The sequence below is a fragment of the Phyllobacterium sp. GQ127 genome, from assembly GCF_059758635.1.
In genome coordinates, this window is the sequence record NZ_JCAXDZ010000002.1 from 562,176 (window position 1) to 619,177 (window position 57,002).

A 57,002-nucleotide genomic window follows, 5' to 3' on the forward strand; every position below is an offset into this window, starting at 1 on the left:
CCAGGGAATCGGTAGTGGAACGCATGCAGCTTGAAGCAAAGCACTTCAGCGAGCGATTGCAGGCCGACGAGGCCCGCAATGCCATGGTCAATTTCTTCTCGCGCAAGAAGACCTGAGGCTTATGGGTAAAGCCGCTCTTTACCCCAATCATCTTCCGGTGTTTCACGGCTGAACACCACGCGGTCGTGCAACCGGAAGGGCCTGTCGTGCCAGAACTCAATTGAAGTTGGACGAATACGAAAGCCTGACCAGTATTTTGGACGGGGAATTTCGCCAATCGCATGGCGAGCCGTATATTCGGCGACAGCTTTTTCCAAAGCAAACCGGCTTTCAAGCGGGCGGGACTGTTTTGAAGCCCATGCACCGATGCGGCTGCCGCGCGGGCGTGTTGCATAATATGCGTCGGCTTCTTCGTCGTTCACGATCTCAACCGGTCCCCGAATGCGAACCTGCCGCCGCAAGGTTTTCCAATGAAAACACATGGCTGCCTTCATGGAGCCAAGGATTTCAACGCCCTTCTGGCTTTCGAAATTGGTATAAAAAACAAAGCCTTGGGTGTCGAAGCCCTTGAGAAGAACCATGCGGACATTAGGCAACCCATCCTTATCGACTGTTGCAAGCGCCACGGCATTGGGATCGTTTGGCTCGGTTTTTACCGCATCCCCAAGCCATTCATTGAAGAGTGCGAATGGTTCGGATTTTTCGGTGAAGTCATCGGTTGTTAACTTCATTTAATCCATAGTCCCATAGTCATTTCGGATTGACCTTGTTAAAGAGAGGTATGTGTTTGGCGTTTCTATCATCTGATAGCAAGAAGTTGGTTGCAAAAAAACAGCAAGGTTTCGGTGCCCTGAGTGGGTTCGCTGCCGGTGTTTTTGTTTGCATGCTCTCCGGTTGCGCCATGAAGGATTTCAGTATCGAGAAAGCTGTTCCCGACAAGGCGACCATAACCGGTTCTGTCGCCTCTGCACAGCAGGTGGACCCGAAGAGCTCTTCCGATCAGACGACGATACGCAATATTGTTTCGGCGCTCAATTTTACCCAATGGGGCAGCAAACCCTTGCCATGGTCTAACCCGGAAACGGGTAGCCAAGGCACCATTACGGCAATTGCCGAGAAAAAGGATGATACCGGCCTTTGCCGTGAATTCCAGACATCGCGCGAATCATTTGATGGTGTAATGCTCTACAAGGGTGAGACCTGCATGCAAAATGGCGGCCAGTGGGCGTTGAAGTCCTTTGCCCCTATGTAATGCGGGCAATTTGAACTTTGATGTTCTTTTTTGAGTTTAAAAATCTGGAATTTCTTCCTATTTAAGCCCATATAGGCAAAAAGCAATCTGACAACCTGTTCGCATGTCGCGAGGAAGGGCACTCACATGCGCGATCCATATACCGTGCTGGGCGTCGCCAAAACGGCAAAACCAGACGAAATAAAATCGGCGTTCCGCAAGCTCGCCAAGAAATACCATCCTGACCAAAATCAGGATGATCCCAAAGCGCAAGCAAAATTTTCGGAGATCAATCAGGCCTATGAAATTGTCGGCGACAAGGAGCGCCGCGGCCAGTTTGATCGGGGTGAAATTGATAGCGAAGGCAAACAACGTGCTCCGCAAGGCTTCGAGGGCTTTTCAAGCGGTGGCGGAGATCCGTTTGCAGGCTTTGGTGGCAGGCAACGCCCCGGCAATTTCGAGTTTCGCAGTGGAACATCCGGCTTCGGAGCCGAGGATATTTTAAGCAGCCTGTTCGGCGAGACAGCTGGCATGGGCGGCCCACGCCGTGCCGGTCCCCGTAAAGGGGCTGATTTGCAGGCGACAATCGACATTACCTTGGAGCAGGCTGCCGGTGCTGAGAAAGTCGAGGCTGTGTTTCCGAATGGTAAGCGACTGGCGATCAAACTGCCTGCACAGGTGGAAAACGGACAAACGATTCGCCTCAAAGGGCAGGGCGAAGCCGTTCCGGGTGGTACATCTGGTGACGCTTTGGTCACAGTCCGCTTTAAACCGCACGCAAAATTTCGAGTTGAGGGTCGCGACTTGCATGTGGAATTACCTGTAAGCTTGCGCGATGCTGCCCTTGGGTCGCGTCAGGAAGTTGAGACTTTAAGTGGCCGTGTAGCAATGAAAATCGCTCCCTGGACCAGTTCTGACCGTGTTTTAAGGCTGAAAGGCAAGGGGTTGCCTAAAAAACCTGACGGTCATGGCGATCTTTTCGCGCATGTTCGGATCATGCTCCCCGAGGGTGGAGATCCGGCGTTAGAGGCATTTTTACGTCAATCGGAGGTTTGAAAAACCAAATCCACGGTGACAGTGTGCTTGAAGCCCGGCGCGGGCTGTGCGATACCGCACACAATCATAAGTCTCATGAAGGGTTGGTATATGACCGCCAAAACTGGTTTGATGCAGGGTAAACGCGGCCTGATAATGGGTGTCGCCAATAATCGGTCAATCGCCTGGGGCATCGCCAAGGCAGCGCATGATGCCGGCGCCGAACTTGCGTTCACCTATCAGGGCGATGCGCTGAAAAAGCGTGTTGAGCCGCTCGCGCAGGAGCTGGATGCGTTTTTGTGCGGCCACTGCGATGTCTCGGATGCTTCAACAATTGATGCATGTTTCGAAGCTCTCGAAAAGCACTGGGGCAAGATAGATTTTCTTGTTCACGCAATTGGTTTTTCTGACAAGGACGAGTTGACCGGCCGTTACGTTGACACGTCTGAAGCAAACTTCACCAAGACCATGCTGATCTCTGTCTATTCGCTGACAGCAGTCGCCAAGCGGGCAGAAAAGTTGATGACGGATGGCGGTTCCATTCTCACGCTGACCTATTACGGCGCTGAAAAAGTTATGCCGAATTACAACGTCATGGGCGTTGCGAAAGCTGCTCTTGAGGCAAGCGTAAAATATCTGGCTGTTGATCTTGGCCCGGATAATATTCGCGTTAATGCGATTTCTGCAGGCCCGATCAAGACGCTTGCCGCTTCCGGTATCGGCGACTTCCGCTACATTCTCAAATGGAACGAGTATAATGCGCCATTGCGCCGTACCGTTACGATTGAGGAAGTCGGTGACGCTGGACTTTACTTCCTTTCGGATTTGTCACGCTCTGTCACAGGCGAGATACATCATGCTGATAGCGGATATCATGTCGTAGGCATGAAGGCCGTCGATGCCCCGGACATATCAGTCGTCAAGGATTAATCTCAAAGTGAACTTGCCTGACACGATTATCTATTTCTCGCGTCACGGCGAGACGGACTGGAATGTGTCTGAACGCATTCAGGGACAGGAAAACATCGATATCAATGCGCGCGGCCGGGCTCAGGCAGACCGCAATGGTGATTTGATGAAGTCCCTCATCGGCGATGGTGAGGGATTTGATTTTGTTGCCAGCCCATTGCGGCGCACGCGCGAGACGATGGAGCGGATACGAACGCGGATGGGCATTGATCCGCATGATTACCGCACTGATCCACGGCTTATGGAAGTGAGTTTCGGCGATTGGCAAGGCTTTATGATCGAAGACATTGCTGCCAAGACGCCGGAACTCGTAACGGCAAGGGCCCGCGACAAATGGAACTTCGTTCCACCTGGAAAAACCGCGGAAAGTTATGCGATTCTTGGCAAGCGGGTTGCCAGCTGGCTATCTGAAGTAAAGGGACCGACGGTATGCGTCACCCATGGCGGCTGCCTGCGGACAATATTTCAGATGATTGAGGGTCTCGACGGCCATGACGCTGCAAATCTTGCTATCACGCAAGATCACATTCTCCGGCTCGAAAACGGCAAGCTTACCTGGATGTAGAACTGCCGTCCTTATTCGGTGGTTTCTTCGATATCGGTGATGAAACGTTCCTTGTTAACAACGTCGAACATCACAGTCACCTTCATGCCTTGTTCAATGACGCTCAGATCGAATTCACCAGGCAGTTTGTAAACCTTGCCATCATCAAGCGTTATCGTGGAATTGTCCTCATCGATTTTTGTTATTGTGCCTTGCGCATCGTCAGCCAATGCACCAACGGGAAAGAGGGACGCGACAAACATGAATGCTGCAACGAAGAACCGCATCTGGGATTTCCTTTAAAACAATATCGACCGAATAATCAGTCAAGTTAGAACGTCCATTTGTGGCAAAACAATTGCTTTTTTCGTGATGAATGAAGGAATTTGAGGGACGGGTTTGACCACAGGTGTAAACGTCCATAAAACCCCCTGATAAAATGACGGGTAGGCTCATGTCGCATAATACGTTTGGTCATCTTTTCCGTGTTACCACCTGGGGCGAAAGCCATGGCATTGCGCTTGGTTGCGTTGTGGATGGATGCCCTCCCGGCATCTCTTTTACCGAAGCCGAGATCCAGTCCTATCTGGATAAACGCAAGCCTGGGCAATCAAAATACACTACGCAGCGCCGAGAGCCCGATCAAGTGCGCGTGCTTTCCGGTGTTATGCTGCAAGAGGACGGCGTGACTCTGGTTTCGACTGGAACCCCGATCTCGATGATGATCGAAAATACCGATCAGCGTTCGAAGGATTATGGCGATATCGCCCGCCAATACCGCCCCGGCCATGCCGATTATACATATGACGTGAAATATGGCATCCGCGATTATCGCGGTGGCGGGCGCTCATCTGCGCGCGAAACGGCTGCTCGTGTTGCTGCCGGCGCAATTGCCCGCAAGGTTGTGCCCGGACTTGTCGTTCGCGGTGCCCTGGTCAAGATGGGCGTGCATTCGATAGACCACAGCCGCTGGGATTGGGCGGAAATCGACAACAATCCGTTTTTCACACCCGATGCGGGATCTGTGGATACATTCGCCAATTATCTCGACGGCATTCGCAAAGCCGGATCATCGATCGGGGCTGTTATCGAAGTGATTGCCGAGAATGTACCGGCAGGGCTTGGCGCTCCGATCTATGCCAAGCTGGATCAGGACATTGCCAGCTATCTCATGTCCATCAATGCGGTTAAGGGCGTTGAAATTGGCGACGGCTTTCACGCGGCGACACTGACCGGCGAAGAAAATGCCGATGAAATGCGCATGGGCAATGATGGGAACCCGATTTTTCTGTCAAATCATGCGGGCGGCATTCTAGGCGGAATTTCCAGTGGTGCGCCTATTGTGGCGCGTTTTGCGGTCAAACCCACTTCATCGATTTTGACACCTCGTCAAAGCATTGATGCTGATGGAAAACAGGTGGATATCATGACCAAGGGCAGACATGATCCTTGTGTTGGCATCCGGGCAGTTCCCATTGGCGAGGCAATGGTTGCCTGTGCTATCGCTGATCACTATCTCAGACATCGCGGCCAGACCGGACGCATCTAATCAAAGGACTACTCCATGGCCTATAATCAGAAACGGGTCGTCGATGCACTTCGTGCCTTCGAACGTGGCGAAATCGTTGTCGTCATGGATGATGATGGGCGTGAAAACGAAGGCGATCTGATCGTAGCGGCGGTACACTGCACGCCAGAGAAAATGGCATTCATCGTGCGCCACACCTCAGGCATTGTATGCACGCCGATGACACGCGAGCATGCAAAACGGCTTAACCTCGCGCCGATGGTTGCCGATAACGACGCGCCGCATTCAACTGCGTTTACAGTTACGGTTGACTATAAGCACGGTACGACCACCGGTATTTCGGCCGAAGATCGCACGCTTACAGCGCGCAACCTGGCAAATCCCAATGCCGGTGCAGTGGATTTTGTGCGCCCCGGACATATCTTCCCGCTGGTTGCGCGTGAAGGTGGTGTTCTCATGCGGTCCGGTCATACGGAAGCAGCAGTGGATTTGTGTAAGCTGGCGGGCTTGCCGCCTGTTGGAGTCATTTGCGAACTGGTGAATGATGATGGAACGGTCATGCGCGGCCCGCAGGTTTCAGGTTTTGCCGAAGCGCATAATCTGCAGCAGGTAACCGTGGCGGATCTCATTGCATACCGCCAGCGCAAGGAAACGCTGATCGAGCGTATCGGCGAATATGAGATCGATACCTGCGCGGGAACCGCAAAAGCTATTACTTATGCGTTGCCGTGGGAGCCGATGCACCACGCTGCTATTGTTTATGGCGACATTCGTGACGGCGAAGATGTTCCAGTGCGCCTGCAGCGTGAAGATGTGCTGAGTGACGTTTTCGGCGCTCGCAACACACTTGATAGCATTATGAATCGTATCGCCGAAGAAAAGCGTGGCGTCATCGTTTATCTGCGCGAGGGCTCTGTGGGTGTCGGCCGAGATGATGACCGCAACCGTGCTTTGCTACAAGAACGTGAAGCGCATGCCGAAGCCCGTGTGCGCGACGAAGAGTGGCGGCAAATCGGACTTGGTGCGCAGATATTGAAAGATCTGGGCATTACATCGATCCGGCTTTTGGCGTCACGTGAGCGTCATTACGTGGGTCTTGAGGGTTTTGGCATCCAGATTACCAAAACCGATATTATTTGATTGCTTTTCTACAATTGCGAAGCCGGCGGCATATTTGCAAGGAATAGTCGCCGGCTTTGCTGTAACCTCGCTGCGAAACGCCACGCTTAGCGAGGAAAGCATTATGACTGCACCCCATCCTTCAAAGACGCATATTGGTAACCACGAACTGCATCCGGAAACCTTGATGCTGAATTACGGTTACGATCCTGAACTGTCGGAAGGGGCGGTTAAGCCGCCCGTATTTCTCACCTCCACATTTGTCTTTAAATCGGCAGAAGAGGGGCGCGATTTTTTCGATTTCGTCTCCGGTCGCCGCGAGCCGCCAGCGGGCACCGGCGCTGGTTTGGTCTATTCCCGCTTCAATCACCCAAACAGCGAAATCGTCGAGGATCGGCTTGCCGTCTATGAGCGGACCGAAAGCTGCGCCTTGTTTTCGTCGGGTATGTCAGCAATTGCCACGACATTGCTTGCTTTCGTTCGACCGGGCGATGCAATCTTGCATTCGCAGCCACTCTATGGCGGAACCGAAACGCTGCTGGCCAAGACATTTCTCAATATGGGCGTCGCTGCCATAGGGTTCGCCGATGGTGTTAATGAGGCATCTGTTCAAAGTGCTGCCGATGAGGCTATGAAAAAGGGCCGCGTTTCGGTCATTCTTATTGAGACGCCTGCAAATCCAACCAACAGCCTGGTTGATGTCGCGATGATCCGCCGTATTGCGGAGGTGATCGGCGAAAAGCAGGGCCACCGTCCTGTCATCGCCTGTGACAACACTTTGCTTGGTCCCGTATTTCAACGGCCAATCGAACACGGAGCAGACATCTCGCTCTACTCATTGACCAAATATGTCGGCGGTCACTCCGATCTGATTGCGGGCGCTGCCCTCGGCTCCAAAGCGGTGATGAAGCAGGTAAAGGCGCTGCGTGGCGCCATTGGAACGCAACTTGATCCCCATTCCTGCTGGATGCTGGGTCGTTCGCTCGAAACTCTCAGCATCCGCATGGAAAAAGCGAACACCAACGCGTTGGCGATAGCTGACTTTTTGCGCGACCACCCAAAGGTCGAGAAGATCCACTATTTGCCTTATCATGCTCCGTCATCGCCGCTGGGCAAAACATTCGCCGCGCAATGTACAGGTGCAGGCTCGACTTTCTCGTTTGATATTCTTGGCGGGCAACCTGCAGCCTTCAAATTCCTCAATGCATTGCAGATACTGAAGCTTGCCGTCAGCCTTGGCGGTACGGAATCGCTCGCCAGTCACCCTGCGACGATGACCCATTCCGGCGTGCCAATTGATGTGCGCCAGCGCATCGGTGTTCTGGATTCGACAATCCGATTGTCCATAGGTATCGAACATCCTGATGATTTGATTGCCGATCTGGCTCATGCCTTGAGTGAGGCATAAAACATAAACTCCCAGGTAGGGGCTTGTGTAACTGCAAGGGGCTGTGCAGATTTGCATGGTCCCCTTTTCTTTACCCGGAAGCCCTATGGTCACACGTCTTTACACTCATCCGATTTATCTTGAGCACTTGACGCCTGCAGGTCATCCGGAACGACCGGATCGTTTGCGCGCGCTTGGCAAAGTATTGGACGATAACGCATTTGATGGGTTGGACCGCGTTCAGGCGCCCATGGGCGACGAAGCGACCATTCTTTATGCCCATCCAGAAACTTATCTGGAACGCGTTCGCATGACGATACCGCAAGAGGGGCTCACTCGTGTCGATTCTGATACGACTGTTAGTCCAAAGAGCTGGGAAGCAGCGCTGACAGCGATTGGTGCGGCCAATGCTGCGGTTGATGATGTGTTTTCCGGCAGGGCGGATAATGTATTCGTGGCGTCACGGCCCCCGGGCCATCATGCCGAACGTGACAGGGCGATGGGGTTCTGCCTCTTCAACAATGCCGCTATCGCTGCCCGGCATGCGCAAAACGCCCATGGTATTGCGCGCGTTGCGATCGTTGACTGGGACGTGCATCATGGCAATGGTACACAGGATATATTCTGGGAAGACTCATCCGTACTTTATTGCTCAACGCATCAGATGCCGCTTTATCCGGGCTCCGGAGCCAAAAGCGAAACAGGCGTCGGCAATATTGTCAATGCGCCGCTTGATCCGGACACTGGCAGCGAACATTTCCGCGAGGCGTTCAACACACGTATTTTGCCGTCGCTCGACGCGTTCCAGCCGGAGCTGATTATTGTCTCCGCCGGGTTTGATGCGCATCATCGCGATCCTCTTGCGGAAATAAACCTGAATGAGGATGATTTTGACTGGGCAACCGGCAAGCTTATGGAAAGAGCTGGGAGCTACGCATCAAACCGTCTTGTCAGTCTTCTGGAAGGCGGGTACGACCTCAAGGGTATGTCGCTCTCCGCAGGCGCACATATCAAACGCTTGATGGAAGGATGATAAATGGCCGATACACCGAACAACTCCGATATCGCTGCCATGAGTTTCGAGCAGGCGCTCGATCAGCTGGAAAAGATTGTTGATGATCTGGAACGCGGCGATGTGCCGTTGGAGCAGTCAATTCGAATCTACGAACGCGGTGAAGCGCTCAAGAAGCATTGCGACGCCCTGTTGAAATCCGCTGAAGACAAGGTGGAAAAGATCAAGCTTGGCCGTGACGGTCAGCCGGTGGGTACAGAGCCGCTCGATCCGGAGTGACACCAGCGCAGGCTGTTCACCTTGTAAATGAGCAGCTATGATTAGGACTGTAACAGTCTGGAGCTGCCTCCCATGAGCTTTTTCCCCGGTAACGATCCTGAACCTGGTGATGCCATCGCCGTGGATTCAATCGAAACCTTGATCATACCGCGCACAAGCGACATTGGCGGCCTGGAAGTTCGGCGTGCATTGCCGACCGCCAAGCGACGGCTGGTTGGCCCATTCATCTTCTTTGATCGCATGGGCCCGGCAATCCTTCGTCCGACGGATCCGCTGGATGTACGCCCACACCCCCATATCGGCCTGTCGACAGTTACCTATCTGTTTGATGGAAATATCCGCCACCGCGATAGTCTTGGCACGGAAATGGTCATCAAGCCCGGCGACGTCAATTTGATGACCGCGGGCCGGGGCATTGTCCATTCCGAGCGTTCTCCTGAAGAGTTACGCACGCAGCCGCTACCCATTTCAGGCTTGCAGACATGGCTCGCCCTCCCGGATCATCTGGAAGAAATTGACCCCACCTTTGCCAATACCGAGGCGAGCCGACTACCCGTGCTTCAAGAATCGGGGCTCGACGCACGCGTCGTCATGGGCCAGTTTCATGGCGCAAGTTCCGGCGTTAAGCAGCATGCCGAAACGCTTTATGTCGATATTCGCCTAGAGCCGGGCGCGCATATCCAGATTCCCGCCAATGCGGCCGAGGAGCGTGCCATATACACGCTGGATGGACCCGTCGAAATTGCGGGGCAAATCTTTCCGGCAGACCGGCTTTTGGCTTTCCGTCCGGGCGACGAGATTATCATTTCTGCTCCGCAAGGCGCACATTTCATGCTGTTTGGCGGCGCTACCCTATCGTCCAAGCGCTATATCTGGTGGAATTTTGTCTCTTCGTCGAAGGAGCGTATTGAGCAGGCGAAAGAAGAATGGCGAACTGGCCGCTTCGATATCGTGCCGGGCGACGAAGAAGAGTTCATTCCTTTGCCTGAAAATTGACGTGAGCCTTCGTTAAATCCGGCTGCTTGCCGGTTCTGGGGATTTGCTCTAGGACAACAGCTCGCATCCGGTCGATTTCTGACGCTAAAACTGGAATTTATAGAGTGAACAACAAGCCTGAAACGCCATTATTGGATCGCGTGACCATTCCTTCACAGCTGCGTGCTTTGCCGGAATCCGACCTTCCGCAATTGGCACAGGAGCTTCGCACAGAACTGATCGACGCTGTGTCGACGACAGGCGGGCATCTTGGTGCAGGTCTTGGCGTTGTTGAACTGACTGTCGCCTTGCATCATGTTTTCGATACCCCGCATGACCGCATCATCTGGGATGTCGGTCATCAGGCCTATCCGCACAAGATTTTGACCGGGCGGCGCGATCGCATCCGCACATTGCGGCAGGAGGGCGGGCTTTCCGGCTTCACCAAGCGCAGCGAAAGCGAATATGACCCGTTTGGCGCGGCGCATTCCTCCACGTCGATTTCGGCCGGCCTTGGCATGGCTGTGGCCAGTGACCTTGCGGGCATAAAGCGCAATGTTATTTCTGTCATTGGTGATGGCGCCATGTCCGCCGGTATGGCTTATGAAGCGATGAACAATGCCGGTGCGCTGGATGCACGGCTTATCGTTATCCTTAATGATAATGATATGTCGATTGCGCCACCTACAGGTGCGATGAGTGCCTATCTTGCCCGTCTTGTCTCCGGTCGTGCCTATCGTTCTTTCCGCGAAACGGCCAAGCAGCTTGCAAAGAAACTGCCAAAATTCCTGCAGGAGAAAGCCCGGCGCTCGGAAGAATATGCCCGTGCCTTCTGGACGGGCGGAACAATGTTTGAAGAGCTGGGCTTTTATTATGTCGGCCCCATTGATGGTCACAATCTGGATCATCTGCTGCCGGTACTGAAAAATGTGCGCGACACGATGGACGGACCTGTCCTTATTCACGTGGTGACGCAGAAGGGTAAGGGCTATGCCCCGGCGGAAGCTTCTGCTGACAAATATCACGGCGTGAACAAGTTCGACGTTATTACTGGCGCACAGGCAAAGCCCCCGGCAAATGCGCCAAGCTACACCAAGATTTTTGCCACCAGCCTGATTGAGGAAGCCCGCCACGATGACAGGATCGTCGCTGTCACGGCAGCCATGCCCGGTGGGACAGGTCTTGATCTGTTTGGCGAAGTGTTTCCCGATCGTACATTTGATGTGGGCATTGCCGAACAGCATGCGGTTACTTTTGCGGCAGGTTTGGCGAGTGAGGGTTTGAAGCCTTTCGCGGCGATTTACTCAACCTTCCTGCAGCGCGGCTATGATCAGGTTGTGCATGATGTGTCATTGCAAAATCTGCCGGTACGCTTTCCCATCGACAGGGCAGGTCTGGTTGGGGCCGACGGCGCTACTCATGCCGGTTCTTTCGATACTGGCTTTCTCGCTGCGCTTCCCGGCTTTGTCGTTATGGCCGCCTCGGATGAGGCGGAACTGCGTCATATGGTGCGTACCGCTGCTGAGTATAATGAAGGCCCGATTTCGTTCCGCTATCCACGCGGCGATGGTATCGGTATCGACCTGCCAGAGCGAGGGAGCATTCTCGAGATCGGCAAGGGACGCATTGTCCGTGAAGGAAGCAAAGTTGCGCTTCTATCCTTTGGTACGCGGTTGGCCGAGTGCCTGATGGCTGCTGATGAACTCAACGCGGCAGGACTTTCAACGACTGTCGCCGATGCACGCTTTGCCAAGCCGCTGGATGAGGATATGATCCGCCGTCTTGCCCGCGAGCATGAAGTGCTTGTGACTGTGGAGGAGGGCGCAATCGGTGGCTTTGCCTCGCATGTCCTCCACTTCCTCAGCCGTGATGGTCTTCTCGATCAGGGATTGCGCGTTCGCACATTGACGCTTCCGGATATTTACCTCGATCATGCCAAGCCCGAAGTGCTTTACGCCCGTGCCGGTCTTGATAGTGCTGGAATTGTGGAAGCGGTGTTTGGTGCACTTGGACGTAACCATATGGTTGCGCCTGCCCGTGCCTGAATTCAATTGATGCGTCTCGATCAACTTCTGGTGGAACGCGGGCTCTTTGCCACGCGGTCGCGGGCACGAGACGCTATTATGCGCGGTACTGTCACGGTTGATGGCTCTGTCGTTTCCAAACCGGGCACTGCGGTGGCTGAAACCGTAGTGATTGCAGTCGATGATCCCGCAAGTGCTTATGTTTCCCGTGCAGCATTGAAACTTATTGCAGCACTGGATCATTTCACCATTGCTGTAACAGGAACTGCTCTGGACATAGGTGCCTCAACCGGTGGTTTCACACAGGTCCTGTTGGAGCGCGGCGCGCAGCATGTGATTGCGATTGATGTTGGAACAGCCCAGCTTCATTCTCGCATCGCCTCTGATCCGCGTGTTACTAACCTTGAAAATCTCAATGCGCGTGCTCTTGCGCGTGATCATCTTGAGGGCCGGAATATTGATCTGGTTGTCTCGGATGTAAGCTTTATTTCCCTAAAGCTGGCTTTGCCCCCTGCGCTCGATCTGGCCGAAAATGGCGCTCATTGTGTGCTGCTGGTGAAGCCGCAATTTGAGGCTGGCCGCGATGCAATTGGCAAGGGCGGCATTTTGCGCAATCCAGAGGATGGGATTCGCGTCGCAAATGATCTAAGAGACTGGTTGGATCAATTGCCGGGCTGGAAAGCATTGGGGCTTTGCCCTTCACCCATAGAGGGTGGCGATGGCAACCGTGAATTTCTTCTGGCCGGTATTAAAAGCAAAAACTGAAAAGACAAGATCAATGAGCACGCGCGTAACAATCGAACGGATGGGCGCCGGGGGCGACGGCATTGCTGCCACGGCCGCTGGCAGCGCCTATGTGCCATTTTCCCTGCCGGGAGAGGTTGCCAACGTAGCCTTGGAAAACGGTCGCGCCACGATGATGGCCTTGATCGAACCATCACCGGAGCGGGTTGCACCCGCATGCCGGCATTTTGAAGAGTGCGGTGGCTGCACATTGCAGCACTGGCAGGATAGCGCTTACCAGGAATGGAAAAGATCGCTGGTCCAAGATGCACTTGGCGGCAGGGGACTGCTGTTCAAACTTGAACCGCTCGTCACTTGCGCACCACAGACGCGCCGCAGAACGGTATTTGCCGTGCGTACCAGTGAGCGGGGAGCCGTGCTGGGCTTCAATAAACATCAAAGCCACGAATTGATCGACATTGCTGAATGCCCGATCACGGTGCCAGAGATTGTATCCCGCCTTGATGATCTGCGCGATCTCGTTGCGGTTTTGGGCGGGGGCATGAAGCCGTTCAAGCTCACTGTGACGTCAACAGCATCCGGCCTTGATATCACCGCTTCCGGATGCGGCGCGCCCGATGCTGCAAAGCGGCAGGCACTAACGGCACTGGTCATCAAAAAGGATTTTGCGCGCCTCTCTTTTGAAGGTGAGATCATTGTCGAGCCGCGAAAGCCGCTTGTCCATTTTGGTAAAGTACCAGTGTTCTTGCCGCCGGGCGGGTTTTTGCAAGCTACCGCTGAGGCAGAAGAAGCCATGTGCAATCTGGTAGCCGGGCATCTTGCCAAGTCGAAAAAGACATTGGATCTATTTTGTGGTTCCGGCACTTTCGCTTTTAGAATGGCGGAAAAATCTTCCGTCCATGCGGTAGAGAGCGATCAGGGCGCTGTTGCAGCAATTGATCGCAGTGTCCGTTTCGTACAGGGATTGAAGCCGGTTAGTGTCGAGCGACGTGATTTGTTCCGTCGCCCGTTTCTGGCGCGAGAACTTGCACCATTTAATGGTCTCGTTTTTGATCCGCCCCGCGCCGGTGCCGAAGCACAGGCAATCGAAATCGCCAAATCATCGGTTTCAAAGGTGGCTGCGGTTTCCTGTAACCCGGTTACTTTGGCGCGGGATCTGAGCATTCTCGTCAAGGGGGGATATAAGATTGATCGCGTTGTGCCGGTTGATCAATTCCTCTGGTCGTCACATGTGGAAGCCGTGGCTTTGCTTAGCAAGAAATAGGTTGCGAGTTACTCGCTCTAACCTCGATTAACGGCCCGGCCATAAGAGTCTTTATTGACTGCATTTGAGTTGATTGTGGTTCGCCCCTCAGGCAAGCTCAAGAGCGCGCAAGGGGGGCATTGATGTAATGCGTGGTTCGACAAGCTCACCATGAGGGAAGTTTTGTGGGTTGCAGCGACAACTTGCTGGCGTTGCAAGAGTTACAATAGTTGCAAGAGTTGGCACCCTGCAATCAACCCACCTCCCTCATCCTGAGCTTGTCGAAGGACGCATTTGGTTTGTGCAAATCAGGCTTTCTTAAAATAATCTCGACAAACTTATCCAACAGCACCCGCTCTGAATTATTCTGCTCCTGTCCTTCCTGCGGGGAACAGCTTCCGGAGCCGTTCGAAGTTTGGGGAAGGATGGGCGCCTCCGATGGCGGGTTACGGACCCGTTATCCGGGGACGTTCTGTCCAAGGGTTCCCCTGCCGTTACTAGGAACGGCGTGTGCTGGACGAGCACTTTAAGGGGCGCAAGGCTAACGCATGGCGCGCCGCAAATGGCATGCCTTGGGTAGCCGAGGCCTCCCAAGCGGAACGGACAGAATGCAAAATCGCCGGACGGGCGGTCTTCGGATCGCTTAACCTACTACAAAGACGCGCTTCGATGACCGCCCGTCTTTCCCACCATCTCAATAGCCAGACGCAAAAGCGGGCGTGGCAAGGGATCGCCACACCCGCGTTCTTTGAAAATCGATTGGGAAGATTAAACCGAGGTTCCGCCAACGGTCATCTGGTCCATGCGTAAATGGGGCTGGCCTACGCCAACAGGCACCCATTGACCGCCTTTGCCACAATTGCCGATACCGGTATCGAGTTGCAAATCATTGCCGACCATCGATATTCTCTGCATCGCGTCAGGGCCATTACCGATAAGCATTGCACCTTTGACAGGCGCGCCGATTTTTCCGTTTTCGATCATATAGGCTTCGGTACAGCCGAAAACGAACTTGCCTGAGGTAATATCCACCTGGCCACCGCCAAATGACACGGCGTAGATGCCCTTTTTCACGGATGCGATAATTTCGTCCGGGGTCTTATCCCCGCCAAGCATATAAGTATTGGTCATGCGGGGCATTGGCGCATGGGCATATGATTCGCGCCGTCCATTGCCGGTGGGTTGCATGCCCATCAGCCGCGCATTCTGGCGATCCTGCATATAGCCGACAAGAATACCGTCATCGATCAGCACGGTCTTGTTTGTCGGCATTCCTTCATCGTCAACGGTAAGCGAGCCGCGGCGTTCCGAAATCGTACCGTCATCGACCACTGTTACGCCTTTGGAAGCCACTTGCTGGCCAAGCAGACCGGCAAACGCCGATGTCTTTTTCCGGTTGAAATCACCTTCGAGGCCGTGACCCACGGCCTCGTGCAGCATGACACCGGGCCATCCGCTTGAAAGAACGATATCGAACGTACCGGCTGGAGCTGGAATGGCTTCAAGGTTGACCAGCGCCTGACGCAGTGCTTCATCTGCAGCATATTGCCATTTATCGGTGGCAATGAATTCGCCAAACCCCTTGCGTCCGCCAGCGCCATAAGTGCCGCTTTCCTGCCGGTCACCACTTCCCACGACAACCGAAACATTCAGGCGCACCATCGGGCGAACATCGCGAACGAAATGGCCATCGGCCCGCAAAATCTCGACTTGCTGCCATGATCCGGCCAGCGACACGGAGACTTGTCGAACTTTGGGGTCTTTGGCACGCAGATAGGCGTCGATTTCCTGCAGCAATTTCACCTTGGCTTCAAAGCCGGGTGACCCAAGCGGGTTTTCGTCGCTGTACAGGCTGCTATTGGTTCCGGGGGGCGCCGCCGTATATGCGCCGGCATAGCCGGTCGTGACCGCAGAGGCAGCATCGGCAGCGCGTTTTAACGCGCCCAGCGATAGTTCACCGGCATGAGCATAGCCCACGGCATCACCTGCCACAGCGCGAAGCCCAAAACCTTGATCTTGATTAAACGAGCCGTTCTTCAACCGGCCATTGTCAAAGACGAGACCTTCCGATTCGCGATACTCGATGAACAATTCGCCATCATCAGCGCCGTTCAGCGACTGCTTGACAGTATCCAGAATTTTTTCGCGAGGTGCATCGAAACTATCGATCAGGCTTTTCATTATATCCGGTCCGGTTTCATTTGGGTGTACCGGATGTAAGCCTTCGGGCTGCGCGCGACAACCGCTATCTTAAGGAAAGATCAGGGGAGGGCGTCGAAGCCTTCGCCGAAACCGTTGAGCTCCACCGGAATGCCGATACCCTCTTCAGGCGTCTGGAACACGATGAAGGTTGCAGCCTTGCCGGTTTTGAGGGTCTGAACCAGCTGTTCTTCCAAAATGACTTCCGCGTAACAGCCATCTTCAAAGCAGCGCACGAAATAAGCGCGGCCAATATCCTTGCCGTCAACATTAAGACCAAGACCATTCGGAAGGAGAACGCCCAGCGGAGCAAGGACGCGCAATATCTTTGCTTTGTTGTCGGCGGTTTTCAGCACCACCACGGAAAGACCCATTTCGGGACGATCTGCAGCGACAACGTTCTGGATGAGCGCGCATTGTTCTGATTTTGCGCCTGCCGGCGTATCGCAAAGAATAGACCAGGCACCGTGGGTTGATTTGACAGTCCCGCTTTGCGGCGCTGCCAGTGCGCTGCCGGAAAGGGCAGTCAGGGACAGGGCAAAAATACCAGCAGCTATATTGCGAAGGGCTAAAATGGACATGGTGGCTCCAAAACGAATCATCCAGACGTTAGACCGCCGGGAACCGGATGAAAAGAATGCTGCACGAACACTCCCCAAGGTATGACAGCCAATCTTGTGTTGTAATGCAAAAATGGCTGCATTGTGGGCCTCCTTCATACTTATCCCGGAAAATGGTGAGCTAGCGTTAAAAAATCGCAACTTTCATAGGTTGGCGCATTTCGATGACAAGCTGCGCGCAAAAATGCCGCATGAGATCACGTTCGCCTTCCTTGCGATGTAGGCTAATGTGTGGTTTGAACGCGACATGCGACCGGGCCTCGAACGTCCGGCATTAACGTATGGAACTGATGCTTCATTCGGGAGATCTCTAGGTGAAGAAGAATATTGTCAAGCTGGCCGGTGTCCTGGGTAGCTTCCTGAGCGCCGGTACGGCCATCGCGGCGCAACCAGAGCCATGGCAAATGACATTCCAGCCAGCTGCATCCGGCATTATGGAGCAGATCGTCTGGTTTGAGCACTATACGCTGTGGTTTATCATTCCAATCACGATTTTTGTGATGATATTGCTGGCCTGGGTGATGTTCCGCTATCGCGCCAGTGCCAATCCCGTTCCGTCAAAGACGAGCCACAATACTGCTGTTGAGATCGTCTGGACTGTCGGTCCTGTCGTTATTCTTCTTTTCCTTGCCATTCCATCATTCCAGTTGCTGACGGCGCAATATTCGCCTGAAGATCCCAAGCTGACGATCAAGGCAACGGGATACCAGTGGTACTGGGGCTACGAATACCAAGCCAATGAAGCGCCGCTTTCATTTGATTCGCTGATTCTCAAGGATGCCGACCGCGCAACTGCAGGTAAGGCAGACATCAAGGCCTATCCGCGGCTCTTGGCTGTGGATAATGAAATGGTCGTTCCGGTGAATACGACTGTTCGCATCCTTGCGACCGGCGCTGACGTCATTCATGCTTTCGCAATGCCTGCATTCGGCGTCAAGATTGACGCTGTGCCGGGTCGCATGAATGAGACATGGTTCAAGGCTGACAAAGAAGGCCTCTATTACGGCCAGTGCTCGGAAATCTGCGGCAAAGATCATGCTTTCATGCCTATCGCGATCCGTGTCGTATCGGAGCAGCAGTACAACGCATGGTACGCGGCCGCTGGCAGTGATTTGCCGGGAGCCTATAAGACACTCGCTGCATCAATCGATGATGGCAAGAATATCAATGTGGCTGGCAACTAAGTCAGCTGCGCTTTGCATTTGAGGAACGGGAGCTATCTCATGGCAGGTTCAGCTGCTCACGAAGCCCACGACGATCATCACGACCACAAACCCAGTGGTTGGACTCGTTGGGTCAATTCGACCAACCATAAGGATATCGGAACGCTTTATCTGATTTTCGCGATCATCGCGGGTATAATCGGTGGCGCGCTTTCGATTGCCATGCGTGCCGAGCTCCAGGAGCCCGGTATTCAGATTTTTCATGGTCTTGCTGCCATGGTCTATGGCTACGAGGGTGATGCGGCAATCGATGCCGGTAAGCACATGTACCTTGTGTTCACCACAGCTCACGGCCTTATCATGATTTTCTTCATGGTGATGCCCGCGTTGATCGGTGGTTTTGCCAACTGGATGGTGCCGATCATGATCGGTGCGCCAGACATGGCATTTCCACGTATGAACAACATTTCGTTCTGGCTGCTCCCGCCAGCTCTGATTCTTCTGCTTCTGTCATTGTTCGTTCCCGGTCCAGCCGGTGGTTACGGTACAGGCGGTGGCTGGACGATCTATCCGCCGCTTTCGACAACGGGTCAGCCCGGTCCGGCGATGGATTTGGCAATCCTGTCACTCCACATTGCTGGCGCCTCGTCCATTCTCGGTGCGATCAACTTTATCACCACGATCTTCAATATGCGCGCTCCGGGCATGACCCTGCACAAGATGCCGCTGTTCGCATGGTCGGTGTTGATTACTGCCTTCCTGCTGCTGCTCGCTTTGCCGGTTCTTGCTGGTGGTATCACCATGCTGCTGACGGACCGCAATTTTGGCACGACATTCTTCGCGCCTGAAGGCGGCGGTGACCCGATCCTGTTCCAGCATCTTTTCTGGTTCTTCGGTCATCCGGAAGTGTACATCATGATTTTGCCAGCCTTCGGCATCGTCAGCCACATCATATCGACCTTCTCGAGAAAGCCTATTTTTGGCTATCTCGGCATGGCCTATGCCATGGTCGCCATCGGCGTTGTAGGTTTCATCGTATGGGCGCACCATATGTACACGGTTGGTCTTTCGCTCGACACACAACGCTATTTCGTTTTCGCAACGATGGTTATCGCTGTTCCAACTGGCGTTAAGATTTTCTCATGGATTGCGACCATGTGGGGTGGATCGATTGAATTTAAACCTCCAATGGTTTGGGCAATCGGCTTTATCTTCCTGTTCACCGTCGGCGGTGTGACAGGCGTGCAGCTGGCCAATGCGGGCTTGGACCGTGCGATGCACGACACCTACTACGTTGTTGCCCACTTCCATTATGTTCTGTCGCTCGGTGCTGTGTTTGGTATCTTCGCTGGCTGGTACTACTGGTTCCCGAAGATGACGGGCTACATGTATAACCACACGATTGCCCACACGCATTTCTGGGTCACCTTCATTGGTGTGAATCTGGTGTTCTTCCCGCAGCATTTCCTTGGGCTTGCCGGTATGCCACGTCGCTATATCGACTATCCAGATGCTTTCCAGGGTTGGAATGAAGTATCGTCCATCGGCTCATACATTTCCGGTGTCGCCGTTCTCATCTTCCTCTTTGGCGTGTTTGAAGCATTTGCCAAGAAGCGCGAAGCCGGTGCGAACCCATGGGGCGTAGGTGCAACCACTCTGGAATGGCAGCTTTCATCGCCTCCGCCTTTCCATCAGTGGGAACAGCTTCCACGTATTAAGTAAATGATCATGATAACCGGGCTGATTCATACAGTCCGGTTATCTCCTGAACGAAACTGAACTTTTGTAAGATCGAGCGCATGTCATTGATTGAGAAACACGCAACACTGGATGCAAACATTGGCCTCTCTGAAGCCAGTGCATCAGACTATATTGCGCTTCTCAAACCACGCGTCATGTCGCTGGTCGTGTTTACGGGTTTTGTTGGTTTGATGGCAGCGCCGGGCCACATTAATCCGGTAATTGCCGCCATTGCGATCCTTTGCATCGCTGTTGGCGCTGGCGCCTCCGGCGCTCTCAATATGTGGTATGATGCCGATATTGACGCGGTGATGAAGCGCACAGCCAAACGTCCAATACCAGCTGGCCGGCTCTCCCGCGATGAAGCGCTGACTTTTGGCCTGCTGCTTTCAATTTTCTCCGTTTTGACTCTCGGTCTGTTTGTCAATTTGCTGTCGGCGTTCTTGCTGGCCTTCACGATCTTCTTCTACGCCGTCGTTTATACAATGTGGCTGAAGCGCTCTACACCGCAAAACATCGTTATTGGCGGCGCGGCAGGGGCTTTCCCGCCAATGATTGGCTGGGCTGCTGTGACTGGTTCGGTCAGCATGGAAAGCATTGTTCTTTTTCTGATTATCTTTCTATGGACGCCACCCCATTTCTGGGCGCTGTCGCTGTTCATGTCCGATGATTACGAGAAGGCTAAAATCCCGATGATGCCCAATGTCATGGGCGAAGCTTCAACGAAGTTTCAGATCTGGCTATATACAATTCTGGTTGCGCCGGTGGCGGTTCTGCCTTGGATTATGGGTTTCGCTGGACCCGTTTATGGTGTGTTTTCGATTGCGATGGGCTTTGCGTTTTTGTTTTACGCATGGACCGTGTGGCGCGCGGAAATCGGCGAGCCAATGATCAAGCCTGCAAAGAAAATGTTCGCATTTTCCATCTTCTATCTCTTCAGTCTCTACGCCGTCCTGCTCGGCGAGATACTTGTGCGTAAAGCACTTCTGGTTCTGGGTGTTTAAATGAGTGATGACCGCATAACATTAAGTGACAAGCAGAAGCGCGCTCGACGCAGCCGCTCGCTCGCACTTGCGCTTGCGCTCGCAGCTTTCGTCCTTATCGTTTATGTTGGTACGTGGGCCAAGCTTGGTGCTAATATCCTGAACAGGCCTATGTGATGAACATGGAAACGGGCTCTGATAAAGAAGTTCTAGTGGCAAAACGTAAGGTTTCAGACCGGACGATCGCGATTTCTTGTCTGGCGTTTTTCTTCGGGATGGTCGGCATGGCTTTTGCTGCCGTGCCATTATATGCAATGTTCTGCCAGGTTACTGGTTATGGCGGTACGACACAACGTGTTGAGCAAATGTCGGACACCATCCTCGACAAGACAATCACGGTGCGTTTTGATGCCAATACATCAGGCGGGTTGCCATGGGATTTCAAGCCTATGCAGCGGGACGTGTCGCTGAAAATCGGTGAAACCAAGCTGATTAAATATGAAGCCAGGAATGTCGCATCGCAGCCGACCTCGGGACGTGCGCTGTTCAATGTGACGCCCATGGCTGCCGGCGCATATTTCAACAAGGTTGAATGTTTCTGCTTTACGGACACCGTCTTGAAGCAGGGCGAAGATCTTGAAATGCCGGTCGTATTTTTTATCGATCCTGAAATTGTAAATGCGCCGGAGCTCAAAGGCGTCAACACAATTACGCTATCCTACACTTTCTTTCCGATACCAATGCCTGCGCCCGTTGCGGCCAGTGCAGAGGTGAACAAGACAACGACATCGGGACAGCTCTGAGGAGATGTTGATGTCTAGTGCAATAAACAGACCTTGCGGGGGTTAACATGGCCGAAGCGCACCAAAAGAACCACGATTATCATATTATCGATCCAAGTCCTTGGCCGTTCCTTGCCTCGGTAGGCGCATTCATCCTTGCCCTCGGCGGTATTGGCTTCATGCAATACAATAAGGGCGGCGAGTTTGTCCTGTTCAAAGCCAATCTGACCACACCTTGGCTTTTCGCCATTGGCTTGGTCATTGTGCTCTACACAATGTATGGCTGGTGGTCGGATACGATCAAGGAAGGCAAGCAGGGACACCATACCCGCGTTGTGTCGTTGCATTTGCGCTATGGCATGATCATGTTCATCGCTTCAGAAGTGATGTTTTTTGCCGCTTGGTTCTGGGCATTTTTTGATGTCAGCCTTTACCCGGGTGAAGTTGAGCAGGTGGCTCGCACGACATTTACGGGCGGTGTGTGGCCGCCAAAGGGACTTGAAGTTCTCGATCCACTGCATCTGCCACTTTACAACACGGTCATTCTGTTGCTGTCCGGCACGACTGTGACCTGGGCACACCATGCTTTGATCCACAATGATCGCAAAGGTCTTATAACGGGTCTCGCTCTTACCGTTGTCCTTGGCGTTCTGTTCTCGTTTGTTCAGGCATATGAATACATTCATGCGCCATTTGCATTCAAAGATTCGATCTATGGTGCCACCTTCTTCATGGCGACTGGTTTCCATGGTTTCCACGTCATCATCGGGACGATCTTCCTGGCGATTTGTCTACTTCGGTCTATCCGAGGCGATTTCACACCTGACAAGCATTTCGGGTTTGAAGCTGCCGCTTGGTACTGGCATTTCGTTGACGTGGTTTGGTTGTTCCTGTTTTTCACGATCTATGTCTGGGCATCGTGGGGTGCGCCGATCGCTGCTGGACATTAAAAACTGGCAGTATTGATGCTAAAAGAGCGGTCGCAGAAATGCGGCCGCTCTCATTATTTGAGCACATTGCTGCGGCATGGATTTTCGATGATCGCTAAACACGTGTCGCTGCTGATTGTGCTGGTGGGCCTCATTTTGGTGAGCGGAACATTGGCCGATGCGGCTGAGAAAGTTGATCTCGTGCGGGTCGAAAAATCCCAGCGAAAGATGCAACTCTTGTCAGGAAGCTCGGTCATTAAAGAGTACAAGATTGCACTTGGCGCTCGGCCGGTAGGCCATAAGCAATGGGAGGGCGATGAACGTACGCCTGAAGGCCGATACGTTCTCGATTGGCGAAATCCGAAAAGTATGGCGCACAAGTCAATCCATATTTCTTACCCGAATGCGCGAGATAAAGCGGCAGCCAAGTCGATGGGTGTGTCGCCGGGTGGTGCGATCATGATCCACGGTGCAGTCAATGGTTATGGATGGTGGGGATGGGTGCTTCAACTTATCGACTGGACAGACGGGTGCATAGCCGTCACTAATCCGGAGATGGATGAAATCTGGGCACTTGTCCAAGATGGAACGCCAATCGAAATTTACCCTTGAGTGATACTTGATGAATGAAGATTCTGCGCTTTATCCGCCTGTCGATCCATTCGCCGCAGGAGTGAAGGCCAAATGCCCTCGTTGCGGGCAGGGGAAGCTATTCGACGGCTTCATTACTCCAGCCAAGCGCTGCACAAGTTGCGGCTTGGATTACTCGTTTATTGATTCCGGAGACGGTCCTGCAGTTCTTGTTATGCTGATCATCGGCTTTATCGTTGTCGGGCTGGCGCTGTGGATGGAAGTCAATGTCGATCCGCCGCTATGGGTACACTTTCTGCTGTGGATACCGCTGGCACTTTTATTGTGCTTGACGGCGCTCCGCTGGATGAAGGGTGTATTGATCGCCCTTCAGTACAAGCACAAGGCTGCAGAAGGCCAGCTGGATATTCCATCGTCAAATGAACACTAGTCCAAATATTATGGAGCGGCGGCGCTTTCCCTGGGTTATGCTGATTCTCGGTTCCATTGTCTTTTTCATTCTCATTGCGCTGGGGACATGGCAGGTTGAGCGTCTGCAGTGGAAAGAAAATCTACTGGCGGAAATAGAACAGCGTACCCATACACCGCCGGCTTCGCTCACTGAGATTGAAAGCTTGTGGGCGGAAAAACACGATATTGACTATCGACCGGTGACTGTGACCGGTCAATTTTTGCATGGGCAAGAACGGCATTATTTCGCAACATTTGCAGGAATGTCAGGCTTTTATGTTTATGCACCGCTTCAGATGATCGACGGCAGAATTATCTTCGTCAATCGCGGGTTTGTTCCCTTTGACAAAAAAGAACCCAGCAGTCGTGGCTCAAGCATAGAAGGACCGGTTGCGGTTAAAGGTCTGGCGCGCAATCCGCTTGACGCCAAACCTTCGTCAATTGTGCCTGATAATGATTTGAAGGCCAATATTTACTACTGGAAAGATTTGCCGGTAATGGCGGCTCAGTCTGGAGTGCCGACGGACAAACTAGTTCCGTTCTTCATTGACGCAGATAAAACGCCCAATCCGGGCGGTCTGCCGATCGGTGGCGTAACGATTATCGATTTGCCGAACAGTCATTTGCAATATGCAGTTACCTGGTATGGACTTGCCGCAACTCTGCTCGCTATCGCAGGCATATCGGTCTGGCGGCGCACTCATCCAAAAGAGGAACCGGTTCAATCCAATAGTTCGGGGTTGACTTCGCGTTGAATGCCGCCCAATTCCAAGAAGAACAAATTTGGCTGAGATATGATGATGACTGAGAAAGCTCCACTTACAATCCGTCTTTGCGGACCGCGCGGATTTTGCGCCGGAGTGGATCGGGCTATTCAGATCGTTATTCTGGCGCTGAAGAAGTATGGTGCCCCAGTTTATGTCCGCCATGAAATCGTTCACAACCGTTATGTTGTCGAAGGATTGCAGGCGCGAGGCGCAGTTTTTGTCGAAGAACTGGATGAGATTCCTGCCGAGCATCGCGGTCAGCCAGTCGTATTTTCAGCCCATGGTGTGCCGAAATCGGTGCCGGCGGACGCTGAAAACAAGAACCTGTTTTATCTTGACGCCACATGTCCCCTCGTTTCCAAAGTACATAAACAGGCGATGCGCCATCAGCGTCTTGGGCGTCATGTGGTCCTCGTGGGCCACTCCGGTCATCCAGAGGTGATCGGCACCATGGGACAGCTACCGGACGGAGCTGTAACACTTATCGAAACTATTGAAGATGCGGCAAACTATACGCCCGCGGACCCAGAAAATCTTGGCTTCGTAACGCAGACCACCTTATCTGTGGATGACACAGCCGGGATAATTGCCACTTTGCAGGAACGTTTTCCGGCACTCACCGCACCGGCGGCCGAGTCCATTTGTTATGCCACCACCAATCGTCAGGATGCGGTAAAAGCTGCTGCCCCAGGCTGTGACTTGTTCCTGATCGTCGGGGCGCCGAATTCTTCCAACTCCAAGCGGTTGGTCGAGGTGGCTGAGCGCTCCGGTGCCAAACAGTCGCTTCTGGTTCAGCGGGCAGCCGATATTGACTGGAACAGCGTGGGCAAAATTGCCACCGTCGGGCTTTCTGCTGGCGCATCAGCGCCCGAGATCATCGTCGACGAAATTATCCAGTCATTTTCAGAACGGTATTCGGTGTCGATTGAACTGGCGGAAACCACAGTTGAAACAGAGAATTTCCACGTTATGCGCGATCTGCGGGATGTAGAATTAACAAGTCACGACATGGCTTTTGTCAATGGGACCCACTGACTATGGCCGTCTATACCGATATTAACGAAATCGAACTCGCACAATTTTTAAAGAACTACGATATCGGGGAGCTGCTCTCCTACAAAGGTATTGCGGAAGGCGTGGAAAACTCAAACTATCTTTTACACACGAGCAAGGCTGCGTTCATTCTGACCCTATACGAAAAACGCGTCGACAGTAGTGATCTGCCTTTTTTTCTGGGCCTCATGGAGCATCTTGCCGGTAAAGGTATCAGCTGTCCCTTGCCTGTGGTTCAGAAGTCAGGCTCAAACATCGGCGAACTTGCAGGTCGTCCGGCCGCTATCGTAACTTTTCTGGAAGGCATGTGGATGCGCAGGCCAACAGTGCAGCATTGTGCGGCACTTGGAGAGGCACTGGCGCGAATGCATCTTGCTGGTGAAGATTTCCCCATGCGCCGCAAGAATGCGCTCTCGGTGGAAAGCTGGCGCCCGTTATGGAATAATTCCAGAACCGATGCAGACCAAGTCGAGGCAGGTCTCGCGAAGGAAGCCGAAGAAGATTTGTTGTTTCTAGAAGAAAATTGGCCCTCCCATCTTCCTTCTGGTGTCATTCACGCAGACTTGTTTCCCGATAACGTCTTTTTTCTCGGCAGCAAGTTATCGGGAATTATCGACTTTTATTTCGCCTGCACAGACCTTCTCGCCTACGACGTTGCTGTTTGTCTGAATGCCTGGTGTTTCGAAAAAGACAATTCGTTCAACTTGACAAAGGGCACGGCATTGCTGCGCGGCTACAACGCTGTCCGTCCATTGTCGAAAGAAGAGGCGGCAAGTCTGCCGGTTTTGGCCCGTGGTTCCGCACTGCGTTTTATGCTCACAAGGCTCTATGATTGGCTGAATACCCCTGAGGGAAGCTTCGTAGTCAAAAAAGACCCACGGGAATATTTGCGTCGCATGCGCTTTCATCGCCAGATAAGCTCCCCTGAAGAATACGGATTGGCCTTTGAGGGGCAAAAAGCGTGAAGGAGATACAAGCTTTCACTGATGGCGCTTGTTCAGGCAATCCCGGTCCCGGGGGCTGGGGCGCTGTACTGCGCTGGAACGGCAATGAAAAAGAACTTTCTGGCGGTGAGGCGGATACCACCAATAATCGCATGGAATTGATGGCCGCAATTTCGGCTCTTAATGCACTGAAAGAACCGTGCCAAGTCGATGTCTATACGGACTCAGTCTATGTGCGCGATGGTATTTCCGGATGGATCGAGGGCTGGAAACGGAATGGCTGGAAAACGGCTGCAAAAAAACCGGTGAAGAACGCCGAACTTTGGCAAGCCCTTGATGAAGCGCGCAAGCGCCATAAAGTTGTCTGGCATTGGGTAAAAGGCCATGCGGGGCATCCGGAAAACGAACGGGCCGACGAATTGGCCCGCGCCGGCATGGCGCCTTACAAACGGAAGTAAATGGCAAGGATCGGATAACCGATCCTTGCCATTCTGAACTTTATCAGAGCTGTTCGAGAATTGTAGCGGCGCTCGAAGTGACCGCCTGACCGGGCGATTCCTCAATATTGAGTTGTTTCACAACGCCATCTTCGACCAGCATGGAATAACGTTTCGATCGCACGCCCATATTGCCCGCGCCGAGGTCTATTTCCAGTCCAACGTCCTTGGTGAAGGTTGCGTTTCCGTCAGAAAGATACTGAATTTTGCCTTCACCATTGGTGGCTTTTGCCCAAGCGCCCATGACGTGAGGATCATTGACTGCGACGACCACGATTGAGTCCACGCCTTTTGCCAAAATGGCGTCGCGGTTCTCAAGATAGCCCGGCAGATGATTCATGCTGCAGGTCGGAGTGAATGCGCCGGGTACGGCAAAAAGCACCACTTTTTTACCTTTGAACAGCGCGTCGGAGCTGATTTCGCTTACACCTTCGTCAGATTTTGTTTTGAACTTTGCATCGGGTAAACGTTCGCCCACCTTGATCGTCATGAACTGGCTCCTTGGATAAATAGTATGACGTAACTGACATAGTGCTGCCGACATGTTTTTACGAGTTATTATTGAACGTCAATCGTTCCAGCTACGGCCTGCTTTCCTTGGACCAATGTATAGTTCAGGATTATCGATTTCTCTTGCTTGCCGGAGGTGAGTGGCACGGAAAATACGGCGCGATTTCCGTCACGTTTTTCAAGCTTGGCCATGCCAAAGGCTACCGGTCCGTTTCCCGCAGCAAAAATGTCGATATCCGGGTCATCGGCAGGTAAGTTGACGACGAGTTCAATAGCATCACCCTTCCTGGATGCGGAGGTCGCTCCGAAGTTGGTTGTGGCTTTGGCGGGTAATTGTTCAAAAGCCGTGCTTATCAACGTCCTCGAAAGAGCGTCAGATGGCGAATTGTCGATGTCTATATCGAATTCTGCCATAACGGGGATGCAGATTGTCTCACAAATACCAAGGAACGCATGGCCTTTCAGTTGTGCAAGCTGGTTGGGTTCCGTCAAAGTCAGTGTGACGGGAAGCGAGACCGGTTGTTTATAACCCGCCCAATGCGTGCCTCCATCGTCAAAGCGGTGTGGCGCTGGGAAGGCAAGCGTAGCACTTTTAACATTTGTGCTGCCAGTGATACTTAGCTCCGGTGGCACGCCCGCATCGCCCGGTTCACGCCAATAGGTTTTCCAGCCTGGATCAAGGTCGATCTGGACGACGCCTCGTACCACATTTGCATTGGGCGGAGGGTTGTCTATCACCAGGCGGACGCTACCTCCGGGTGTTTTTGTCCATTCCGAACTTCCAGCATGAGCTTGAAAAGCAGTGGCTAACGCCGCTAGAAAAATAAATATTCTGATCTTCATGCCTAACCATTACAGGCCTTTAAGACGCGAGCAAGAAGGGTTTGAGCTTCAATTCATCATTTCTGCGTGAGCTTTCCGTTAGCCAGGAATTATGCCTATGGTTACGATTCGTTATCCATGCCCGTTGTCATTTGCAAATTCCTTGATACCTTTACTGCTATGGAGATTTTCAGAGACGCCAGTAAAAATACAGGATTTCTGAATGGGCAGTTCCTTCTCGCAATGCCGGGGATGGATGACAGCCGCTTTGCACGGTCGGTGATTTATGTCTGTGCGCACTCCGAAAAGGGTGCGATGGGCCTGATTATCAACCGCGCCCAGGAAATGGAGTTTGCAGATATTCTGGTTCAACTGGGTGTGCTTGATGAAGAGCAGGCTATTGTTATGCCAGAAAGAACACGTGATTTCCTGGTCCGCAGCGGTGGTCCTGTTGAGATGAGGCGTGGGTTTGTCCTGCATTCAGATGACTATCTTACAGATTCAACAATGCCGGTTGCCGAAGAGATTTGCCTGACAGGGACAATCGATATTCTGCGCGCTATTTCCGGCGGTCGTGGTCCCCGCAAAGCCCTGATGACACTCGGATATTCTGGCTGGGCATCCGGTCAGCTGGAAACTGAGATAGCAAATAATGGCTGGCTAACGTGCCAAGCGCCACAGGAATTGCTGTTCGATACCGATATGGACCGCAAGTACGATCGTATTCTCAGTCATATGGGCGTTGATCCATCCAGGCTGGCAACTGTTGCGGGCCACGCATAGTTGCCTTGGAAACTAGGATGCCTTGGATTGCTGGAACTGATCGCGTAGAAGTTTAGTTGCTACATCCAAAGTCAGCGGAGGGCTGAACATGAAACTCTGGGCAAACTCACACCCCATTTGACGCAGTTGTAGCGCATCGCTTTCGTTCTCGATTCCTTCCGTGACTACCGATAGTCCCAAATCATGCGCCATGCTGATCATCGATCGCAGCAGCGTAACCTTTTGAGGTTGTTCCGCCTTCAGGAAAGACCGGTCAATCTTGATCATGTCGAACGGGAAAGATGTCAGATAGGACAGGGAGGAGTATCCCGTACCGAAATCATCGAGCGAAACGCCGACACCCATCGCTTTGATGCTCGAAAGCACATAAGCGGACCGCTCCGGGTTCTCCATCATAAGAGACTCGGTCAATTCCAGCTTGAGGCTGGCTGGACTGATTTGTGTTTGCAGCAATACGGATCGCACATCATCAATCAAATCCTGGCGGATCAGTTGGCTGCTGGATATATTCACCGATACGAATAACGGGTTAGCACCAAGATTGCGTTGCCAGTTCACAAGATCTTCAGCAGCACGGTGCATTGCAAACAGGCCAAGCTGGACAATCAGGCCGGAACTCTCGGCAATGGGTATGAACTCCGATGGCGGTATAGAGCCGCGGCGGGGATGATCCCAGCGCATAAGGGCTTCAAAACCGGCAATGCTATTGTCTTCCAGGCGTATGATCGGCTGATAAGCCATATGAATTTCGCGGCGCTCAAGCGCGCGGCGCAAATCAGATTCAAGTTGAAGACGGTCACTTCCGACTGCACGGAAAGCAGGGCGGAATGGCTCGATGCGGTCCCCTCCAAACCTTTTCGCCTGATACATGGCAAGCTCGGCGTCTTTGACCAGGTCTTCTGGCGAGGCCGACGTGCCGCTAGTCCATGTGATCAACCCAAGCGATGCGGTGAGTACGATTTCGCGTTTCGAGAAGGCGATGGGCGCACGAATTGCCTGTTTGATCGCCTCAGCAAAGGCGGCGATTTTCGCAGGCTCGCTTTCCGATACCAGAATAAGGCCGAACTGATCTGCCGACAGGCGACTCAGCGTATCCTGCGGTCGCAACAGCCGGTGCAGACGACGCGATATTGTGAGCAGGAAAGTATCACCTGCGGACATGCCAAGGCCGTCATTGACCTGCTTGAAACGATCAATGTCGATGATAAAAATCGTTGGACGCAGTTTGCTTTCCGTCTGCGCCATGGTGATAACTGAACCCAGGCGATCAAGAAACAGTTCGCGATTGGGCAGTCCCGTCAGATTATCGTGAACAGCATCATGAAGCAGGCGTTCTTCCGCCTTCTTCTGCTCAGTCACATCAATTAGCGTACCGACACAACGTACAATCTCTCCGTCAGAGCCAATCACGGGCCGTGCTTTCAATGAATACCAATAATAATGGCCATCATTGGCGCGCAGGCGGAAGGTCTGCGATATCCGACCCCGCCGGTTTTCAAGAATGACATCAAGCGTAGTGCGAAAACGATCGCGGTCATCCGCATGCAAAGTTGGTAGCCAGTTGCGGACGGCACCGTGAAGTGAACTGGCCGACGCCCCAAGAAAGTTTGTAAGGTCAGGGGTGGTCACTACGCGGTCACGCGGCACATCCCAATCCCAGACGATATCGCCAGAGCCGATAATGGCCAAGGCCTGCCGCTCTACGTCCGAGAAGAGGCCTTGTTGCAATGCACCCCCAGAAAATGCGTGCTGCATGACGGTAAAACCGATCAACAGGACGATAAGCACCAATCCTCCAGCCAAGGCCGGCTGGATGATGTCATTGGACAGAATGCCGGATACGGTCAGCCAGCTTCCAAGCAACCAGACCAATAACAGCATCCATGTCGGTATCAGCATGATCGCCCGATCATAGCTCCTGAACGAGAAAAACCCGATCAACAAGGTGCCCGACAGAATCGTTAATGCGAACGAGAAGCGGGCGATGCCAGCAGCAATCGGAGGATCGAAGATGGCAACACCGGAGACAATGCCCAACCCCAGAATCCACGTTAAAGCGCCATAGCTGAAATTGTCGTGCCACCGATTGAGATTCAGGTAGGTGAATAGAAAAATCACCAATGTTGCAGCAAGCGCAACTTCCGTTCCAGCGCGCCAGACTTGTTCGTTGCCAGGAGTTATCTCGATCAGCTTGTTCCAGAAACCAAAATCGACGCAGATATAGGCCAGCACGGCCCATGCCAAAGCAGCCGTTGCAGGAAAAAGAGAAGTTCCCTTCACCACAAACAGAATGGTGAGAAACAGGGCAAGTAGCCCAGCAATACCCAACAGGATCCCGCGATACAACGTATAAGAATTGACCGTATCCTTGTAAGCGTTGGGCTCCCACACATAAACCTGCGGCAGATTGGGAGACGCCAATTCGGCAACCAAGGTGATGACAGAGCCCGGGTTAAGCGTAATCAGAAAGATATCGGCGTCTTCACTTGCCTGCCGGTCGAGCGCAAAACCTTCGCTGGGCGTGATGGAAGTAATGCGGGTGGAGCCTAAATCTGGCCAGATAAAACCAGAGCCGACAAGCCGGAAATGCGGTACAACGATCAGGCGATCGATCTGTTCGTCGGTCGGATTTGCCAGGGCGAATGCAGCCCAGTCACCGGTCGCTCGTTTGTCATTTGCAGGCACTTCGATGCGGCGAACAATACCATCGGTGCCGGGCGCGGTGGAAACCTGAAAGGTCTCGCCCTGATTTCTGTAAACTTCAACCGCCTTTGACAGGTCAAGCGCAGTGCTTTCCTTGGTGATCTTGATGGTTTCAAATGCTTGAGCGGTCGCATGAAGAGCCAACAACGAAACGATAAGGACACACATGCGCAATAAGCTTCTCAGCATATGTCCAGTCAATAAAGCCACCGATAATACCTTTGCTTGGTTACCGCCACCGATCGTCTTCAATAAGCGAGAAGAGCAGGTGGTTTTGCCACATACCATTGATTTTGAGGTAGGAGCGTAACAGTCCTTCCTTCTGAAATCCGGCTTTTTCGAGAAGCCGGATAGATCTTTCATTGCTTGGAATACAGGCCGCTTCCAGCCGGTGCAACCTTAGCTTGGTAAAAGCATAGGGTATAATTAGCCGAAGAGCTTCATACATATAGCCTTGACCGGCAAACGGCTCGCCAACCCAATAGCCAATCATGCCATTCTGCCCGACACCGCGGCGAATATTGCCAAGGGTAATGCCACCAATAAGGCGCGAGTCGGTGTTGCGAAACAGGAAAAAGGGATAGGCCGTTCCGGCAGCCGCTTCCTCGTCATAATGCCTGATCCTGTGGCGAAATGCATTTCGCTCCAAATCGTCTACAGCCCAGAGCGGCTCCCAAGGCACCAGAAAATCACGGCTTTGCGCGCGGAGCGTTGCCCAGGCCTTATAGTCCGAAAGTTGAGGTGGACGTAAATACAGCCGCTCGCCCTGAAGGGGCGGGGGTGCACTTTTCAGGAACGGCAGCGCGATCATCGCACTTTAGACAGCGATTTTTCGCGGGCTTGCCGATATTGACGTCAAACCGTTGCGAACGTCATCAAATTTCATTAATGAACCAATTGGACCAACAGCGGCAATCGTTGGTGTCGTATCCAGAAACAATCGGCCTGCAAGATCTGTCAGCCGCTCAACCGTAATCTTGGACAGCCGGTCGACCAGCGCTTCCGTTGATACAGGTTCACCGTAAAGCATGATCTGCCTTGCGATTTGTCCTGCCCTGCTGGCAGCACTTTCATGCGACATCAGCAGGCTCGCACGATACTGTGCGCGGGCGCGATTCAATTCCTCCTGGGAGATATTGCGTGCAGCTTCGTGTAGCTCGTTGATAATGATGGGAACAAGCTTTTTAAGATTGCTTCGTCCAGTTGCGGCATGAATGCCAAAAATGCCGGTATCGGAAAAGCCCCAGTGAAAAGCATAAACGGAATAACATAATCCGCGTTTTTCCCGCACCTCCTGGAAAAGCCGCGAAGACATTCCCCCGCCAAGCACCATGGAGAGCAATTGCGAAGCGTAGAAGTCACGCACGTGATAAGCGCGACCTTCAAAGCCAATGACCAATTGAGCATCCATTAATTCCCGCTCTTCTCGGAAATCACCGCCGACATAATGTGCTGGATCAGCCTCAGGCGCAGTGGATTTTGCCCGGAATGAGCCGAGACGTTTTTCAACTTCGCGCACAAATTCGTCGTGCTTTACGCCGCCTGCGGCAACGACGACCATGCGTTCGGCGCTGTATTGCTCATCCATATACTGGCGCAGATCGGCTGAGGAAAAAGATTGAACGGTCTCAGGTGTCCCGAGAATGGTCCTGCCTATAGTCTGATTTTTGAAGGATGCCTCGGTAAAACGATCAAAAACAACGTCATCGGGCGTGTCATGTGCAGCGCCGATTTCCTGCATAATGACGTTCTTTTCACGTTCAAGTTCGTCTGCATCAAACTTGGAACTTGTCATGATGTCGGTGAGGATATCGATAGCCAGCGGCATGTCATCGCGCAGAACGCGAGCATAATATGATGTCGTCTCGACACTGGTTGCTGCGTTGATCTCGCCGCCAACATCTTCAATATCGGCCGCAATTTTCCACGCGGAGCGATTTTCGGTCCCTTTAAATGCCATGTGTTCGAGGAGGTGAGCCATGCCATGCTGGTTCTTCGCCTCACTTCTCGACCCTGCTTTTACCCAGATGCCAAGTGCTACACTCTCCACATGCGGCATTGTCTCTGTCGCAATCGTCAAACCGTTGGAGAGGCGACTGATTTCAACGCCCATGCAATGCTCCTCACTTGCCGCCCTGCTGCGCCGTACATCCGGACTGGAAGCACACTATACGCAGCAGCACCTTGTATTTGTTCATCACCGCTCAATCCGTTTAAAGCTTGTGAGGTGACGCACGCGAATGTTGGCTAATATACTCTTTCACATTTTTCAGGTCGTTGGGAAGTACCGTATATTGTTCTTTTCGTTCCATCAGATCGCCGAGCCACGCCGGAAGATCGGCATTTACTCCGCTGGCATCTTTTACAGCATCTGGAAATTTTGCGGGATGGGCTGTCGCAAGAACGACGCTCTGCTGATCTGCTGGAATTTTCTCACGGGAAACCTTCAGTCCGATGGCAGAATGCGGATCCATGAGATAACCGGTGGACCTTAGCATTTGACCGATTGTTTCGGCTGTTTCTGCTGCCGTTGACCGGCCAGCGCCAAATTCTTCGCGTATCTTGCTCAGCGCGGGCTCCCCAATCACGAAGCTGCCGGATTGTTTCAGATTATTCATCAGGCGCAGGACAGCCTCGGCGTCCCGACCGTGTGCTTCAAATAGCAGCCGTTCGAAATTCGATGACACTTGAATGTCCATGGACGGCGATGTCGTATGAAGAACGCCGCGCGTTTCATAATTCCCCGTTTCGATCGTGCGGGTCAGAATGTCATTGTCATTCGTTGCGATGACCAGCTGATCGATTGGCAGGCCCATGCGTTTTGCCACATAACCAGCGAAAATATCACCAAAATTCCCGGTGGGGACAGTAAAGGATATTTTGCGATCAGGACTGCCGAGGGAAAGTGCCGAGGTAAAATAATAGACGATCTGGGGCATAATACGTGCCCAGTTGATCGAATTGACCCCTGATAATGACAGGGTGTCGCGAAAGTTCAAATCATTGAACATGCCTTTGACGAGCGACTGACAATCATCGAAATTTCCTTCGATTGCCAATGCATGCACGTTGGGGGCGCCGGATGTCGTCATCTGTCGCTGCTGCACCTGGGAAACCCGGTTGTGCGGAAACATGATGAAAATATCTGTCCTGTCGCGATTGGCAAAAGCCTCAATGGCTGCGCCGCCTGTATCTCCGGACGTTGCTCCTACTATGGTGGCCCGCTCATTGCGCTGTGTCAGTATGTAATCCATCAGACGGGCCAGCAACTGCATCGCCACGTCTTTGAAGGCGAGGGTGGGCCCGTGAAAGAGCTCTAGAACAAATTCATTATGCGCGGTTTGAACGATGGGACAAACCGCATCATGACGAAATGTTTCATAGGCTTCGTGTACCATACGCTCGAAATCAGACTGATCAATATCGCCGTCGATAAAGGGCGTCAGGACATGAATCGCGATCTCAGCATAGGTTTTCCCACGAAGCGAACGAAGCTCTGCAGCGGAAAACTGTGGAAAATGCTCCGGAAGATAGAGACCGCCATCGCGTGCCAGACCCGCCAGAAGCGCGTCGGAAAAGGCAAGTTTAGGGGCTTCGCCGCGGGTACTGATGTATTTCATATTTTTGCCTTGTGTACCTTGTCTAAGAGTGCCGATATCGTGCTGGTAAAAAAGCTGATGAAGCCCGTCGCATTATTTGCTTACCGTTGGTATAGAACATGTCGGTTCGTCAAGCTTCGTTCTTTGGGGAAAGTTCTGTTCATGAAGTCAAAAACACATAATTCCAAGCCTTTCTATCAACTTTACGCCCCAGTTTGTGCTTTGGTCTTTGCTGTGGGACTGAGCGCCTGTTCTACGAGTGGCTCAAAAACGGAAGATCCCAATAGTCCGAAAGCCCAGGCATTGGGCCAGGCCCAGGAGCGTATCAAAGCTTCAGAACTATTGGCTTTCTGCCCGCAAGTTACTATTCGTGAGGGCACATCCGTTTTGACGAACTACGGAAAAGCCGAAAAAACTCCAGATAATCTGATTTACCAAGCTTCAATCTCCAATGAGACACGATCCTGCAGCACGGTTGACGGCAATATGACGATGAATGTTGCCATTGCTGGTAAAATCGTGCCCGGGCCGAAATTTTCGCCCAGTACTGTGAACGTGCCGATCCGTGTCGCCGTCGTGCAGGGTACTGAAGTTCTCTATTCGAAACTGCACCATCAGGCAGTTCCAGCGAATGACGGTAGTGCCGCAACACAATTTGTTTTCAACGATGCGAACGTTTCTTTCCCAAAACCTTCGGCTCAAAATATTCAAGTCTTTATCGGTTTTGATGAATCAGGCGATGCGCCCAAAAAATCGAGAAAAAAGTAAGAAAAAGCCGGCAGTAGCCGGCTTTTTCTTCATTTAAACAGTTTCTGACCAGATTGACATGGCCTCGATGGTGGCCGGCAAATCCCTGTGACGGCTGATAACCGTTTCGGCACCGGCGTCAGTAAGCTTGTCGGCGTGGCCGGGATAGGTGTGCGAGCCACCGGTAAAGCCGATAACGCGCATGCCAGCCGTATGTGCAGCGTGCACGCCATGCGTGGAATCTTCTATCACGATGGCATTTGCCGGATTCACATTGAATTGCTTGGCGGCAAACAGATAGACATCCGGCGCTGGCTTTGGCTTTTGTGTCCCCACTTCGCGTGCGGAAAAAATGTGAGGGGAAAACAACTCGTAAAGCGTACTTTGCTCAAGCATCATTTTCAGTGAAGAACTGATCGAGTTGGAAGCAATGCACTTTGGGTATTTCAGCGAGGCTATAATCTGTTCTGCGCCCTCAATGACGTTCAACTCATTGCGCAATTTATGGTCCATCTGGCGGGCCGATTCTTCGATCAGTGATGCTGAAATCGGAATGCCGGATTCTTTCTCGACCTGTAGCAGTATATCGGTCCATGTCAGACCCGCAAAACGTTCAGCGATTGTCTCTGGGTCAATCGGATAACCCGATTGCGTCAGTAATTGAGATTCAACTTCGGCAGCGAGGAATTCTGAATCAACGAGCACGCCATCGCAGTCGAAGATTATGAGTTGGGGTTCCATTGAATAATACCTGTCCGGAATAGTGTGCGGCAAATAATGCACGCCTCGGGTCAATTGGGGGGATTACGGGCATCGACTACACCCTTATCGGCCATGCGTCAAAGAAAAGCTCTTCGGTCAACTCATGATCTACCTGCTCTTAACGCGATATTTACCCTACGCGGTAACCATAAGGATCAGTAAAGCGTCTCCAGTAATCGAGTATCCCATGTCTGTTGTCCGTCGCGTGAATGAACTTCCCCAGTCCGCACCGCAAGCGTCCTGGCTTGATACGATTCTCAAGGGGGATTGCGTTGCAGCCCTCAACCGGTTGCCCGATCATTCGATTGATGTGATCTTCGCCGATCCGCCTTACAATCTGCAGCTTGAAGGTGATCTCCATCGACCGGATCAATCCAAAGTGGATGCTGTCAACGATCATTGGGATCAATTTGAGAGTTTTCAGGCCTATGATGCGTTCACCAGAGCCTGGTTACTGGCCTGCCGCCGCGTCTTGAAGCCTAATGGCACGATTTGGGTGATCGGCTCTTACCACAATATTTTCCGCGTTGGCGCAAGCATGCAGGATCTCGGATTCTGGATGCTCAACGATATAGTCTGGCGCAAGAACAACCCGATGCCCAATTTTCGTGGACGCCGATTCCAGAACGCCCATGAAACCATGATTTGGGCATCGCGTGATCAGAAGGCGAAAGGCTACACATTCAATTATGAGGCCATGAAGGCAGCCAATGACGATCTGCAAATGCGATCGGACTGGCTTTTCCCGATTTGCACAGGGGGAGAGCGTCTTAAAGATGAGAATGGCGACAAAATTCACCCGACGCAGAAACCTGAAGCCCTCCTTGCCAGGATACTTATGGCGTCATCGAAGCCCGGTGATATCATTCTCGATCCGTTCTTCGGTTCTGGAACAACCGGCGCGGTTGCAAAACGTCTCGGACGGCACTTCGTCGGGATCGAGCGTGAGCAAAAGTATATCGATGCTGCGACAGCTCGGATCGATTCTGTGGAGCCGCTGGCAGGCGCCGAGCTGACAGTGATGACAAGCAAGCGTGCCGAGCCCCGGGTCGCGTTCGGGAGCATTGTCGAGTCCGGCATGTTAAGGCCTGGCGCGATCTTGAGCGATGCACGCGGACGTCATGCTGCCATTGTTCGGGCTGATGGCACTATCACAACAGGCGGCGATGCAGGGTCTATCCACCGCATGGGTGCGAAAGTGCAGGGATTCGACGCCTGCAATGGTTGGACCTTCTGGCACTACGAGGATGAAGGCTCGCTGAAGCCTATCGATGAACTGCGCAAGCAGGTTCGTAGCGGGATGCTTTCCGCCGGAGCTTGAGGAATCTGATCGGCGGTGATCTCCAGCGCCGTTCCGATACACCAACGCCCGAGGCTTGGCCTCGGGCGTTTTGTTTTGTTCCAAGGTGAGATAAAATCAGACCTGAATGCCGAGTTTGTTAAGATCAGTTCTCAACGTATCAGGGTCGATAAACTGTATCGACTGCCAGCCCGCCGCTTGCGCGCCAACAACGTTCTTCGGGCTGTCGTCAATGAATAATGTTGCAGCTGGATCGACACCAAATGTTTTGACGTGGTGATCGTAAATGGCCCTATCAGGCTTGATGAGGCCAATATCACCTGAAATCGTAACGCCGCGGCTTTCGGTGAGAAACGGAAAGCGTTCCCACGCCTCACGCAATGTGTCCGAAGCAAAATTCGTAAGCATTGTAACGTCATGGCCATCGGCAATAAGTTTGCGCATTATTTCAACGCTGCCATCAATGGAATGAGTGATCATCATGTGCCAGTTTTGCCTGAACGCTCGAATATTATGTTCATGGTCAGGATATTCTGCGATCAACAGGGCCTCGGCTTCGGGCCATTTTCTGCCGCGGTCTTGTTCAATATTCCACGCACTTGTACAGACGTTTTCGAGAAACCATTTCCGCTCAGCTGCATCCGGAATTAGCTCGCGAAATGCGACATCCGGCTCGTAGCCGATGAGAACCATACCAATGTCGAATACGATATGCTTGACGGGCGTCATTCCGGTTTCCTTCTTTTCGTAAAAGCGTCTGGGATGGCAGCAGCAATTGCCTTTTTCATGACCGTCGGCAACGCCTCTTGATGAAGATTTTCGACTTTCACCCACCAGCCGCCAACACCTGGACGGGCCGCGATACCATCAGCCTTGTAGATGCTTAAACGCAGTTCGAAATGCGTGAAAACATGCGTAATTTTACCTGTTGGTGTCCAGTCCGCGGGAAAAGGCGCTGCGTCGATTCGGGTATCTCCATCAATCCGTGCCGTCCACGCCGTTGTTGGCACTTGGGCCATGCCACCCAGCAGTCCTGTTTCCGCTCGGCTTTGAAGATAGATTTCATTGTCGGAAGAAATGGCGACGAACGCGGCTCCAAGGCGAACAGGCTTATCCTTCTTAGGAGCTTTCACCGGAAAGAGCTCAGGCTCTCCTGTTTTCAGTGCCTGGCAATTATCATTGACAGGACAAATAATGCATGCCGGTCGTTTTGGGGTGCATATGCCTGCTCCGAGATCCATCATGGCCTGCGCAAAATCGCCCGGTCGTTCGCTCGGGGTAAGCGCCTGCATCTTTGCTCGTATTGCTGGTTTGGCCGAAGGGAGAGGGGTGGTTATGGCGTAAAGCCGTGTGATGACACGTTCCACGTTTCCGTCGACAACGGCCACAGGCCTATCGAATGCAATGGATGCGATAGCCGCAGCAGTATAATCACCTATTCCCGGCAGAGCTTTCAGATCGGGAGTTTCACTTGGAAATCGGCCATCATAAAGATTGGAAACGATGTCGGCACATTTTTTCAGATTGCGTGCTCTGGAATAATAGCCGAGGCCAGCCCAAGCCCTTAGCACATCGTCCTGACTGGCGGCGGCGAGACGGGCAACCGTCGGCCATTTTTTTGTAAAGGCGTTGAAATATGGCTTTACCGCTTCAACAGTTGTCTGTTGCAGCATGATTTCTGACAGCCAGATGCGATAAGGATCTGCTATTTTCCCTTGTGATCGTTCACTTGGGGAAATCCGCCACGGCAAAATCCTGTGGTGGGCATCATACCATTTTACCAGTTTTGTCGTTATGGGTTGCATCAATCACAAACTGCGTTACAGGGTAGAAATACGTTATTCATAAATTGGCTGATTGTGCCAGTTTCAGTCATATTCGGAACCGTCATGTTTCCAGAGCAGTTGACCAAGGCGCTACTGATCCCTTCAAAGGGGCATTATGTGGGGATTGATCGCAATAATCGTATTTTCACTTTTATTTTTGCGCTTTTTCCAGGACTTCTCGCAAGTGGAACTTCAGTAATATTGGTCTGCGCGTTCGCTTGGGCATTAATCTCACTTGCCGTGAAGCGCTTTCCATTTGAACTCACACGCACCGACAAAATAGTCGCGTCATGCGTGACATTGTTTGTTTTGACGACCGTATTGTCAGTCGTCATGCACCCCAATGCATCAGATGACAAGACGTTCCTGTTGAAGATGATACCTTTCCTGGCAATCTGGTTCGTCATTCCGAGGCTTCGCGTTAGCATCTCGGGGCGCTTGATCCCGTTTTTGATCACCGGTGCCGGGCTCGGAATGATCGGGTCTTTGGTTTTCAGCATCATACAGGCCGTTTTTCTCGACATTCGAGCGGAAGGTGGTGCAGGTAATGCCGCTGTCTTCGGACTGTTTACCGTATTGTTTGGCAGTATTTCGCTTTTAAACGCGCATTCAGAGAGCAAAACGGAGCGTATAATAGCGGTTGCGGGGTTTGCATGTGGACTTCTGTGCGCATTCCTTTCGGGTACCCGATCCGCGTGGCTCGTCATGCCGTTCAATTTTGTGATCCTGTTCTGGTATTTGCGTGGTCAGGAACTCCCAGTAGTCAGTAGATCGATCAAGGTGGTCTTGGCCATTCTTATTGTCGCTGTGCTTGCCATTGCCGGACTGAAGGTAAAAGAGCGTTATCACGCGCTGGAATCGGATATTTCCTTGCTCGATGAAAAGCCAAACGAGATAAGCTCTTTAAAGGCCCGTATGCTTTTATGGGAAGGTGGAATGAAAGCCTTTCTCCAAGCGCCCTTGATGGGTTATGGCCCCCAAAATCGCATGGAGAAGGTGAATAGCGCTCTGGATGTGCCCGGAGGGAAAAAACTGTTGTTTACGCATGTTCACAATGGCTTTTTAAACGCTGCTGTCGATGGAGGAATTGTAGGCCTGTTAGGGGTATTGGCGCTGTTAGCTGCGCCACTTATCGCCGCTTTTCGAAAAAAACGTGGACCTGGTCGTGATATTGCAATTGCCATTTCACTTCTGCTTGTAACCAGTTATGTGGTTACCGGTACATTCGGGATCATGTTTGGTCATGATGCAACTGATGCGGTGTTCGTTTATCTCACGATAGTGCTTTGCTGGATCGCGGGAGAAGCGGTCTATCTCTCGGTTTCGCAAACAGCTGAACTGGCGGAAACCGATAAAATTGCCCTGGGCGAACGAACAAGTTGAGTGAGAAAATCTATTAAATGAAGGCAATTGTAACGGGTGCGGCGGGGTTTATCGGATTTCACGTGGCGAGCCGTCTCGTAAGCGAGGGATTTGACGTTCTCGCGATCGACAATCTCAATGATTATTACCCTGTTGCGCTCAAAGAGACCCGTCTTTCTGTTCTACAGGGCAAGCGGGGTAATCGGTTTGTACAGGCTAATATTGCCGACCCGCAAGAGCTGGCTTCAGCGATAGCCCATGATCTTGACGCGGATATCATAGTACATCTGGCAGCGCAGGCCGGGGTGCGCTATTCGGTTGAAAATCCGGCAGTTTACGTCGATGCGAATGTTCAGGGCCAGGTGACTATCTTTGAACAAGCCCGCAAAATGACCAAATGCCCGCCCATTGTCTATGCCAGTTCGTCGTCGGTGTACGGCGCGAACAAAAAGGTACCGTTTGCTGAAAATGATCCCGTTGACCAACCGGTTTCTGTCTACGCGGCCACCAAGCGCTCGGCGGAGCTTCTCGCTCACTCCTATAAACGTGTCCACAATGTAAATTCGACCGGACTGCGCTTCTTTACGGTCTATGGGCCCTATGGCCGACCTGACATGGCCCCATGGCTCTTTACCGACGCAATTTTGCGGGGAGAGCCGATCAAAGTTTATAATCACGGCAATATGGAGCGCGACTTCACGTTCATTGATGATATCGTCAATGGTGTATGTGGCGCTGTCCGCCGGATATTATCTCACCCGAATGAAACCGCGCCCATCTATAATTTGGGTAATAACAAGCCTGTTGCGCTTATGCGCTTCATAGAAATCATCGAGCAGGCTTGTGGCCGGGAAGCTATCAAGAAATTCGAATCAATGCCAGCTGCCGACGTGGTCCGCACCTATGCCGACATTGAATTGGCCTCGCGTGATCTTGGATTTGCGCCCACCATGGCGCTTGAGGATGGCCTTCCATTGTTCGTTGAGTGGTTTCGCGGCTATAATGGTCGATGAATTATTCGTATATGACTTGTTTTCATGACTAATGATCGCAGCAAAAAGGGTTTTCGGCCCCTTGCCGATCCTGCAGCGGGCATTCTTGATCCTGTCCTTCGCAAGCGCGCCGGGATCACCATAGAACTCGTGCAGTCATGGGAAGAAGTCGTTGGACCAGATCTCGGCCAACAATCACGCCCGCTAAAGCTGCTCTGGCCCCGTAGGGCGCATGAGGATGATCCGTTCCAGCCTGCAACGTTGATTATTGCTTGCCAGGGTTTTACGGCGATGCGGATGAGCCATGAAACCGGTGAGATTATCAGCCGCGTCAACGCCTTTCTAGGCTTTGCAGCAGTCGGACGTATCAAAATTGAGCAAAAGCCTGTGGCACTGCCCGTTGTAAAGCGCCGTGAGCTTCCTCCTGTTGATGCTACTACGCGCGCCAAGATCAGTCATTCGGTGGAGAATATTGAGGATGAAAATCTCCGCGAAGCGCTGCAAAAACTTGGTCAAAGCATTCATGCTGAAAAGAACAGACGTTGAGACGGGATTGCATTCTCATCACGAAAAATTCAAAGACAGAATGGTAAAGCTGCCTTAAAGAGACTGCCATCGAGCTTTAACGCTGCAATACTTTGTAATGCATGATCAACGCCGGAGACTGGTGACCCTGATGACTGAATTGTTGAATCGCAGAAAAATCCTGGGCCTTGCGGCTATTTCTACAGCAGCCATTGCTTTAACGGCGGGTACGGGCGCATGGGCGCAGGAAGCTGCGGCACCCAAGGACGTAAAAGTACCAGCCTCGACGGGTAAGGTAGACGAGGCCAAGCTTGTTGCAGCAAGCGGTTTGAAGGACATGGTTCTTGGCAAGGCCGATGCGCCCGTAACAATCATCGAATATGCTTCGATGACTTGCCCGCATTGCGCGCATTTCTCCACCACCACTCTGCCGACTATCAAGGAAAAGTACATTGATACCGGCAAGGCCAAGTTGATCCTGCGCGAATTTCCGTTTGATCCGCGCGCTGCTGCAGCCTTTATGCTGGCACGTTGCGCACCGGAAGATCGCTACTATCCAATGGTAGAAGTATTGTTCAAACAGCAGGAACAGTGGGCTGCGGCAGCAAATGCCGAGGAACCACTGCTTCAAATCTCCAAATTGGCCGGTTTTACACAGGAGTCATTCAAAGCTTGCTTGACGAACCAAAAGCTTCTGGATGATGTGAATGCTGTGCGTGAGCGCGGTGCCAAAGAATTCGGTGTGGATTCAACTCCAACCTTTTTTATCAATGGTGCCAAGTATTCGGGAGCCCTATCGGTTGACGAAATGTCAGCGATCATTGACGGCCTGCTCTAATACCCGCGATCAAATTTCCGGCGGGCGCGAAATTGCGTCCGCCGTTTCGATTCTGGGCATCGTTTTTGGAAAGGGCCTCTGATGCGCTTTACCAAACTCCGCCTCCTGGGTTTCAAGTCTTTCGTTGAGCCTGCCGAATTCGTCATTGAAAGCGGGCTGACCGGTGTTGTCGGCCCCAATGGCTGCGGCAAATCCAATCTCGTCGAGGCGCTGCGCTGGGTTATGGGCGAAAGCTCATATAAGAATATGCGCGCCTCCGGCATGGATGATGTTATTTTTTCGGGATCGGGGACGAGGCCTTCGCGCAATACAGCTGAAGTAACGCTTTTCCTCGATAATCAGGACCGTACTGCACCCTCGGCTTTCAATAATGCAGACGAACTACAGGTTTCACGCCGTATCGAGCGCGAGGCCGGATCTGTCTATCGCATTAACGGCAAGGATGCCCGTGCCAAGGATGTGCAACTGCTGTTCGCAGATCAGTCGACTGGTGCGCGTTCGCCCTCCATGGTGGGGCAGGGTCGTATCGGTGAACTGATCCAAGCCAAGCCTCAGGCGCGGCGCGCGCTATTGGAAGAAGCCGCAGGCATTTCCGGCCTGCATACGCGTCGTCACGAAGCAGAATTGCGCTTGCGGGCTGCGGAGCAGAACCTTGAGCGTCTGGAAGATGTTGTTGGCGAGCTTGAGACGCAGATTGAAAGCTTGAGGCGGCAATCGCGCCAAGCAAACCGCTTCAAGAGCCTTTCAGCCGATATAAGACGTTCTGAAGCAATTTTGCTGCACCTGAAATGGTCTGTCGCTAAAACTCAGGAAGGCGAAGCGCAATCAGCTTTGGCTGTCGCAACATCCGGCGTTGGTGAACAGGCGCAGCGCCAGATGAATGCTGCCAAAGAGCAGGCTATCGGCGCTCATCATCTACCTGATCTGCGTGAGGCAGAAGCAAAGGCGGCCGCTATACTGCAGCGCCTGACAATCGCCAGATCACAATTGCAAGAGGAAGGTGAGCGCATTCGTGCCCGCCAGACAGAAATTGAGAAGCGACTACAGCAATTCACTGCTGACATTGCTCGTGAAGAGCAGATGATAAGCGACAATGATGACGTGCTGGAGCGCCTCATCACGGAAGAGCAGTCGCTCACCGACGAAAATGCCAATGCTGGAACGCGTGAACTGCAAACGCGGGCCGATTTTGAACGTGCTGAAGCAAAGCTTAAGGAAAGTGAAGCAGCGCTCGCAAAAATTACTGCCGAGCGCGCTGAGGCTGCAGCGGAGAGGGCGCAGATTGAACGCAACCTGCGCGAAATAACCGAGCGCCGTGACCGTCTTTTGCGGCAAATAGGTGATGTCGAGCAGGAGCTAAATTCTGTTGCGACGCAAATTTCAACCTTGGCTGACCCGGTTGAAAAGCAAAGACTTGTCGAAGAAGCGGAAGCGATTTTTGCTCAGGCTGAGGAGGCGACATTTGCTTCAGAAGCAGCGGTAGAGACAGCGCGCCAAAAGGAAGCGACGTTGCGGCAACCTTTGCAAGAAGCACGCAGCAATCTAGGACGCGCCGAAACTGAAGCCAATACTTTGGCCAAGATGATCAATGCAGCGGCTTCCGACCTGTTTCCAGCGATTGTGGAGGCCATCAAAGTCGAAAAGGGCTACGAAACAGCACTTGGGGCAGCGCTTGGTGAAGATCTGGACGCCCCGATTGATATTTCCGCACCTGTTTTCTGGGGCGAAATTGCAACAACAGTAGACGATCCAGCGCTACCGGCAGGGGTCAGGTCGTTGGCTGAAGTTGTTCGTGCACCAAGGCAATTGGCCCGTAGACTTGCCCAGATCGGGCTTGTCGATGAAACAGGCGGGGGGCGGCTGCAGGCGCAATTAAAACCGGGACAGCGGCTTGTAAGCACTTCCGGCGATCTATGGCGCTGGGACGGATATACGGCAAGCGCCGACGCTCCTACACCGGCAGCTCAACGACTGGCGCAGAAAAATCGGCTGGCAGAGCTTGATCTTGAGGTTGTTGAATCGACAAAGCAGTTGCGCGTTGCTGAATCGGCTATCGCCGAAGCGGAAAAAGCTGTCCGTGATGCCGTTGAGAATGAACGCACTACCCGCGACCACTGGCGTTCCACGCAACGGTCTTTGAATGATGCGCGTGAGGCCTTGGCGGCGGCGGAGCGAGCTTCGGGCCAGCTGTTCAGCCGGCGTGCCGCACTTGATGAAGGAAAGTCCCGCCTGAGCGAAACGCTTGAAGAGACACAGGAACAGTTGGTCGAAACGCAGATGCGTCTTGAGAATGCCGCTGATGTCGAAGAGTTGAATCGCCGTCTTGCTGCGTTAACCGCCGAGGTTACGCTGGACCGTGCAACTCTTGCGGAAACGCGCGCCATTTATGATGGGCTAAGACGTGAAGCGGAAGCCCGGATACGCCGCCTCGAGTCGATCGGGCTTGAGCGTAAAAGCTGGATTACCCGCGCGGAGAATGCAGATCGTCAGATAAAGTCGCTTGGGGAGCGGCGTCTGGAAGCGGAGAGGGAAGCCGCCAATCTTGCCGATGCCCCCGAAGAAATCGCCGAGCGTAACCGCGCTCTGCTTTCGCAACTCTCCGAAGCCGAAGAGCTGCGTAAAAGCGCTGGCGATAAACTGGCCATAGCGGAGGCCAGGCAGCAGGAACTTGACCGGGCCGCAACAGAAGCCATCCAGTCGCTCGCCACTGCTCGGGAAGGCAGGGCGCGGGCTGAAGAACGTCTGTCAGCGGCATTGGAGCGCCGTAAGGACACGGAAGCGCGCATTTTCGAAGCGCTCAATTGCGCACCGCACGAGGCGATGAAATTGACTGGGCTTGGTCCAGGCGACCCGCTGCCCGACGTCGACGTGACCGAACGCAATCTTGAGCGGTTGAAAATCGAACGCGAACGATTGGGCGCCGTGAACTTGCGAGCCGAAGAAGAACAGGAAGAACTGTCTGTTCGGCTTGAAGCAATCATCAATGAGCGCGAAGATATTATCGAGGCCGTAAAGAAGCTGCGTCAGGCCATCCAGAGCCTAAATCGCGAAGGACGGGAGCGTCTTTTGGCAGCATTTGAAGTGGTCAATGTGCAGTTCAAGCGGCTTTTCACCCATCTTTTCGGTGGTGGAACAGCGGAATTGCAACTCATCGAGTCTGATGATCCGCTGGAAGCTGGGCTCGAAATTCTTGCTCGGCCCCCAGGAAAGAAGCCGCAAACGATGACGCTTCTATCTGGTGGCGAACAGGCGCTGACAGCCATGGCTTTGATCTTCGCGGTATTTTTGACGAACCCAGCTCCAATCTGTGTGCTGGATGAGGTTGATGCACCGCTCGACGACCATAATGTCGAGCGTTTCTGTAATCTGATGGATGAAATGGCGGCGTCGACAGATACTCGTTTTGTGGTCATCACCCATAATCCGATCACCATGGCCCGCATGAACCGGCTGTTCGGGGTAACGATGGCAGAGCAAGGCGTTAGCCAACTGGTTTCAGTCGATCTTCAGACTGCAGAGCAGTTGCGGGAAGCAAGCTAAGCTGCGTAAATGACCAAACATTTCAAGACTTAACGCGGATTTACCCTGCTAATCGATTTGAATGCTGCAATGCAGCATTTGGCGCTGGCGATTTCCGCATTCATCGCGTAGACCTCAATGAAGCGTTAGCGGCATGGGAGGCTGCAATGGTAAAATGGGTTTATACTTTTGGGGATGGCAAGGCAGAAGGTTCGGCGGGAGATCGCAATCTTCTCGGAGGAAAAGGCGCAAACCTTGCCGAAATGTGTTCGCTGGGCTTGCCGGTTCCCCCCGGATTTACAATCACTTCGGAAGTTTGCAGCTGGTTCTATGAGCATGAGCGCAGCTATCCGGACACGCTTGCCAAGGAAGTCGGACAGGCGCTGGAGCATATTGCCAGTGTAACCGGTCGTACCATTGGGGACAGCAAGAAGCCGCTTCTGGTTTCAGTGCGTTCCGGCTCACGCGCTTCCATGCCTGGAATGATGGATACGGTCCTTAATCTCGGGCTCAATGACGAAACCGTGGAAGCAATTGCCCAGGAAACAGGCGACCCAAGGTTTGCCTATGACAGCTATCGCCGCTTTATTCAGATGTATTCTGATGTTGTCATGGGGCTGGATCATTCAGTTTTTGAAGAGATACTCGAGGATGCCAAGGCCAATTTGGGCCACGATGTCGACACTGCGCTGACTGCCGACGATTGGAAAAATGTCGTTGCGCAGTACAAGGCCACGATCGAGGAAGAGCTGGAAGAGCCTTTTCCTCAAGACCCTGAACAGCAGCTTTGGGGCGCTATTGGCGCGGTCTTTTCAAGCTGGATGAATGCGCGGGCCGTCACCTACCGGCGTTTGCATAACATACCTGAAAGCTGGGGTACGGCTGTCAGCGTCCAAGCCATGGTATTTGGCAATATGGGCGATAAATCCGCTACTGGCGTAGCCTTCACGCGCAATCCGTCTACGGGCGAAAAGAAGCTCTACGGCGAATTCCTGGTTAATGCACAGGGCGAAGATGTCGTGGCAGGTATCCGCACCCCGCAAAATATTACCGAGGAAGCACGCATCGCTGCGGGTTCTGACAAACCTTCGCTGGAAAAGATCATGCCGGCAGCATTTGCCGAATTCTGCGCTGTTTCGGACAAGCTTGAGAAACACTACACGGACATGCAAGACCTTGAATTTACTATTGAAAATGGTAAATTGTGGATGTTGCAGACCCGATCCGGCAAGCGCACCGCCAAGGCTGCGCTGAAGATTGCAGTTGAGATGGCGGATGAGGGTTTGATATCCCGCGATGAGGCTGTTTTGCGCATTGAGCCTGCATCTTTGGATCAATTGCTGCACCCGACAATCGACCCAAAGGCTAAGCGCGAAGTTATCGGGACTGGCCTGCCGGCATCGCCTGGCGCGGCTACTGGTGAGATTGTCTTCTCGTCGGAAGATGCGGAACAATTGAAGTCAGAGGGCCGCAAGGCCATTCTGGTCCGTATTGAAACCAGCCCTGAAGACATTCACGGCATGCATGCTGCAGAAGCAATTCTGACCACACGCGGCGGCATGACAAGTCATGCTGCCGTGGTGGCGCGCGGCATGGGGAAACCCTGCGTTTCAGGCGCTGGGGCGCTTCGTGTCGACTATCGAAACGAGACACTGCTCGCTATGGGCGTTACCCTCAAAAAGGGCGATATCATTACGATTGACGGGGGAATCGGTCAGGTTTTGAAGGGCGCTGTGCCAATGCTTCAACCTGAATTGTCGGGCGATTTTGGCAAGATCATGGAATGGGCAGATGGTGCCCGCCGCATGAAAGTGCGCGCCAATGCCGAAACTCCCAATGATGCCCGTACGGCACGTTCCTTTGGCGCCGAGGGGATCGGCCTATGCCGAACGGAGCATATGTTCTTTGAAGGCGAGCGCATTATTGCCATGCGCGAAATGATTTTGGCAGAAAGCGAGAAAGGCCGACGCGCTGCTCTGGATAAGCTGCTGCCAATGCAACGCGCTGATTTCATTGAGTTATTTGAAATTATGCACGGCCTGCCCGTAACGATTCGCCTGCTTGATCCACCACTTCACGAGTTCCTGCCGAAGACAGACGAGGAAATCGCCGAAGTCGCGGCAGCCATGAAGATCAGCTCCGACAAATTACGGGAGCGAACAGAATCCTTACATGAATTCAATCCCATGCTGGGACATCGCGGTTGCCGTTTGGCAATTTCCTACCCGGAAATTGCCGAGATGCAATCTCGCGCCATATTCGAAGCGGCGGTGGAAGCTGCCAAATTGACTGGCGCACCGGTCGAGCTGGAAATCATGGTGCCGCTCGTCGGTCTTCGAGCTGAATTGGATTTTGTGAAAGCGCGGATCGATGCGGTTGCGGCGGATGTGATGAAGGAGACTGAAATCAAGATCAGTTACCTTGTGGGTACGATGATCGAACTGCCACGAGCCGCGATCCGTGCCAATTCAATTGCGGAGGCTGCCGAGTTTTTCTCGTTTGGAACCAATGACTTGACCCAGACGACGTTCGGAATATCCCGCGATGATGCATCTTCGTTCCTGATGACTTACCAGCTCAAGGGTATCATTGAGCAGGACCCATTTGTGTCGATTGACGTGGATGGCGTAGGCGAACTGGTGAAGCTGGCCGCGGAAAAAGGCAGGGCAACCCGGCCAAACATAAAACTTGGAATTTGCGGGGAGCACGGCGGCGATCCGGCATCGATCCATTTTTGCGATCAGGTAGGACTGGACTATGTTTCCTGTTCACCGTTCCGGGTGCCGATTGCCCGGCTTGCCGCGGCGCAGGCATCAGCAAAAACCAAAGGAAAATAAAGGCTTATTGCCATAATTCCGCTTAGTTCCAAGTGCTGTTCGCCGCAGGTTCTCTCGTCTTGCGGCAATGTATAATGCGTTTTATCACCACAGTTCTAGTCACATGTTCCATCGCGCTCGCAGCAACTGCTGCCAATGCGGGCAACCATCCGCATTTTGTCGAGCCACAACTTTACATTGCAAAGGGCGGAGCTGCGGCGCCGCAGGTCGCGCTCACTCTTGACGCCTGTTCAGGCCAGACTGATCAGAGAATTCTCAGCTTTTTGGTGGAGAACAAGATCGCTGCAACGATTTTCGTTACTGGCCGATGGTTGAAGCGCAATGCTGCTTCGGTGGCAATCATGAAGGCGCACCCAGAACTTTTTGAATTGGAAAATCATGGGCTTAACCATGTTCCGGCCATCGATAACCAGCCTTTGATGTTTGGATTGAAGACCGCCGGATCATTGCCCGCGATACGATCTGAGATTGAAGGTGGTGTAAATGCGATGCAGATCGCCACCGCCGGAAAGCCTGTCTGGTACCGCGACGCGACTGCTCGCTATAGCGACGATGCAGTGAAACTCATTCATGAAATGGGGTACCGGGTTGCAGGATATTCGCTCAATGCCGACATGGGGGCATCCTTGCTTGCGGGCCAAGTGGAGCAGCGGATTTCCGCCGCAAAAGACGGCGATGTCATCATCGCCCATATCAATCAGCCGAGTCGGGCGGCAGGGGCCGGGGTGGTAAAAGGCATATTGGCACTGAAGCAAAAAGGCTTCCGTTTCGTTCGGCTGAACGATGTGATTGAAAGTGAGAAGCCAGGCACTCCAAATGCTTGATTGCAACTTAACGCAATCAAATTGCAATTCGAAGTAGAGAATTTTGGGGAAGAATCGGCGATTCTTCGGCAAGTTTCATCAATTTTGCGGTGATCCGGTTCCTGAATCCGTTCTCCATCAGAATTTTTGCCCGTTTCATCACAATATCGGGGTTACTCCTCCAAACTTCACGATGCGTGCTCTCCTTCATCAGGATGTCATGAAACCATAAAATCACGGACACAAAGAGCACCTAAGCGTTGCTGGACACTTTTACTTCAAACTTGATGGTGATGCTCCATGCGCTCAATTTCCGCTGCTCTGTTTCTTACCACCGCCATGATGGCATTGCCGGCCTTGGCGGCTGAACAGGAGTTTCCCGCCAAACTCGTTTCCCATGCGATCCTTCCTGCCAACACAATGGTGAAGGCACCGGAAAACGCGCCGGAACATCTGACTCGTGCAGGCAAGTTTACAACCGCTGATCGCAAGCGTGCTGTGGAACTCGGAACAGTGCCGGGCAAGGATGGGGTAAGGCTGACCGGCTTGTCATTACCCTTTGATGGACAACCTTTGCAGGGCTTCTCCGGCATTAAGGCGATTGGCGATGGAACATATTGGTCATTGTCGGATAATGGCTTTGGAACGAAGCTGAATTCGGTCGATGCAATGTTGATGCTGCACCATCTGGCGTTTGATTGGGACAGGGGAACAGTCGAGCGCAAGCAGACGATTTCCCTGACTGACCCAGACAAGAAAGTGCCTTTCCCCATTGTCATGGAGGCCAGCGACACACGCTACCTGACGGGCAGCGATCTCGATATTGAATCCATCCAGCCGGTTGCCGATGGTTTCTGGCTGGGCGAAGAGTTCGGCCCATATTTGATCAAGGTAACAATGGATGGCAAGGTTACGGATGTCGTCGCGACCAAGGTTGGCGACAAGGATGTTCGCTCGCCGGATAATCCTGCAATCACGCTACCAGCCAATCCGACGCTCAAAAATCCGGCTTTTAATCTGAAACGCTCCGGCGGTTATGAAGGCTTGGCGCAATCAAAAGACGGCACCAAATTATATGCACTGCTTGAAGGTCCGCTTTTCGGGGACGACGGCGCTGTTGAGAAGGTTGATGACCAGCCCGCATTACGGGTAATTGAATTCGATATTGCGTCCAAAAACTGGACGGGTCGCAGCTGGCTTTATCCCCTTTCCGCAGGTGGCGAGGCCATTGGCGATTTCAACATGATCGATGCGACAACGGCGCTGGTAATCGAGCGTGACAATGGCGCGGGAACTGCTGCGAAGGCTTGCGCTGACCCGAAGGCGCCAACGCCCGATTGCTTTGACAAACCATCCAAGCACAAGCGCATCTACAAGATCGAAATGAGCGACGCGAATGTGGATAAGGCGGTGCGCAAGATCGGATATATCGATTTGCTAAAAATCGCTGATCCCGACAACAAGAAACGTCAAGGCGGCGGCGAAGGCTTCTACGATATGCCTTTTGTCACCATTGAAAATGTCGATATTGTAGACGATAGCCACATCATCGTCGGCAATGACAATAATCTGCCATTCTCCGCAGGCCGCGCGGTCGACAAGGCGGATGACAATGAATTCGTCATTCTGGAAGTCGGCGACCTGCTGAAAGCGAAGTAATAGATATTGCTGCTGGGGATTGGTCGCGAGATTTAAGCGATCAATCCTCCAGCGCAACGCTTTGCAAAGTCTACTCCGCTTTTCTGCTGATCAAAGCGCCCGCAGGCAAGATTTCCAGACTGCGCCGGTCCATTTGTGCCAGCACTTCGCCAAAACCAAAGCGCGCTTGCCATCCAAGAGCGCGTTCAGCCTGGCTGGAATCATATATGCGATCAATGGAGTTCGGAAGGCTCCAACCTCGCTGCTCGAATGCGTCGGCAAGATCTGGTGCGCGCAATCTGATCTGGGAAGCTGCGTCAATCGCCAGTGCTTGACAGTCCTGCTTTGTAAAAGGCGTTGCCGCCGAGATAATGTAGCGTTGAAAATTTGCTCCACCATTTGTCAGCGCGGCCAAATGGGCATCAGCCACGTCGCGAATATCAATGCCGCGATGCAGCCTGTATGTAGCCATTACATCGCCCGGTTCCGGAAAGGAGCGGGACATGCGCAGAACCCTCACGGCCAACTCGCTAGAAGCCATGTCTTCCAGAAGGCACTCGGCCTCAAGTTTTGTCCGGTGATAAATGCTTTTTGGCACTGGCGGCGTATTTTCGTCGATCCATATACAGGAGCCGGGAAAAACGGCATATCCATACAAAGCTGTCGTGCTGGTGAATACCAGGCGTTTGACATCAGCAGCAATCGCTGCTTTTGCGACAAGACGGGTTCCTTCAACATTGATACGCTGAAATTCCTCGTCCGGTGTCGTTCCGACATGGGGCGCATGCAAAGCTGCTGTATGAATAACGGCATCGGCGCCTTTGAAGGCTGAGCGAAGCAGCGCTTCATCGACGAAATCCCCGATAATATGCGTTGTGGAAAAGGCCGATCGATCTATTCCAACGACCTCATGTTTTTCAGACAAGGCGCTAAAAATAGCGCGGCCTACACGCCCGGAACTCCCTGTAAGCACTATGCGCATGCACAACCTTTAACAAAGCCTGTTATAGCCTATTGAATTGCAGACTTTTACGCCGTTTGAAAGCCACGAATTTAGGTTGGCTCGTTCTGCTCTCGCGTGGGCAAAGCGGTGGTGCGTGGTTCGCCTTTCGGCAAGCCCAAGATAGCTCACCATGAGGAATGGAGTTAATTGCAGGGAGCGCGAAGTCTGCGAAAGCAAACCATCATGCAGCCTACCATTCTTCCTCATGGTGAGCTTGTCGAACCACGCATTGACCCTGATGCACTGCCTGTCTTCAATCCGACGATAAAGTCAAAAACGCTCTGTCGCTAATCCAGAATAACGATGGCCTCGACCTCGAAAAGCATGGGGTCGATTGCAAGTTTCGGAACGGGGATCAAAGTCTGCGCGGGCAGTGTTTTGCCGAACATTTCCTTGACGTTTTTCGTCAACACCTCAAGCTTCGACATGTCATGGTCCACCACGAAGATGGTGAGCTTGGCGACCTGATCCGGCTTGGCGCCGAGACCATCAAGAACGCTATGAAGATTCGCATAGGCCTGCTTAACCTGAGCGGCGAAGTCGGGTGACAAAGCTCCCGTGCTATCCTGCCCGCCCTGTCCGGAGATATAGGCTACTCGGCCGCCAGCCGGTGCTATTACCGCGGTGCTATAGCCATTTGGCGTTGGATCGTAAAGGTTTTGTGGGTTGACGATAGTCAGCTTGAGGTCATTCTCATGCGCCGTGGTTGCAGTGGGTAGTGTCATGGTCATTATGAATAGCCCTCCGATGAGCAGATGCTTGTTTGCGCGTAACATGTTTTTTCTCTTGGCGTTGCCCGCTGCTGGCAACGAGCCGCAGTGGTTCCGGTCTGAACTTTCAGCTATCGACATATGAGTATCCCGTACAACGTACGATTTAATTACATCGTACGCTGTACGAGTCAATTGTCGGCATCGACATTTACGGCGTTGTTGGTTTAAATCGGCCTGTGGTTGGCAAGGAAAACGGATGGCTGGTAAAGGTAGCGGCGAGAAGAGCAAAGAGGCAACTGCGTCACCAAAAACTGTGCAGGGTGGGCGTGGCGAAAAATCTCTCTCTCTGGAGCGGATCGTGGTAACTGCGGTGGAGCTTTTGGACGCTCAAGGCCTCGAAGGATTTTCCATGCGGCGGCTGGCCGATCGCCTCGGCTCAGGCGTGATGAGCTTGTATTGGCACGTCGATAACAAAGAAACCGTTTTTGATCTGGCGCTGGATTCGGTGCTTGAATATAGCGAGCAACGGCAAATTGGCGGGATGGAAGACTGGCGCCTAGAAGCCTTACACCTGCTGGAAGACTGGCGCGCCAGCATGTTGCGCCATCCCTGGTCGGCATCGCTCCTACCACGCCGGGCATTGGGGCCAAATATGCTTGGCCGTCTGGAACTGTTGAGCAAAACCTTGTCTGTTGCCGGTGTGGCAGACGCCAATTTGAATGTCGCTATATGGTCGCTGTGGAATTATGTGATGGGTGCGACCGTAACCCGGACGAGTTTCGATCTTTCCGATGGCGAGAGAGCTGCCGCTCAACAGCGCCTTGAGCAACGCGCCGAACGCTATCCGACAATCGAACGCGCCCGCCTGCTGTTGGATGATGATTGGGACGGGACATTTCGCAAGGGCCTCGACTTTGTACTGGATGGCCTGTCTCCGGGTTGAGCTGAAGAGCTGTCAGCCGGGCGACAAATCGCTGTCGAACGATGGTGTGAAGGCGGTTGTTTCCAGTTGTGGTCGTCGCTGGTAGGTGGCAAAGCCGTGGTGCGTGGTTCGCCCTTCGACAAGCTCAGGATAGCTCACCATGAGGAATGTAGATGATTGCAGGGAGCCTCATTCTGATAGCTCACCATGAGGCAGATAATCGGCATTGCAATCCGCCAACCTTCCTCATCCTGAGCTTGTCGAGGGATGCACCACGTGGTTTACCTCCGCAGATTTGGCGCCGCTTGCAATCAACTCCATTCCTCATGGTGAGCTTGTCGAACCACGCATTAAAACCGCTGCAAACCGCTATGCATCAAGCGGCGCGCAAACTGCCCGTTGAAACATAGGCTTCCGTGTCTGCCAAGGCGAGTTCGAAGCGGTTGAACAGCTCGTTCAGCTCGTCCTCCGTGATGATCATTGGCGGGCAGAATGCGATACTGTCGCCGACGGCGCGAAGCACTGCACCATGACCTTCCAGGAAGCGCGCCAGAGCGGGGCCGACCGCATGGGCGGGATTGAACGGGCGCTTTGTTGCTTTATCGGCCACAAGTTCTACCGCACCCATCAGACCGCAATTACGCACTTCCCCAACCAAGGGGTGATCTTTCACCTTGGCAAGGCGTGCTTCAAAAAGCGGGGTGAGGCCGCGCACATAATCCACAATATTGCGGCGCTGATAAATCTCGATTGCCTTGACGCCAAGGGCGCAGCCAACCGGATGCCCGCCATAGGTGAAGCCATGGCCAAATGTACCGATTTGAGCGCTATGATCCACATAGGCCTGATAGATGTCTTCGGGCACCAGCACTGCACCAAGCGGTGAATAGGCAGCGGTCAACTGCTTGGCTGCTGAAATGGTTGTCGGCGTCATGCCAACGCTCTGGCTGCCCCACCAGTTACCGGTGCGGCCGAAGCCGTTTATAACCTCATCTGCGATGATCATGATATCGTGTTCGCGCAGAATCGGCTCAATGGCGCTGAAATAGCTGGCAGGCGGCACAAGCACACCGCCAGCGCCCATGACAGGCTCGGCAATGAAGGCTGCGATGGTTTCGGGCCCTTCACGCTCAATCATATCGCGCAGCGATGTGGCCAGACGCGCAACGAACTCCGCCTCGCTTTCGCCTTCCTGGCCAAAGCGATAATAATGCGGGCAATCCGTATGCAAAATGCCTTCGACCGGCAAATCCCAACCCATGTGATTATAAGGCAGGCCGGTCAGCGATGCAGCCATGATGGTCACGCCATGATAGGCTTTGACGCGGGAAATGATCTTCTTCTTTTTCGGGCGGCCAAGGGCATTGTTGTAATACCAGGCAAGCTTGACCTGCGTGTCATTTGCTTCTGAACCCGACGAGGTATAAAAAACCTTTGAAATCGGTACAGGCGCTATTTCCTTGAGCTTTTCAGCAAGCTCGATCGCCGGTTCCATGCCCTTGCCGCCAAAGAGGTGGTAATAGGGCAGGGTGCGCATCTGTTCCGTCGCAGCCTCGATCATCTCTTCGTCGCCAAAGCCCAGCCCCGCACACCACAGGCCGGACATGCCCTCAATATATTCCTTGCCTTGCGTGTCGTAGAGATAAACGCCCTTGCCATGCCCCATCACCAAGGGGCCGTTTTCCTGCAATTTGTGCAAGGGGGTATAGGGATGGAGGATCGCATTGACATCGCGCTGCTGAACATTGGTAAGGGGGCGGCTGTTCGCCATTTTGTTACTCCGGTTATTGCAAGTTTTTCCCAACACTAACCAGACTGGCTGGAAAGGCAAAGGGTCGCTCCGGAAGATTCAGAAATGAAAGAGATTATAACAGCGGCAAATCACCACCGACATTTATATCGGATTTGTCCGCTGTAACGGCGAAAGTGGTGCCATCATTGCCAAGCGTGACAAAGACAGTCTGCTCAGCTGATCCATCTGAAACGGAGA

Annotated in this window: 55 protein-coding genes (2 of these 55 cut by a window edge); 38 read left to right on the plus strand and 17 right to left on the minus strand. The window is 52.9% G+C overall.

Annotated features, from left to right (window positions below; translation table 11 throughout):
• On the plus strand, positions 1–116 hold the 3' portion of the coding sequence (locus tag AC6CHM_RS11060) for a crotonase/enoyl-CoA hydratase family protein (protein WP_498173179.1). The gene continues 637 nt to the left of window position 1, outside the view; 116 of the gene's 753 nt are visible here — the last part of the coding sequence; its start codon lies off the left edge, out of view; its stop codon occupies positions 114–116.
• A gap of 3 nt (positions 117–119) precedes the next feature.
• Here the strand turns inward: AC6CHM_RS11060 and pdxH are convergent, their stop codons facing one another.
• On the minus strand, positions 120–731 hold the full coding sequence (pdxH, locus tag AC6CHM_RS11065) for a pyridoxamine 5'-phosphate oxidase (RefSeq protein WP_336440762.1): 612 nt from the start codon (positions 729–731) through the stop codon (positions 120–122).
• A 170-nt stretch (positions 732–901) separates the two neighbouring features.
• On the opposite strand from pdxH, the gene AC6CHM_RS11070 reads away from it, so the two are divergent.
• The 4 genes from AC6CHM_RS11070 to AC6CHM_RS11085 all read left to right on the plus strand — a co-directional run bounded on the left by AC6CHM_RS11070 (position 902) and on the right by AC6CHM_RS11085 (position 3,800).
• The gene (locus AC6CHM_RS11070; RefSeq protein ID WP_115052214.1) at positions 902–1,252 is read left to right on the plus strand and encodes an RT0821/Lpp0805 family surface protein; all 351 of its coding nucleotides are present in this window, start codon (positions 902–904) and stop codon (positions 1,250–1,252) included.
• A 126-nt stretch (positions 1,253–1,378) separates the two neighbouring features.
• A complete protein-coding gene (locus AC6CHM_RS11075) occupies positions 1,379–2,287 on the plus strand; it encodes a DnaJ C-terminal domain-containing protein (protein WP_307283291.1) in 909 nt (302 codons plus the stop codon).
• Positions 2,288–2,377: 90 nt separating this feature from the next.
• Entirely contained in the window at positions 2,378–3,196 is an 819-nt protein-coding gene (gene fabI / locus AC6CHM_RS11080; RefSeq protein WP_008125268.1) for an enoyl-ACP reductase FabI, read from the plus strand.
• Positions 3,197–3,209: 13 nt separating this feature from the next.
• Entirely contained in the window at positions 3,210–3,800 is a 591-nt protein-coding gene (locus AC6CHM_RS11085) for a histidine phosphatase family protein (RefSeq protein ID WP_307286424.1), read from the plus strand.
• 11 nt (positions 3,801–3,811) lie between these two features.
• Here the strand turns inward: AC6CHM_RS11085 and AC6CHM_RS11090 are convergent, their stop codons facing one another.
• Positions 3,812–4,066, minus strand: coding sequence for a DUF1344 domain-containing protein (locus AC6CHM_RS11090; RefSeq protein WP_115052131.1), 255 nt, complete (start codon positions 4,064–4,066; stop codon positions 3,812–3,814).
• Between the two features lie 167 nt (positions 4,067–4,233).
• Between AC6CHM_RS11090 and aroC the strand changes: the two genes are divergently transcribed.
• From aroC to AC6CHM_RS11135, 9 genes are all read left to right on the plus strand, one after another.
• Positions 4,234–5,328 carry a chorismate synthase gene (gene aroC, locus AC6CHM_RS11095; protein WP_115052130.1) on the plus strand — a complete coding sequence of 365 codons (1,095 nt, stop codon included), beginning with the start codon at positions 4,234–4,236 and terminating at the stop codon, positions 5,326–5,328.
• A gap of 15 nt (positions 5,329–5,343) precedes the next feature.
• Positions 5,344–6,447 carry a 3,4-dihydroxy-2-butanone-4-phosphate synthase gene (gene ribB / locus AC6CHM_RS11100; protein WP_115052128.1) on the plus strand — a complete coding sequence of 368 codons (1,104 nt, stop codon included), beginning with the start codon at positions 5,344–5,346 and terminating at the stop codon, positions 6,445–6,447.
• Positions 6,448–6,550: 103 nt separating this feature from the next.
• Complete coding sequence (locus AC6CHM_RS11105) at positions 6,551–7,834, plus strand: cystathionine gamma-synthase family protein (RefSeq protein ID WP_498173182.1); 1,284 nt, start codon at positions 6,551–6,553, stop codon at positions 7,832–7,834.
• An 85-nt stretch (positions 7,835–7,919) separates the two neighbouring features.
• Positions 7,920–8,846 carry a histone deacetylase family protein gene (locus AC6CHM_RS11110; protein ID WP_498173184.1) on the plus strand — a complete coding sequence of 309 codons (927 nt, stop codon included), beginning with the start codon at positions 7,920–7,922 and terminating at the stop codon, positions 8,844–8,846.
• 3 nt (positions 8,847–8,849) lie between these two features.
• Positions 8,850–9,104: an exodeoxyribonuclease VII small subunit gene (locus AC6CHM_RS11115; RefSeq protein WP_008125256.1), complete on the plus strand. Its 255-nt coding sequence runs from the start codon at positions 8,850–8,852 to the stop codon at positions 9,102–9,104.
• Between the two features lie 72 nt (positions 9,105–9,176).
• On the plus strand, positions 9,177–10,100 hold the full coding sequence (locus AC6CHM_RS11120) for a pirin family protein (RefSeq protein WP_115052123.1): 924 nt from the start codon (positions 9,177–9,179) through the stop codon (positions 10,098–10,100).
• A 104-nt stretch (positions 10,101–10,204) separates the two neighbouring features.
• A complete protein-coding gene (dxs, locus tag AC6CHM_RS11125) occupies positions 10,205–12,124 on the plus strand; it encodes a 1-deoxy-D-xylulose-5-phosphate synthase (protein WP_498173186.1) in 1,920 nt (639 codons plus the stop codon).
• A gap of 9 nt (positions 12,125–12,133) precedes the next feature.
• Complete coding sequence (locus AC6CHM_RS11130; protein WP_498173188.1) at positions 12,134–12,868, plus strand: TlyA family RNA methyltransferase; 735 nt, start codon at positions 12,134–12,136, stop codon at positions 12,866–12,868.
• A 13-nt stretch (positions 12,869–12,881) separates the two neighbouring features.
• Complete coding sequence (locus tag AC6CHM_RS11135) at positions 12,882–14,111, plus strand: class I SAM-dependent RNA methyltransferase (protein ID WP_336440766.1); 1,230 nt, start codon at positions 12,882–12,884, stop codon at positions 14,109–14,111.
• A 747-nt stretch (positions 14,112–14,858) separates the two neighbouring features.
• Here the strand turns inward: AC6CHM_RS11135 and tldD are convergent.
• A complete protein-coding gene (gene tldD / locus AC6CHM_RS11140; protein WP_337353692.1) occupies positions 14,859–16,271 on the minus strand; it encodes a metalloprotease TldD in 1,413 nt (470 codons plus the stop codon).
• An 80-nt stretch (positions 16,272–16,351) separates the two neighbouring features.
• Entirely contained in the window at positions 16,352–16,870 is a 519-nt protein-coding gene (locus AC6CHM_RS11145; RefSeq protein WP_115052212.1) for an invasion associated locus B family protein, read from the minus strand.
• A 353-nt stretch (positions 16,871–17,223) separates the two neighbouring features.
• Here AC6CHM_RS11145 and coxB point away from each other — a divergent pair, with 353 nt between their 5' ends.
• The 12 genes from coxB to rnhA all read left to right on the plus strand — a co-directional run bounded on the left by coxB (position 17,224) and on the right by rnhA (position 26,769).
• The gene (coxB, locus tag AC6CHM_RS11150; protein ID WP_115052114.1) at positions 17,224–18,093 is read left to right on the plus strand and encodes a cytochrome c oxidase subunit II; all 870 of its coding nucleotides are present in this window, start codon (positions 17,224–17,226) and stop codon (positions 18,091–18,093) included.
• 39 nt (positions 18,094–18,132) lie between these two features.
• Positions 18,133–19,794 (plus strand): cytochrome c oxidase subunit I, encoded by a 1,662-nt coding sequence (ctaD, locus tag AC6CHM_RS11155; protein WP_115052112.1) that lies wholly within the window; start codon positions 18,133–18,135, stop codon positions 19,792–19,794.
• 77 nt (positions 19,795–19,871) lie between these two features.
• Positions 19,872–20,816, plus strand: a complete 945-nt coding sequence (locus AC6CHM_RS11160) for a heme o synthase (protein WP_307283335.1) — start codon at positions 19,872–19,874, stop codon at positions 20,814–20,816.
• On the plus strand, positions 20,817–20,972 hold the full coding sequence (locus tag AC6CHM_RS11165; protein WP_307283337.1) for a cytochrome c oxidase system small membrane protein: 156 nt from the start codon (positions 20,817–20,819) through the stop codon (positions 20,970–20,972).
• 5 nt (positions 20,973–20,977) lie between these two features.
• A complete protein-coding gene (locus AC6CHM_RS11170) occupies positions 20,978–21,598 on the plus strand; it encodes a cytochrome c oxidase assembly protein (RefSeq protein ID WP_370878859.1) in 621 nt (206 codons plus the stop codon).
• Positions 21,599–21,645: 47 nt separating this feature from the next.
• Complete coding sequence (locus tag AC6CHM_RS11175) at positions 21,646–22,527, plus strand: cytochrome c oxidase subunit 3 (RefSeq protein WP_115052106.1); 882 nt, start codon at positions 21,646–21,648, stop codon at positions 22,525–22,527.
• 87 nt (positions 22,528–22,614) lie between these two features.
• On the plus strand, positions 22,615–23,118 hold the full coding sequence (locus tag AC6CHM_RS11180) for a L,D-transpeptidase family protein (RefSeq protein ID WP_115052211.1): 504 nt from the start codon (positions 22,615–22,617) through the stop codon (positions 23,116–23,118).
• Between the two features lie 10 nt (positions 23,119–23,128).
• A complete protein-coding gene (locus tag AC6CHM_RS11185) occupies positions 23,129–23,527 on the plus strand; it encodes a DUF983 domain-containing protein (protein ID WP_115052104.1) in 399 nt (132 codons plus the stop codon).
• Positions 23,517–24,302 (plus strand): SURF1 family protein, encoded by a 786-nt coding sequence (locus AC6CHM_RS11190; protein WP_498173193.1) that lies wholly within the window; start codon positions 23,517–23,519, stop codon positions 24,300–24,302. Before AC6CHM_RS11185 ends, AC6CHM_RS11190 begins: the two co-directional genes overlap by 11 nt.
• Before the next feature lie 45 nt (positions 24,303–24,347).
• On the plus strand, positions 24,348–25,349 hold the full coding sequence (ispH, locus tag AC6CHM_RS11195) for a 4-hydroxy-3-methylbut-2-enyl diphosphate reductase (protein WP_498173307.1): 1,002 nt from the start codon (positions 24,348–24,350) through the stop codon (positions 25,347–25,349).
• 2 nt (positions 25,350–25,351) lie between these two features.
• Positions 25,352–26,332: a homoserine kinase gene (locus tag AC6CHM_RS11200; RefSeq protein WP_337353696.1), complete on the plus strand. Its 981-nt coding sequence runs from the start codon at positions 25,352–25,354 to the stop codon at positions 26,330–26,332.
• Entirely contained in the window at positions 26,329–26,769 is a 441-nt protein-coding gene (gene rnhA / locus AC6CHM_RS11205; protein WP_115052096.1) for a ribonuclease HI, read from the plus strand. Before AC6CHM_RS11200 ends, rnhA begins: the two co-directional genes overlap by 4 nt.
• Positions 26,770–26,812: 43 nt before the next feature.
• Here the strand turns inward: rnhA and AC6CHM_RS11210 are convergent, their stop codons facing one another.
• The gene (locus AC6CHM_RS11210) at positions 26,813–27,298 is read right to left on the minus strand and encodes a peroxiredoxin (protein ID WP_498173195.1); all 486 of its coding nucleotides are present in this window, start codon (positions 27,296–27,298) and stop codon (positions 26,813–26,815) included.
• Between the two features lie 68 nt (positions 27,299–27,366).
• Positions 27,367–28,056 (minus strand): protein-disulfide reductase DsbD domain-containing protein, encoded by a 690-nt coding sequence (locus AC6CHM_RS11215; protein WP_498173196.1) that lies wholly within the window; start codon positions 28,054–28,056, stop codon positions 27,367–27,369.
• Positions 28,057–28,320: 264 nt separating this feature from the next.
• On the opposite strand from AC6CHM_RS11215, the gene AC6CHM_RS11220 reads away from it, so the two are divergent.
• Positions 28,321–28,923 (plus strand): YqgE/AlgH family protein, encoded by a 603-nt coding sequence (locus AC6CHM_RS11220; RefSeq protein WP_115052210.1) that lies wholly within the window; start codon positions 28,321–28,323, stop codon positions 28,921–28,923.
• A gap of 12 nt (positions 28,924–28,935) precedes the next feature.
• Here AC6CHM_RS11220 and AC6CHM_RS11225 read toward each other — a convergent pair whose 3' ends face one another.
• From AC6CHM_RS11225 to thrC, 4 genes are all read right to left on the minus strand, one after another.
• Positions 28,936–31,794: a putative bifunctional diguanylate cyclase/phosphodiesterase gene (locus tag AC6CHM_RS11225; protein ID WP_307286432.1), complete on the minus strand. Its 2,859-nt coding sequence runs from the start codon at positions 31,792–31,794 to the stop codon at positions 28,936–28,938.
• Positions 31,795–31,855: 61 nt separating this feature from the next.
• A complete protein-coding gene (locus AC6CHM_RS11230; protein ID WP_115052090.1) occupies positions 31,856–32,437 on the minus strand; it encodes a GNAT family N-acetyltransferase in 582 nt (193 codons plus the stop codon).
• A 6-nt stretch (positions 32,438–32,443) separates the two neighbouring features.
• On the minus strand, positions 32,444–33,739 hold the full coding sequence (locus AC6CHM_RS11235; RefSeq protein ID WP_498173197.1) for a M16 family metallopeptidase: 1,296 nt from the start codon (positions 33,737–33,739) through the stop codon (positions 32,444–32,446).
• A 100-nt stretch (positions 33,740–33,839) separates the two neighbouring features.
• Complete coding sequence (gene thrC, locus AC6CHM_RS11240; RefSeq protein WP_115052086.1) at positions 33,840–35,246, minus strand: threonine synthase; 1,407 nt, start codon at positions 35,244–35,246, stop codon at positions 33,840–33,842.
• 141 nt (positions 35,247–35,387) lie between these two features.
• Between thrC and AC6CHM_RS11245 the strand changes: the two genes are divergently transcribed.
• A complete protein-coding gene (locus AC6CHM_RS11245; protein WP_115052085.1) occupies positions 35,388–35,993 on the plus strand; it encodes a hypothetical protein in 606 nt (201 codons plus the stop codon).
• Between the two features lie 33 nt (positions 35,994–36,026).
• Here AC6CHM_RS11245 and AC6CHM_RS11250 read toward each other — a convergent pair whose 3' ends face one another.
• Complete coding sequence (locus AC6CHM_RS11250; protein ID WP_115052083.1) at positions 36,027–36,713, minus strand: HAD family hydrolase; 687 nt, start codon at positions 36,711–36,713, stop codon at positions 36,027–36,029.
• Positions 36,714–36,921: 208 nt separating this feature from the next.
• On the opposite strand from AC6CHM_RS11250, the gene AC6CHM_RS11255 reads away from it, so the two are divergent.
• On the plus strand, positions 36,922–38,055 hold the full coding sequence (locus AC6CHM_RS11255; protein ID WP_115052081.1) for a site-specific DNA-methyltransferase: 1,134 nt from the start codon (positions 36,922–36,924) through the stop codon (positions 38,053–38,055).
• Between the two features lie 96 nt (positions 38,056–38,151).
• On the opposite strand, the gene AC6CHM_RS11260 is transcribed toward AC6CHM_RS11255, so the two are convergent.
• Together AC6CHM_RS11260 and mutY are read right to left on the minus strand one after the other, a co-directional pair.
• Positions 38,152–38,763, minus strand: coding sequence for an HAD family hydrolase (locus AC6CHM_RS11260; RefSeq protein WP_115052079.1), 612 nt, complete (start codon positions 38,761–38,763; stop codon positions 38,152–38,154).
• Complete coding sequence (gene mutY / locus AC6CHM_RS11265) at positions 38,760–39,839, minus strand: A/G-specific adenine glycosylase (protein WP_307286435.1); 1,080 nt, start codon at positions 39,837–39,839, stop codon at positions 38,760–38,762. The genes AC6CHM_RS11260 and mutY overlap by 4 nt, the downstream gene beginning before the upstream one ends.
• A gap of 84 nt (positions 39,840–39,923) precedes the next feature.
• On the opposite strand from mutY, the gene AC6CHM_RS11270 reads away from it, so the two are divergent.
• The 8 genes from AC6CHM_RS11270 to AC6CHM_RS11305 all read left to right on the plus strand — a co-directional run bounded on the left by AC6CHM_RS11270 (position 39,924) and on the right by AC6CHM_RS11305 (position 52,395).
• Positions 39,924–41,243, plus strand: a complete 1,320-nt coding sequence (locus AC6CHM_RS11270; RefSeq protein WP_115052076.1) for an O-antigen ligase family protein — start codon at positions 39,924–39,926, stop codon at positions 41,241–41,243.
• Between the two features lie 17 nt (positions 41,244–41,260).
• Positions 41,261–42,235, plus strand: a complete 975-nt coding sequence (locus AC6CHM_RS11275; RefSeq protein ID WP_498173199.1) for an NAD-dependent epimerase/dehydratase family protein — start codon at positions 41,261–41,263, stop codon at positions 42,233–42,235.
• Positions 42,236–42,259: 24 nt separating this feature from the next.
• On the plus strand, positions 42,260–42,760 hold the full coding sequence (locus AC6CHM_RS11280) for a DUF721 domain-containing protein (protein WP_498173201.1): 501 nt from the start codon (positions 42,260–42,262) through the stop codon (positions 42,758–42,760).
• 130 nt (positions 42,761–42,890) lie between these two features.
• On the plus strand, positions 42,891–43,577 hold the full coding sequence (locus AC6CHM_RS11285) for a DsbA family protein (RefSeq protein ID WP_115052070.1): 687 nt from the start codon (positions 42,891–42,893) through the stop codon (positions 43,575–43,577).
• Positions 43,578–43,658: 81 nt separating this feature from the next.
• Positions 43,659–47,117, plus strand: coding sequence for a chromosome segregation protein SMC (smc, locus tag AC6CHM_RS11290; RefSeq protein WP_498173203.1), 3,459 nt, complete (start codon positions 43,659–43,661; stop codon positions 47,115–47,117).
• Between the two features lie 146 nt (positions 47,118–47,263).
• Entirely contained in the window at positions 47,264–49,933 is a 2,670-nt protein-coding gene (gene ppdK / locus AC6CHM_RS11295) for a pyruvate, phosphate dikinase (protein WP_115052066.1), read from the plus strand.
• Positions 49,934–50,007: 74 nt separating this feature from the next.
• Positions 50,008–50,757, plus strand: a complete 750-nt coding sequence (locus tag AC6CHM_RS11300) for a polysaccharide deacetylase family protein (protein WP_115052064.1) — start codon at positions 50,008–50,010, stop codon at positions 50,755–50,757.
• 279 nt (positions 50,758–51,036) lie between these two features.
• A complete protein-coding gene (locus AC6CHM_RS11305) occupies positions 51,037–52,395 on the plus strand; it encodes an esterase-like activity of phytase family protein (protein ID WP_498173205.1) in 1,359 nt (452 codons plus the stop codon).
• A gap of 70 nt (positions 52,396–52,465) precedes the next feature.
• Here the strand turns inward: AC6CHM_RS11305 and AC6CHM_RS11310 are convergent, their stop codons facing one another.
• Both AC6CHM_RS11310 and AC6CHM_RS11315 read right to left on the minus strand, forming a co-directional pair.
• Positions 52,466–53,356, minus strand: coding sequence for an NAD-dependent epimerase/dehydratase family protein (locus AC6CHM_RS11310; protein WP_498173206.1), 891 nt, complete (start codon positions 53,354–53,356; stop codon positions 52,466–52,468).
• A gap of 308 nt (positions 53,357–53,664) precedes the next feature.
• The gene (locus AC6CHM_RS11315; RefSeq protein WP_498173208.1) at positions 53,665–54,153 is read right to left on the minus strand and encodes a RidA family protein; all 489 of its coding nucleotides are present in this window, start codon (positions 54,151–54,153) and stop codon (positions 53,665–53,667) included.
• Positions 54,154–54,346: 193 nt separating this feature from the next.
• Between AC6CHM_RS11315 and AC6CHM_RS11320 the strand changes: the two genes are divergently transcribed.
• Positions 54,347–55,033: a TetR/AcrR family transcriptional regulator gene (locus AC6CHM_RS11320; RefSeq protein WP_498173210.1), complete on the plus strand. Its 687-nt coding sequence runs from the start codon at positions 54,347–54,349 to the stop codon at positions 55,031–55,033.
• Positions 55,034–55,388: 355 nt separating this feature from the next.
• On the opposite strand, the gene AC6CHM_RS11325 is transcribed toward AC6CHM_RS11320, so the two are convergent.
• Together AC6CHM_RS11325 and AC6CHM_RS11330 are read right to left on the minus strand one after the other, a co-directional pair.
• Complete coding sequence (locus tag AC6CHM_RS11325) at positions 55,389–56,783, minus strand: aminotransferase (RefSeq protein WP_307283397.1); 1,395 nt, start codon at positions 56,781–56,783, stop codon at positions 55,389–55,391.
• Between the two features lie 94 nt (positions 56,784–56,877).
• Positions 56,878–57,002, minus strand: partial view of a hypothetical protein gene (locus tag AC6CHM_RS11330; protein ID WP_115052056.1) — the 3' portion only. The gene runs 202 nt beyond the window's last position; the window shows 125 of its 327 coding nt (coding positions 203–327); its start codon lies off the right edge, out of view; its stop codon occupies positions 56,878–56,880.

Bases quoted from the DNA above. Each gene is read 5' to 3' on its own strand.
- pdxH (WP_336440762.1), bottom strand. From the start codon at position 731: ATGAAGTTAACAACCGATGACTTCACCGAAAAATCCGAACCATTCGCA.
- AC6CHM_RS11070 (WP_115052214.1), top strand. From the start codon at position 902: ATGAAGGATTTCAGTATCGAGAAAGCTGTTCCCGACAAGGCGACCATA.
- AC6CHM_RS11075 (WP_307283291.1), top strand. From the start codon at position 1,379: ATGCGCGATCCATATACCGTGCTGGGCGTCGCCAAAACGGCAAAACCA.
- fabI (WP_008125268.1), top strand. From the start codon at position 2,378: ATGACCGCCAAAACTGGTTTGATGCAGGGTAAACGCGGCCTGATAATG.
- AC6CHM_RS11090 (WP_115052131.1), bottom strand. From the start codon at position 4,066: ATGCGGTTCTTCGTTGCAGCATTCATGTTTGTCGCGTCCCTCTTTCCC.
- aroC (WP_115052130.1), top strand. From the start codon at position 4,234: ATGTCGCATAATACGTTTGGTCATCTTTTCCGTGTTACCACCTGGGGC.
- ribB (WP_115052128.1), top strand. From the start codon at position 5,344: ATGGCCTATAATCAGAAACGGGTCGTCGATGCACTTCGTGCCTTCGAA.
- AC6CHM_RS11105 (WP_498173182.1), top strand. From the start codon at position 6,551: ATGACTGCACCCCATCCTTCAAAGACGCATATTGGTAACCACGAACTG.
- AC6CHM_RS11110 (WP_498173184.1), top strand. From the start codon at position 7,920: ATGGTCACACGTCTTTACACTCATCCGATTTATCTTGAGCACTTGACG.
- AC6CHM_RS11115 (WP_008125256.1), top strand. From the start codon at position 8,850: ATGGCCGATACACCGAACAACTCCGATATCGCTGCCATGAGTTTCGAG.
- AC6CHM_RS11120 (WP_115052123.1), top strand. From the start codon at position 9,177: ATGAGCTTTTTCCCCGGTAACGATCCTGAACCTGGTGATGCCATCGCC.
- AC6CHM_RS11130 (WP_498173188.1), top strand. From the start codon at position 12,134: ATGCGTCTCGATCAACTTCTGGTGGAACGCGGGCTCTTTGCCACGCGG.
- AC6CHM_RS11135 (WP_336440766.1), top strand. From the start codon at position 12,882: ATGAGCACGCGCGTAACAATCGAACGGATGGGCGCCGGGGGCGACGGC.
- tldD (WP_337353692.1), bottom strand. From the start codon at position 16,271: ATGAAAAGCCTGATCGATAGTTTCGATGCACCTCGCGAAAAAATTCTG.
- AC6CHM_RS11145 (WP_115052212.1), bottom strand. From the start codon at position 16,870: ATGTCCATTTTAGCCCTTCGCAATATAGCTGCTGGTATTTTTGCCCTG.
- ctaD (WP_115052112.1), top strand. From the start codon at position 18,133: ATGGCAGGTTCAGCTGCTCACGAAGCCCACGACGATCATCACGACCAC.
- AC6CHM_RS11160 (WP_307283335.1), top strand. From the start codon at position 19,872: ATGTCATTGATTGAGAAACACGCAACACTGGATGCAAACATTGGCCTC.
- AC6CHM_RS11165 (WP_307283337.1), top strand. From the start codon at position 20,817: ATGAGTGATGACCGCATAACATTAAGTGACAAGCAGAAGCGCGCTCGA.
- AC6CHM_RS11170 (WP_370878859.1), top strand. From the start codon at position 20,978: ATGGAAACGGGCTCTGATAAAGAAGTTCTAGTGGCAAAACGTAAGGTT.
- AC6CHM_RS11175 (WP_115052106.1), top strand. From the start codon at position 21,646: ATGGCCGAAGCGCACCAAAAGAACCACGATTATCATATTATCGATCCA.
- AC6CHM_RS11180 (WP_115052211.1), top strand. From the start codon at position 22,615: ATGATCGCTAAACACGTGTCGCTGCTGATTGTGCTGGTGGGCCTCATT.
- AC6CHM_RS11185 (WP_115052104.1), top strand. From the start codon at position 23,129: ATGAATGAAGATTCTGCGCTTTATCCGCCTGTCGATCCATTCGCCGCA.
- AC6CHM_RS11190 (WP_498173193.1), top strand. From the start codon at position 23,517: ATGAACACTAGTCCAAATATTATGGAGCGGCGGCGCTTTCCCTGGGTT.
- ispH (WP_498173307.1), top strand. From the start codon at position 24,348: ATGACTGAGAAAGCTCCACTTACAATCCGTCTTTGCGGACCGCGCGGA.
- AC6CHM_RS11200 (WP_337353696.1), top strand. From the start codon at position 25,352: ATGGCCGTCTATACCGATATTAACGAAATCGAACTCGCACAATTTTTA.
- AC6CHM_RS11210 (WP_498173195.1), bottom strand. From the start codon at position 27,298: ATGACGATCAAGGTGGGCGAACGTTTACCCGATGCAAAGTTCAAAACA.
- AC6CHM_RS11220 (WP_115052210.1), top strand. From the start codon at position 28,321: ATGGAGATTTTCAGAGACGCCAGTAAAAATACAGGATTTCTGAATGGG.
- AC6CHM_RS11225 (WP_307286432.1), bottom strand. From the start codon at position 31,794: ATGTGTGTCCTTATCGTTTCGTTGTTGGCTCTTCATGCGACCGCTCAA.
- AC6CHM_RS11230 (WP_115052090.1), bottom strand. From the start codon at position 32,437: ATGATCGCGCTGCCGTTCCTGAAAAGTGCACCCCCGCCCCTTCAGGGC.
- AC6CHM_RS11235 (WP_498173197.1), bottom strand. From the start codon at position 33,739: ATGGGCGTTGAAATCAGTCGCCTCTCCAACGGTTTGACGATTGCGACA.
- thrC (WP_115052086.1), bottom strand. From the start codon at position 35,246: ATGAAATACATCAGTACCCGCGGCGAAGCCCCTAAACTTGCCTTTTCC.
- AC6CHM_RS11245 (WP_115052085.1), top strand. From the start codon at position 35,388: ATGAAGTCAAAAACACATAATTCCAAGCCTTTCTATCAACTTTACGCC.
- AC6CHM_RS11250 (WP_115052083.1), bottom strand. From the start codon at position 36,713: ATGGAACCCCAACTCATAATCTTCGACTGCGATGGCGTGCTCGTTGAT.
- AC6CHM_RS11255 (WP_115052081.1), top strand. From the start codon at position 36,922: ATGTCTGTTGTCCGTCGCGTGAATGAACTTCCCCAGTCCGCACCGCAA.
- AC6CHM_RS11260 (WP_115052079.1), bottom strand. From the start codon at position 38,763: ATGACGCCCGTCAAGCATATCGTATTCGACATTGGTATGGTTCTCATC.
- mutY (WP_307286435.1), bottom strand. From the start codon at position 39,839: ATGCAACCCATAACGACAAAACTGGTAAAATGGTATGATGCCCACCAC.
- AC6CHM_RS11270 (WP_115052076.1), top strand. From the start codon at position 39,924: ATGTTTCCAGAGCAGTTGACCAAGGCGCTACTGATCCCTTCAAAGGGG.
- AC6CHM_RS11275 (WP_498173199.1), top strand. From the start codon at position 41,261: ATGAAGGCAATTGTAACGGGTGCGGCGGGGTTTATCGGATTTCACGTG.
- AC6CHM_RS11280 (WP_498173201.1), top strand. From the start codon at position 42,260: ATGACTAATGATCGCAGCAAAAAGGGTTTTCGGCCCCTTGCCGATCCT.
- AC6CHM_RS11285 (WP_115052070.1), top strand. From the start codon at position 42,891: ATGACTGAATTGTTGAATCGCAGAAAAATCCTGGGCCTTGCGGCTATT.
- smc (WP_498173203.1), top strand. From the start codon at position 43,659: ATGCGCTTTACCAAACTCCGCCTCCTGGGTTTCAAGTCTTTCGTTGAG.
- ppdK (WP_115052066.1), top strand. From the start codon at position 47,264: ATGGTAAAATGGGTTTATACTTTTGGGGATGGCAAGGCAGAAGGTTCG.
- AC6CHM_RS11300 (WP_115052064.1), top strand. From the start codon at position 50,008: ATGCGTTTTATCACCACAGTTCTAGTCACATGTTCCATCGCGCTCGCA.
- AC6CHM_RS11305 (WP_498173205.1), top strand. From the start codon at position 51,037: ATGCGCTCAATTTCCGCTGCTCTGTTTCTTACCACCGCCATGATGGCA.
- AC6CHM_RS11310 (WP_498173206.1), bottom strand. From the start codon at position 53,356: ATGCGCATAGTGCTTACAGGGAGTTCCGGGCGTGTAGGCCGCGCTATT.
- AC6CHM_RS11315 (WP_498173208.1), bottom strand. From the start codon at position 54,153: ATGTTACGCGCAAACAAGCATCTGCTCATCGGAGGGCTATTCATAATG.
- AC6CHM_RS11320 (WP_498173210.1), top strand. From the start codon at position 54,347: ATGGCTGGTAAAGGTAGCGGCGAGAAGAGCAAAGAGGCAACTGCGTCA.
- AC6CHM_RS11325 (WP_307283397.1), bottom strand. From the start codon at position 56,783: ATGGCGAACAGCCGCCCCCTTACCAATGTTCAGCAGCGCGATGTCAAT.